The following is a 57,671-nucleotide window of genomic DNA, read 5'->3' on the forward strand; positions in this document are numbered from 1 at the left end:
TTACTTATTATAACAATATCCGCATTCAAACGAAATTAAACAGCCAATCGCCGGTACAATTCCGACAACTGGCTGCATAATAAGGTGTTTTTTGACTGTCTCAAAAAAGATAGTCAGTGCCTAAATGGGCAGGTTCTTTTACTTTGGATGCTTGATCGTTTTGTTTTTTACTTACCTTTTTTTATGATTCATCAATCCAGTTTTCAATCTGCTCGAGGAAACGTGACATTACTAGCTTGTCCGACATATCCGGCACTTTTGTTAGAAGCACGTCGGGCGCAGCCTTCATTTCAGCATATGGCTTCTGGAGGATGAAAATACTTTTCTCGTGTGCTGCGCTGCGGAATAAGGAAGCCGGTAGTTGCAGGACTGCTCGGATGACGGCATTCTTTTTCAAATAGCGGTGGAGCTCCGCGGATTGATCGGATTCGAAAAGAGATGCAGGCGTTAGGAAGATGGCATAGCCACCCTCTTTCAAATGGTTCATTGATTGTTCAATGAAAAGATGATGGGAAAAAGCATGTCCTTCTGCAGGCATTATTTCAAAATTCATGGCGTTGTCGTCATCTGGATAATAGCCGACAGGCAGATCACAGACGACTAAGTCGACTGGGTCAACGAGTAAAGGGCGTAATGCATCTTGGATGAAATAACGGACCGGCTGTTCGAGAAGCTCGGCAGTGATGGCGGACAGCCTGACCAACAGTTCGTCTATTTCAACAGAAGTCGCTGTAACCTGATCTCCAATTGAGTTCATGACGGTGAACAATAAATTGCCCGTTCCAGCTGCCGGATCCAGGACAGTCACCTCGTCCTTTTGCTGCATCAACTTGTTTGCAAAGTGGCCGATTAGCATACCGATTGCATCCGGAGTCATCTGATGATTCGGCTGAGCTTGCTGTTTCATTCCTTTCAGGACTGCAAGCTGAATTCCTCTTCGGATTTCCTCTTTCGTAACGGAAGGAGTCAAGCGTGGCATTTTGTCCCCTGACAGCCAAATATGACAGGCATCGATGATTGCTTCCAAGTAAAGATCTTCTTTATTCGCCTCTGCATGCTCATTTAAAAATGTAAAAATCTGTTCAGTATTTGTCACCATGTAGTATCCCTCTAATCCAAAATATGCCTTTCAATAAAAGACTAAAATTCGTTTATAACGGTAATGTGGCCCACCCGTTTCCGAGTGGGCCAACTAATTATTTCGTTAATTCTTTTACAGCTGCAATTGCTTTGTCGTAGTCCGGGTGGTCCGTCCCTTCACTCACGTATTCGATATATGTGACCGTATCATCCTTGTCGATGACGAATACGCTGCGAGCTAACAAGCGCAATTCTTTCATTACGACCCCATACGCTTCACCGAAAGAGAGGTCGCGATGGTCGGACAATGTTTGGACGTTGCTAATTCCTTCCGTTGCTCCCCATCTTGCTTGTGCAAAAGGTAGATCGACGGAAATTGTGAGCACTTCCACATCATCTCCTAGCGAAGTCGCTTCTTGGCTGAATTTACGCGTCTGTTCTGAACAAACACCAGTATCGATGGATGGTACAACACTGATCAGACGGATTTTCCCTTTGGAATCATTCAGCGTAACTGGTTGTAAACTGTTTGATAGTACTGTGAAATCTGGAGCTTTGTCGCCTACTGTTACTTCCTTGCCGAGCAATGTAACCGGGTTTTGTTTAAATGTGACATTTACCATGAAGACGCCTCCTTATTCATTCCAATTCATTCTACTAAACAATTGTTCCAGCTTGCAACTCTTCACCCTTGCGTTCCTGCCGAGTTTCAATTATTTCCCTCTCAAATGAATGTTCATGGATGACATATGTGTCCGCAAATAAGTCATGCAATGATTCTTTTTTCGGCATGAAGGCAACGAGCAAATAAGGGATCGTAAGTAGCTTCGAAATAAAACGGCCAATCACTTCCCTGAAGAGAATCGTCCCCCATGTTAGTTTGCCGCCATCAGTAGTGACAACTTTTATACCTAGTATCATTTTTCCAACAGTCTGACTTGTAAACTTTGTCATTAAAGCAAAGTAGGCGAGAAAAAGAATAAGAAGGGTCACTTTGTAAGGACTGAATAAAAGAAATGATGGGTTGGATATTTTAATATCCAAAATCCTGAAAACCGGTTTAATGAATATACCACTTATAGATGAAACAATGAGCAAGTCGATTATATATGCCCAAAAACGCGTCCAAAATCCAGCGAACTTTGGTCTGAATTGCTCAGTCCGGATGATTTCATAATCAGGAAGGCGATTCGGCTGGGGTACGTCTCTCATCGACTCATTTTCTTCAATATGATCCGTCATGCCAAACTCCCTCCTTATTTTTCACCGTACAAGTACATCATCCGCGGTGCATCATAATCGGATAGCAATTTCCCGATCAGTTCAGCCTCGATGTTACGACCGAAAAGATCACCGACTTTCACTCCGAAAAGTGAACCGAAGCTTTCCATTGGCGTGTATTCAAAGACAGTAGCATTTTCTAAATTATAATCGGCCTTTATTGCGTCGATCACGTCGCCCAACTTCCCATAATCATCCGCTAGCCCGGCCTCGATCGCCTGTCTGCCGTTCATGATACGCCCATCCGCGATCTTTTTCACTTGTTCTTTTGACATATTACGGCCTTTTGCAATAATTTCAACAAATCGTTCGTAAGAGTCATTAATCATTTCCTGAAGCATATTGCGTTCTTCCTCTGTCATTTCCCTGGAACTGCTCATGATGTCCTTGTAAGGCCCTGTTTTAATTGTATTGAAGTCAATACCGTATTTTTCTGCAAGCTTTGCATAATTGACGCTTTCCATGATGACACCGATCGATCCAGTAATTGTTTCAGGATGAACATAGATTTTTTCTGCAGGCGCTGATACATAATAGCCACCTGAAGCAGCCAACCCGCCCATTGCTACGTAAACAGGGATCTCCCTATCGAGTTGAATCGTCCTGATGGCATCGTAAATATCCGATGATTCAACGACCCCACCACCTGGCGTATTCACCGAAAGGACGACGCCTTTCACCGTTTGGTCGTTCAGGATGTCTTGAAGTTGCGACATGAATAATTTGTGGTTATATCCGCCTGAAGAGAACAAAGAGCTTCCAACGTCCTGAATGATGCCATCCAATGTAACAACGGCAATTCGATCCCTTCCTCTTCCTTGTTCGATGACGACTTCGCTATAGCCAGCATTACCTGCCGCAATTTCTTCCATAAATCCGCTGAAATCTCTTGTGAATACATACGATAGTGAATTGATGCCTATCGATATGAAGATCAGCACTGCTGCTACGATGATTGCAATCCATCGTTTCATTGCCATTATGTAATTCCCCCTTCATCTTCCACCATTGTATACGATTCCTGCGTAAAAAAGTTTCAATTACTTTGGTGATTGATGAGCACCCTTTTTTGTCATAATCGATTCATAAACCTTTGAGACCGTGAAAAGAATAAGCGCTGCCCAAATTAATGAAAATGATAGCATTTCAATTCCACCGAATGATTCCTTATATATAACGACACCGATAAACAGCATTAATGTTGGAGCGATATATTGAGTGAACCCCGCGACATATAGCGGAATTGTCTGCACCCCTTTCGCATACATGACGAGCGGAAGCGCTGTCGCGATACCTGTCAGGATGAGAAGAATATCTGTTTGCAAGTCGCTATACAAAAAGACAGCCTGATCTTTCACGAAAAGGAAGATGTAATAACCGATGGCGAATGGTGTCATGAATAATGTCTCGATCGCCAATCCGCGAAGGGCATCCAATTTAATGTTTTTCTTAATGAACCCATAAACCGCGAATGTAATCGCTAGCGATAAAGCGATCCAAGGAAATGTTCCGTATGAAACCGTCAAAATAATGACACCGATAAGGGCAAGTAGGAAAGCAATTTTTTGTGAAGACGACAGCTTCTCCTTCAGAAAAAAGATGCCGAGCAAGACTGAAACAAGAGGATTTATATAATAGCCAAGACTCGTTTGAACGATAAAATCATGATTGACCGCCCATATGTAAATAAACCAATTCGACGTGACAAGCACACTTGCGATGAAAAGGCTCCAAAATTGGGACTGGCTTTTCCAAAGCTCACGGATGTCGGTGATAAGCTGTTTGCCGTTTTTCATGATCAAGACGGCAAGGACAGTGGAAATGAATGCCCACATTATGCGCCCCGTTAAGATTTCATCACTTTGTACATGTTCTAGATGCTTCCAATAAATTGGCATGACTCCCCAAATGAGAAAGGATCCAAGGACCCACAAGATACCACTTTTTTCGGGTTGCATTCAGGCACACTCCTTTCGAATAGGACAATTATAGTCCTTTCCATACTATTCGTAAACCCACCAAAAAACCGTCCATGCCTGTGCATAGGACGGTTTTGTTCAATCATTTACTCTGCTCTAGCTTCCTTAATTCGACTCGCATGATTTTACCCGAAGCTGTTTTCGGCAATTCATTCACAAATTCGATTTTACGCGGGTATTTATAAGGTGCCGTTGATTTTTTCACATGTTCCTGTAACTCTTGAACAAGATTTTCTTGTTGTGCCATTTCCGGATTTCGTAACACGATGAACGCTTTGACGACGTTGCCTCTCACTGCATCTGGGCTTGCAACGACTGCACATTCACGGACAGCCGGATGCTTCGTCAATGCGTCTTCGACTTCGAATGGCCCAATTGTATATCCCGAGCTGATAATGATGTCATCTCCCCGTCCTTCGAACCAGAAGTAACCATCCGCATCGAGCTTCGCCCGATCCCCTGTTACATAATATTCGCCTCTGAATTGCATTTTTGTCCGTTCCGGATCGTTCAGATACTCTTTGAAGAGGGCTGGTGTGGAAATATGGACGGCGATATCGCCAACCTCGCCAGGAGAAACCGGATTCCCTTCATCGTCAATAATTTCAACCCGGTTCCCTGGGGTCGGTTTCCCCATCGAGCCTGGTCTTGCTTCCATCCCGAGCATCGTTCCGACGAGTAAAGTATTTTCCGTTTGGCCGTATCCATCCCTGACTGCAAGATTGAATGTCTTCTCAAATATATCGATTACTTCCCGATTCAACGGCTCACCGGCAGAAACTGCGCTACGAAGTGAGGAAAGATCATAATCCTGTAAATTTTCCGCTTTAGCCATGAAACGGTATTCAGTAGGCGTGCAGCATAACACATTTACTTCGTATTTTTTTATCAAGCCTAAATACGTTTCCACATCGAATTTCCCGTTATAAACAAGTCCGGTTGCGCCGCTGCCTAATACGGATAAGAAAGGAGACCAAATCCATTTTTGCCATCCCGGTGCAGCGGTAGCCCAAACAATATCCCCTTCCTCAATGCCAAGCCAGTTCGGTCCAGCTGTCCGCAAATGTGCGTAAGCCCAAGCATGTGTATGGACTACTCCTTTCGGCTTGCCTGTCGTCCCTGAAGTGTAAGAAAGAAAAGCCATATCCGAAGCTTTCGTAGAAGCTGTTTCGAAATGAGGGGAAGCTGTTTCCATTAAACGGGTCAGTGATTTCTTGCCTTCACCTGCTTCACCGACGACATATAATTGAACCCCTTGTAAGTTATTGACCGATTCGAACTGATCCATAAATGCATCATAAGCGACAATTGCTTTCGCCTGGCTATGCTCAAGTCGATATTCAATGTCAGAAGAACGTAGCATTTCAGAGCTTGGAATAACGACCATTCCAGCCTTCAATGCTCCGATATATGTAACGTACGCATCGATTGTCCGGGGAACCATGACGAGAATGATATCGCCTTTTTTCAACCCATTTTCGATAAACACATTTGCTGCTCGATTCGCTGAAACCATTAATTCATCGTATGTAATAGTTTGTTCTTGTTCATTCGTATCAACATAAATGAGCGCTCGATTTTCTTTTCCATCTGCATATTTTTCAAATTCTGAAACAAGATTATAGTCTTCTGGTGCGAGTAACTCCTCACGATTCATGCGATCTCCTCCTATTCGTATTACTCAATTATACAATGCAATGGTAAAAGTTCAAAACATATCTTATTACTTTCAGGCAATTGAATAAACTTTTCATTCGAAGTGAATACTGATTTGTAATGAAATATAAAGAAAAACTGCCCCGGAAATCCGGGACAGCTTTCATACATTTTTTATTGTTGTTGGAATCCGTTCATTTGTGATTGGGCTTGACGCACTAATCGCTTAGTGATTTCTCCGCCGACGGATCCGTTGGCACGCGATGAAGCATCTGCTCCAAGTTGTACACCAAATTCTTGTGCGATTTCGTATTTCATTTGGTCTAGAGCTTGTTGTGCCCCTGGAACTAGGAGTTGGTTTGAGTTGCCGCTGTTGTTGTTAGCCATGTCGTTGTCACCTCCTTGTGCATATAGAATGGACCGTTTCCGGAAATTCATGCAGGAGGTATTATGGTAATAAATCCCTCAATTAAAGCAGATCCTCGAATTCATCCTTCTCTTGCTCTTTCCAAACTTCAATGACTTCTCTATTGTTCACCGCATACTCGATTAACGGCTGGAAATCAAAAAAGCTTTCATAATGATGAACTTTTTCAAGTTTTGGTTTTGTTTTTGGATTGCTTGGGGTAAAGATCGTACAGCAGTCTTCATATGGCCGGATGGAAATATCATACGTCCCGATCTGCTCTGAAAGCTCAATAATCTCCAATTTATCCATTGCAATCAATGGACGGAGTATAGGAGTTGCCGTCACTTCATTGATGGCTGTAAGACTGTCAAGCGTTTGACTCGCAACTTGTCCTAAACTTTCTCCCGTGACAATGGCCAATGCCCCAATTTGTTCTCTCACTTGATCTGCAATTTGAAGCATCATTCTTCTCGTTGTCGTCATGGACAAATTGTTAGGCACTTGTTGTACGATTGCTTGCTGTAGTTCTGTGAATGGAATGATATGAAGTCGGACAGGTGCTCCGAAAGAACATAGCTTTTCTGTCAAATCCATCACTTTTCTTTTCGCCAATTCACTTGTATATGGCGGGCTCGCAAAATGAATCGCGTCGATCGAGACGCCACGCTTCATGAGTAGATATCCCGCGACTGGACTATCTATGCCTCCTGATAGCATAAGCAATGAATGTCCATTGGAACCTACAGGCATGCCACCTGCCCCTTTATATACTTTTGACGTTAGAAAAGCTCCTTCTTTCCGAATATCAACGTGCAACAGGATATCCGGTTTTTTCATTTGAACGGTAAGCTCGGGGAAATGGTGCAAGACATGTCCGCCAATCGCCTGTTGCAATTCGCCTGTCACGTATGGGAATGTTTTATCTGCTCGTTTTATTTCGACTTTGAACGTCTTGCCGGCAGTATCTTCGGTGCCGATCACTTCAAGCGCCTTCTGTTTAATCGCATCGAGATCAGCGTCACACATAGCAACCGGACTGAACGATTGAATTCCAAAAATATGCGACAACCGTTCAATCGCCTCATTCATATCTTTTTCACTGTCCGCAAGTAAAAACATTCGATCACGTTCAGCACGTAGCCGAACTGTTTGCAAATCTGTCATTGCATCCTGTATATTCTTTTTCAATTTACGGACGAACTGGTTACGGTTTCGTCCTTTTAATGATAATTCACCATAACGGATCAATATTTCTTTCCATTTCATTTGTTACATTCCCCTCTCGATTAGGTCCATGAAGCTTTTGAGCACAGTAATAAATTCGTCCAATTGATCTTTTGTATTAGTGTTGCCGAAACTAATACGGATGACACCGTTTTTAAACTTATTTTCTAAACCAATTGCTTCAATGACATGGCTGGCATTTTTATTTTTTGATGAGCAGGCACTCGATGTTGATAAAATGATGCCATGTTCTTGGAAGTAGTTCACAGCTACTTCTCCATTAATTGATTTAAATGCAATCGATAAAATATGCGGCGCACCGTATTCCGGTGATAAAACTTGAATATTTTCATATCTGCGGCATGCTTCAATCAGCAGATTTCGCCACTCCCGATAATCCGCTCTCTCTTCTTGAACGGAGCTGATTCTCATCGCCTTCGCCATTGCAACCGCATTCGGGACAGAGACAGTTCCACTGCGCAAACCGTTTTCTTGGCCGCCACCAAAATTGATTGCTTGCGGTGTAACGCCTTTTTTCAGCAGCAACGCACCTGAATTCTTCAGTCCGTTCACTTTATGAGCCGAAATCGTAATCGCGTCCACTTGCAACGATTCCATATTAACCGGCAGCTTTCCGTAACTTTGGACACAGTCGGAATGGAAAATGGCACGGCTATTTTTTTTAATCAATTCAGCGCATTGACGGATCGGCTGAATCGTGCCAATTTCGTTATTGACGTGCATGATGCTGACGAGAATCGTATCCTTTCGAAGCGTTTTTTCTAATTCGTCTAATGAAATGAGGCCTTGTTCATCAACTGACAAATAATCCACTTCAAATCTGTTGTCCTCCAATTTACGGCATGCTTGTAAAATGGAAGGATGTTCGATTTGCGTTGTAATGATATGATTGCCTCTTGCCCGATACGCTTCACTTAAACCGAATATCGCCAAATTATTTGCTTCTGTCCCGCCTGCCGTTAGGACGACGTTCCCGTTTTCATTTCCAACGAGCTTTAGCATCTGTTCTTTTGAACGATCCAATAAAGCTTCCGCTTCCCGTCCTAATACATGAAGTGAAGCAGGATTAGCATAATATTTATGATTTGCAGCCATGAAGGATTCAAGAACACTTTCGTCTGGCTGTGTTGTTGAGCTATTATCAAAATAAATCATTTGGATTTTCCTTTCTAACTGTAAACTTCACCAACGCTTAATTGACGTGACAAAGCCACCTGCACATGATGCCGGTGGCTTTTTATATCATACTTGCTCCTTCAACATTTCTTCAATTCGTTTCATCGCACCCGGCTCAAAAGCTTCCACAGCGGTCGCAGCTTCTTCGAGCGCTTTTGCATAGCGGAATTGCCTGAATGATTCCTCAGCATTGAGTAATCGTTCATGCATTTCCGGATTGGATGCGCGATAGCGATTTCCGTACTGGATGATCCGCTCGATGAGCATGACGTTTTCAAGAAGCTCATCGACTCTTTCATTCACGTCGAACACTACAGATTCCGCATTTGCCAAATAACTTTCCGCAACCGATATATTCAATGGAACTTCCTGCAAGCTTTGGCTTACGAGGAAAAGCTGTTCTTCTGCTTCTTCAAGCCGTGCATCCATCTCGTCCGGAATACCAGGAATATTCCCCCGGTGAAGCTTCCGATCTGCATTTTGCAGTTCTCGGGTGAGATCATTTAATTTATTTCTGACATTGTTTTCATCGATTCGAAGGTTTTTCATCCGATTGGCGAGACGCTCTTGTTCCTCTCCAATTTCCTCAAGCTCTTCTGCAATCCCTTTAAGTTCATTTTGCAAATAGGAATAGGCGGATTCTTCTTCCCCCATCATAATTTTTAGGGTGTCATGCCGACCTTGAAGAGTTTCCAATCTTTTTAAGCAGGATTGAGGCAATTTCGCTTCCTTTTCATCAAGACGATAGCTTTGTTGGACATATACCGCTTCATCAGAAGTTTCTCTCGTCAATTGAATGATCTCCGCTAGCGATTCTTCAACGTCCGTGAAATGGTAATCCACGTAATGCTTGGCATTCACTTCATTTTCCAACGAATCGTAAAACGTATCGATCCGGTCATTCATATCCATGACGTTTTGCCTCACTTCATCGATATCAAGTTCGGCCAACTTCGTTAACTGTTCCGCAATTGCTTCTTCGATTTCTTTCAACTGTTTCGGTAAATCAAGATGGCCTAAATAATAGGATTGATCTTCCATTTCCTTTATACCGTTTCGCAATTCTCGAATGGAAGCCGGCATCTTGTTTTGAAGCTCCGTAAGCAATGTAGGGATTTCATGAATAAGCGATGACAGCCTCTCCCCTTTTGAAGTCATAGTAATGACAATTTCACGAGCGAGCAGGTAATTTCCATTCGCAGTTAATTCATCATATTCTTCAAATTTTGGAGTGAAGGATTCCAACTCCTTCTCCAAAGGACCGACAGCCAATCCGAACGAGTGCTGATGAGCCAGAATCGTCTTTCGGGCTAACCGATATTGTTCACGAAGATTTTCGATTTCAATACGGTTCTTCTCTTCACTCCCGATCAATTCATTCAGCTCAGCCAATATGTCATTTTTCCTTTTTTCGCTTTGACGAATTTTTTCTTGGATTTCTTTTTCGATCGCTGTCGCCTTTTTGAAACGGAACCGATCAATCATGTCTTCTGCATCGAATAGCAATGAATCGATTTTCGGCATATGTACATCAACGACTTCGGTCCACTCATTTCGCCATCGTTCGAATTTCTCCTCTGTTTCACCTGTCATATTCAATTGTTTTACTTTCATCATCTCTTCAAAAATCGGTTTGTTTTGGATTTGCATTTTTTCATGTTCCAGTTTATTGATTTCGCTAATATGTTTACGCCTGAATAAAAAGGCGATCGTGATGAGCACAAGTAGAACAATAATTGGAATGATGAAATATTTCACCATTGTGATCCCCCTATTCCGAAGTCACTGAAATGAAGTATTTTTAACGTCTAGTTAAAATAATATTATCTTATATAGTAACATGTTTAAAGCATTTTCGTTTGAATTTGGACGAATTATAGGGAAAAAGGTGTTTTCGGGGCAAATTGGCGCGAAATTTGTAGAAAATCCGTTCAAAACGTATACTGAAGAAGAATACTTTCAGGGGGTGCTTTATTTGTTCACTGCAACTACTTATTCGGATATCCCGAAAGATAAATATGATCAACTGGCAAAACAGCTTGATGCACTACTTACGGGCGAGAGCAATCGTTATGCGAATTTAAGCAACGCATCAGCTTTGCTTAATCAATTTTTCGACCGTATTAACTGGGTCGGCTTTTATATGATGGATGGCGAAGACGAACTCGTACTTGGACCATTCCAAGGTTTACCGGCATGCATCCGTATTCCTCTCGGTAAAGGCGTTTGCGGAACTTCTGCACAACAAAATGAAACGATTCTCGTTCCGGATGTTAATCAGTTCCCAGGCCATATCGCTTGCGACGCCGCTTCCCGTTCTGAAATTGTCGTTCCATTACTGAAAGACGGCGAAGTGATCGGCGTTCTCGATATTGACAGTCCAGAGTATAATCGTTTCACTGAACATGATCAAGAAGGACTTGAGCAATTCGTGAAGGTGCTTGTCAAGCATATATAAAACTTGGGGCTGAGCAAAAAATACGAAAATCGCCAGAACGGCTCCCTTTCCGCGGGCGTCGCCTCAGCCTCCTCGTCGCTGCGCTCCTGCGGTGTCTTCGGTCAACGCTGTTCCCGCAGGAGTGTCGCCTTTTCTGGCGATTTTCTAGTTTTCCTTGTGAAATATGATGAAAAAAGGTGTTAAAAACATAAATTTAATTATTATTCAAACCACCTAACTTAGGAATTATCAAAATATATAAAAGCATGAAAACACTAAACATAGCAAATGTGAACCAAACCATTGAATGGAAATAATTATAAAATAACCACCCGCCAAGTAAACTCCCTACCGGCCTTCCTAGTCCATCTGATAATTTACTAATACCATAGTAAAGTCCCATTTTTCCTGAGTTATTAGAGTAGTTCGCGATGGCTGTTTCGATTATAGGTAATATGAAAACCCCACCGATTGTAAACAAGAGAATAGATACGAATAATACAATAAAATAATTCCATAAAGATAAAGTTAGAAACGATAGTAAGATCAGTGTAATACCAATGATCATAAAGATTTTTGGTTTGTTATACTTACTTATTAGCATTCCTACAGGGTATTGTAAAACCAAACCTGTTATCCCGTTAACTAGGAACAATGTTTGGATTTGATTTGTAAATTGTTTGGCGTATTCCGGCATTGTTACAAAAATTTGTGCAAATACAATATAGAACATTAGCATAAAAACTATAAGTTGCATGAATCCTTTATTTTGAACCACTTCGATAATGTCTTTAGAATTCGGCTTTTTATTCATTGATTTATTATTAGTAGGATCCACAAATATTAATAACAATATTGCTCCTAACAAATATAGAATTCCTGCAGCTATAAAAATAATATTGAAGTGCCCTGTCCATATTACTATGCTAGCAATAATAGGACCTAATAGTAAACCGGCATTTGTAGCGCTAGCTCTCAAAGAGGAAACCTTAGCTCTAGCTCCGAGTTTTGCACTTTTCATCATCAGAGATTGTAAAGAAGGACCTGCAAATCCTCCGCCCAGTCCGGCTAAGGAAGAGAAAAGTAGTAATGTTATGTACTCCGAAACGCTTCCTATCCCTATAAATCCTACTCCCCTAATCATTTCTCCTATAATTGATATTTTTTTATATCCATAATAATCTCCGAGAGGACCTAGAAAAACTGGTGTTGCTTGTTGAGCAAAAATATAAATAGCTGTTAAAGCGCTAGCTTGAGCAAGTGTAATACTATGAATATCAGTAATTAGCGGAAATAGAGGCATTGCTGTATATCCACCAGTAGAAAATATAAGTATTAAAATTGAAAGAATATAAGTTTGCTTCGTCATTTGATCCCTCCTATAATTTATAGTAAAAGAATCAAAATGATTATAAAAACGAATTATTTTAATGGTATTAATGAAAAAAACGAATTAATAGTAAGGAGGAAGTAAGTGGATATTGAACAATTGAAAACCTTTGTATCATTAGCTAAAAGTAGAAATTTCACTCGCACTTCGGAAGAAATGAATGTTGTTCAATCAACAATTACTGCAAGAATAAAATTACTTGAAGAAGAAGTTGGAGAAAAACTCTTTATAAGAAAAACTCGTCATGTAGAAATCACTGACGAGGGGAAGACATTTTTAGTTTATGTTCAACAAGCATTAGAAGTCTTGAGTGAGGGAATTAAAACAACGATGATTCAATCAAAATTTGATACTAGTCTAGTAGTAGGCGGCATGAATTCTCTTTGGGATATTCAAATTTTTGATCAAATACACCAATACCAATCTAATAATCCAAAAACAGCGTTACGATTAATAACTGGCCATTCTGAAGATGTTATTGAGAAGATTCGCTATGGGTTAATAGATGTGGGCTTTGTTTATAATGCGCCCCAATCTCCTCAGTTCAATGTCTACACTGTTAGAACAGAAGCGATACATTTGGTAGGCGCGTCGCATATTGTAAATGAAATAAAATCGCTTCAATTAAATCATTTAAAAGAATTGCCTTTTATTCATTATAATTGGGGAACTGAATTCTCAAATTGGTTCGAGCAAGAGATTGGAAAACATGAAACAATGCGGTATAGAGTTGATCATTCAGGTGTGGCATTACGGCTTCTACTTAAAGGTGAAGGAATTGGATTTATGTTAGAGAGTATTATTAAAAACGATGAAGAGAATGGTTTACTTGCTCGCATTCCATTTATTACAAAGACAAAAATTCCAACTCAAAATGTTTATATGGTATTTGATAAATATAAAAAAGAGAAAGTCACCCCGTTTATACAATACATGTTAGATAACAAGTAATTTTAATTTAAATACAATTCATTTGTTAGTTCAATTTCTCCAAGTTCTTCTACAACTACATCAAAAAAAATTTCGTTCACTTTATTTTTCACTTAAACCATATTGAAAAACACTCCCAAGTATAAAGTTCTATACTCTATAATGGGATTTAGTCACTTCATTTTTACTTAATTGGACTACTTGCAACTATAAGTTGCTTGGAGTGGAAGGCGCAGACTCCTGGGGGATTAGCGGGACAGGTGAGACCCCGCAGGAAGCGGAGCGGACGAGGAGGCTCACCGCCCGCCCCCCGGAAAGCGTGCGCCTGGAACGGAAAGCAACGGTTGGTAAGCCTGCATCATTCATTTCAAGTAAAAAGGCTATCACAGAAAGTCAGTTTTTGCTGATTTTCTAGATAGCCTCATTTTTTATTCATGTGTCGATTGGTTTTGCCCTAATGCAATGAAGGCAGAATCCAAGTCGGCGATGAGATCGTCCGGGTGTTCGAGTCCGACGGATAGACGAAGAAGTGAATCGGTTATGCCCATCTGCAAACGGTCTGCTTCCGGCACACCTGAATGCGTCATCGTTGCCGGATGCTGGATGAGCGTCTCTGCATCACCGAGACTGACGGCAATTTTAATTAGAGAAAGGCTATCGATAAAGGACTGTGCGTTTTTCTTTCCGCCTTTCACTGTAAATGAAATGAGCCCGCCACCTGCTCTCATTTGTCGCTGCGCTATTGTAAACTGAGGATTGCTTTGATCGAACGGATAGTAAATGTTTTCGACAAGTGGTTGGCTTTTTAAATAGGCAAGGATTTTTTCGGCATTTGCCGTATGCCTTTCCATGCGTACAGGCAACGTTTTCAACCCACGGATGAGCAACCATGCATCGAATGGGGACATGATTCCTCCGTAATCTTTTTGAACAGTCATTTTAAGCTTCTGCATTTCACCGGCATCTTTTCCAACGAGCAATCCCGCGATGACATCGCCATGTCCATTAATATATTTCGTCGCGCTATGCAAGACAAAATCAGCACCGTAATCAATCGGGTTTTGTAAATAAGGAGACGTGAATGTGTTATCAACGACGACTACCAATCCGTGTTTTTTGGCTACTTTGCAGACCATCTCCAAGTCAACTAATTCCATCGTCGGATTGATCGGTGTTTCCACGTAAATGCATACTGTTTCCGGAGTGATCGCTTTTTCAATGTCTTCCTCACGATTCATCGTAATCAAGCTATGTGTAATATTATATTTCTCTTGCATGATTCTGAGTAAGCCGAACGTACATCCATAAATACCTCTTGAGCAGATAATATGATCCCCTGCCTTTGTCAAATGGACAAGGATGGAGCTTACTGCGGCCATTCCTGAACCGAAAGCAAGAGCGCTCGCACCGTTTTCAAGCGAGGCCATTCTTTCTTCAAGTGCACGTACCGTCGGATTGCCTAACCTTGAATAAATGTTGCCGGCTTCTTCACCGGAAAAACGTCTTTCCCCTTGAACTGCATTTTCAAAAGAAAAGGTCGAAGTCTGATAGAGTGGGACCGCCAAACTGCCATGATGCTTTGCGTCGTCATAGCCTTCATGGATTACGAGGGTGTCTTTGTGGAGTGTTGGTTTATTCATTTCCATTCCGCCCTTCAGTTTTGTAAGCACTTACATTTCCTATTATTATATTACCCTCTTTCTAGCAAAAGAAAAAGAGCAACTTCAGCGTCATTTTATCGCCGAAGCCGCTCCATGCAGAACGAATCGATTCTTCCCATAATTTTTCGCATGATATAAAGCCCGATCCGTAGCTTGGAAAAGTTCTTTATACGATTTACCGTCATCCGGAGACCAGGCGCTCAAGCCGATGGATACGGTTACATGAGGATCAGTTGCTTCTGGTACACCCTCTACAAGTTGTCGGGCGAGATCGATACCATCTTCGATTGTTGCCGATGGAACAAAGATTGCAATTTCCTCGCCTCCCCATCGACTTGCTATTCCCCATCCCTCTACTATGGACATGATAAATGAAGAGATTTGCTGCAATACCGTATCACCGGTCGTATGTCCGTAAGAGTCATTCACCAATTTAAAATCATCTACATCCATTAAAAGGAAGACGCCTGATTCTTCATTTTCCATCGTAGAGTTGACGACATCGTCCAAATACGAACGGGTGAATAATTTAGTTAAATGATCTTTATCGACAAGCTCCTGCAATTGATCGCGCAGCATGATGTTCGAAATGGCTAACGAGGAATGACCAATGAGCGAACGCATCAATTTAAAACTATCGAACGAGAAAAAGTACTCTTCCCGATGTACAAGAATAACGAAGCCGATCATTTCACCGCCATTGTTAATCGGTATGGAGACAAGCGATTTGAATCTTTCGGTTTCATCCGTGCATGACTTAGAGTTCGCATCAAAAATCGCATCTTCTCCGTTACGCAGACGGGCAGAAGCTGTTTGTATATACTTCTCACCTTCACCAGTTGTGAAGAAACTAGTACTCGATGGCGAAACGGAATAGCCAGATTCATCATCTAAAAAAACAAATGCCATCTCATTCGGCCGGAATGCGTTTAGAAATTGTTTTTTGAGAAAACCAATCATTTCGTCAAGATCCAAATTACTATTTAATTTCCTTGACGCCTCATTCACTAAACGCAAATCGTCTACAAGCCGGTGCGATTGGTCGTAGAGGCTGGCATTTTCAAGAGCACTGCCGGCAGCATTCGCGATTGACCTTATAAAGCTTTTCTCGGTTATTGTGAATTCCGTATTTTTCGGTGCGGTCATTTGCAATACACCGTAAATCCCTTGCCTTCCACGGATAGGCGCATTCATCAAACAACTAGAAATATCGGAAGCATTCTCGATTGTCAAATCCCCCGATAGAAAGGCATCGATGGCGGAAGCCCTTTCATTTGCATAGTCAAACAAACGGTACTCTTTTGTTTTCCCTTTTTGCTCATTGGAAAGGAGGAGATCAACATGAAAATTCGGAAACGATCCGGATACTGCGTCAATTAGTCCTTCAAGGATGACATCGATTTCCATTGTAGAGTTGAAAAGCTCGGCAACTTCGAATAGGTGGCGGTAGGTTCTCTCTTTTTCAGATAGCTGGTACATTTGCACGACTTGGCCAATATATATGCCGAACACTTTTTTCAAATCTTTTAAATGTGAAGAGAGGGCAAATGCATGCCATTTCTCACTCGCCTTAAATAAAAGCGCAGCGAGGGGTGCAAGCTGGACATCCCTGATGATGAGCGAGTCATCCGCAAATTCATATTCCCGATCAGCAACATGTGATATGAATGACACATTGAAAATCGGATGATCTTTCGTATACGTTTCCCGTTCGGATCCACTATCTTTCTGAGCAGTGCCGTTTTTGAATAACGGTACGAAACGGTTATTGTCATACAGCAGTATTTCAGCTTCCCCAATTTCGAAATGCTCCATGAATACCTCTTTGAATGCCGTAAGCATATCTTCCAAAGAGGAATCCTCGTTCAGATTAGATAATAAATCGAAAACTGAACATTTCACTTCATATAATATCTTTTCATGGTCGGTCATTTGCCTTCACCCTCGTCATTTATACCTAGTAACAATATTCTAATACATTAAACCTATTATTAATAGTTTTTCATTCGATTCTTCTCACAAGTTTCTTGTTAATGAAAAGAGCTTGACTCACATTCGAATAATTGTTATGATATTCCTTGTGTAAAATAGTTGCAGCAGTTGTATGATCCCTGTTGTCCAGTCTATACCTTTCAGTAAGGTGCATCGTGTAACCTTGAGGCTGCTGAGGCGAGGATGCAAGATTATAGAATGGCACACGGATTGAATACATCTGGTTCTTATTTTACAACAAAATAAAACCAAAACAGAGGAGGAGTCTTTCATGGCTCGTTATACAGGTCCATCTTGGAAACTTTCCCGTCGTCTTGGCATTTCGCTAAGCGGAACTGGAAAAGAAATCGAAAAACGCCCTTACGCACCAGGACAACACGGTCCTACTCAACGTAAAAAACTTTCCGAATACGGATTGCAATTACAAGAAAAACAAAAACTTCGTTTCATGTACGGTGTAAACGAACGTCAATTTAAAACTGTGTTCAACAAAGCTGGTAAAATGCCTGGTAAACACGGTGAGAACTTCATGATCCTTCTTGAAACTCGCCTTGACAACGTTGTATACCGCATGGGTCTTGCACGTACTCGTCGTGCAGCTCGCCAACTCGTTAACCATGGTCATATCCTAGTTGACGGCAAACGCGTTGACATCCCATCTTACAGCGTAAAACCTGGTCAAGAGATCTCTCTTCGTGAAAAATCTCAAAACTTGGATGTTGTAAACGAAGCGCTTGAAGTGAACAACTATGTTCCTGAATACGTTTCATTCAACCCAGACACAAAAGTAGGTACTTTCGTACGTCTCCCAGAGCGTAGCGAACTAGCTGCTGAAATTAACGAAGCTCTTATCGTTGAGTTCTACTCTCGTTAATCGCTTCCTTACGAAAACCCCGAGATTGCATTTGCAATTTCGGGGTTTTTTTCTAGTAGCTGTATGACAGAGTTCATGCTATTCGGTATTTATGATACAGATGCAATTCCGGAGTAAATAAATATTTCAAAGAACGATTGTCTGTTAAATAAAACAATCGTTCTTTTATTTTGTCCTAAAAACCTCATTTGCTTATGATACGGTTCGCCGTAATTTATCTATATGAGGTTATTAATTATGTTTAATAGTTAAGTCATTCAATAAATAGATTTTGATTTGGATATTGCTTTATTTAAGATCAAATAGCTGATTAAAGACTCGAATATCCAAACATTTTCTCAATAACCTATTTCATTTATTTTAAAGTATTGATTGTTCATAGGATAAATGAAAAGACAGTTTTCCCAGCCCCAACATAAATTTATTCGTGCTTAAGATATTTATGAATTACCAAATCACCATCAGCATAATGATAAATACTAGGTTTTAGGGAAGCTTTGAAATATGACTACTATCTGGACACTTGGGTTATATGGAGCTAGTAGTGTAACCGGCCCTCTTAATTACCTTTGTAACATTATTTATGAGGAGGAGTACAAATGAACAAGCAAATGAGTAAAAAATTAGGTGCACTTGTTCTAGCAAGTTCTATAGTCTTTAGCTCCATTGCACAGCCAATTCACGCTGCGCCTAATCCAGGTAAAGCAGAGGTTTCCACTGGTAAAATGGAGGTTGCTACTGGCAGAACAGAGCTAAACAAAATCACAGGTGTTACTATTTTAAACCCCATTCCTGCCCGTGTAGACAATGCGAGCACAGTTCAGCTAAGTGGTACTGTTGAGATTGATGGTCCAAAGCTGGAGCTAAAAGTAAATGGTAAAGTAGTAAATGCAGAAACTACAAAACTTTCGGGTAAGACCTGGTCATTCAAATATGTCCACACATTAAACTCAGAAAATCTGTCTGAAAAGAAGGATGAGCAAATCACAGTTGAAGCCTATACAGTTTATCCAAATGGAAAAAATGCAGGCGCAGTCCATACAAGTGCTCAACCCGTTAGTCAGACTGTTGATTTAACTCCACCTGACATTATTTTTAATGACTACAATAAGAATTGGACGAATCAAAGCATCACTGTTTTTGCTAGCATCAATGAAAAGGGTACGCTTAATGCAGCCAGCCATACCTTTGACGAAAACGGTAGCTTTACCTTTATCGCTACGGATTTAGCTGGTAATACATCAGAGAGGACAGTGACAATTGACAATATTGATAAGGAAGCCCCTGAAGCTGAAGTTTCCTATTCCACAACTTCCCCAATCAATACGGATGTCATTGTAACTATTAAAGCAAAAGAACCAGTAACGTACACGAATCTAGATGAGTTACCGGATACAATAGAATTTGACAGTAATGCATCCACTCTTAAGTTTACTGAAAATGGAAGTTTTGAACTAAAATTTAAAGACAGAGCTGGAAATACAGGGTCGGTCCATGTGGCAGTTAAAAATATCGATAAAGTTGCTCCTGTCGGTTCACTTGAATACTCTTATACCAAACCTACAAACCAGGATGTAACGGCCACTCTTACTTTTACTAAACCAGTTACAATTACAAACCTTGTGGATTTACCAGACACAGTTACGTATACAAAAGTGGATAATCAAACATATACTCTAACTTTTTCAGAAAATCAAAAAGTTAGTTTAGAATTTGTCGATGCAGCCGGAAATACAGGCCAAGCTGAAATAAACGTAGCAAACATCGATAAAATTGCTCCGACTGCCAAGGTACTCTATTCAACTGATAAACCTACAAATCAGGATGTAGTAGTGACAATCGAACCTAGTGAAGAGGTCACGATCCTTAACAACAATGGTTCTCCTAGTATCACCTTTACAGAAAACGGTGAGTTTGAATTTCTCTTTGTTGACAGGGCCGGAAACACAGGGACAGCACAAATAAGTGTGCAGAATATAGATAAGATTGCCCCTGTCATCACAATTAGTGAGTATTCAACAGAATGGACGAATCAGGATATTACGGTCACTGCTCGCATGAATGAAGCCGGATCACTAAATGAAGAAAGCTACACTTTCACAGAAAACGGCAGTTTTGAATTCGTTGCGACAGACCTTGCTGGGAATGTTACACGACATACTGTCCATATTACTAATATTGATAAAGTTGCTCCGGAAATTACGGTGAAACCTTATAACACAGACTGGACAAACAAAGACATTACGGTTGAAGTAAGCATGAATGAAGAAGGCATACTGAATACGCCAAGCCACACCTTCACAGAAAATGGCACATTTACATTTATTGCGACAGATCGTGCAGGAAATGTAACTGAGCTTCCAGTTACCATTACAAATATTGATAAAGTTCCACCTGAAATAATCGTTGAGGATTATATTACTAGTCCCACAAATCAAGATATCACAGTAAACGTGAGCATGAACGAACCTGGTACATTAAACGCAGAAAGCTATACTTTCAAGGAAAATGGCGAGTTTGAATTCATTGCTACTGACCGGGCAGGGAATGAAACAAAGAAAAAAATCGTAATCTCAAATATCGATAAAGTTGCACCAGTTATCACAGTGTTCAGTTACAACACTTCACCGACAAACCAAGATGTGATTGTAACTGCTGAAACTAATGAAGGAACACTAAATGCAACAAGTCATAAATTCACGGAGAATGGTTCATTTGACTTCATTGCAAGGGATGACGCAGGAAATGAGACTGTTGTAACCATTACGATCACCAATATCGATAAAACACCTCCAGTTATTACGGTAAATCCTTACAATACAGATCCAACAAATCAGGATGTGGTTGTTACTGTAACGACAAATGAAGGGACATTAAACACAACTAGCCATACCTTCGAAGAGAATGGCGAATTTGAATTTGTCGCAAGAGATGAAGCAGGAAATGTAACTGTAGTAACCATTACGATCACCAATATCGATAAAACACCTCCAGTTGTAAGCAATGTTGTAAATGGATTCGCTTATAATACCAATGTGACTCCTACCTTCAATGAAGGGACGGCTTTATTGAATGGAGAAGCATTTACTTCTGGAACAACTGTTTCAGTTGAAGGCAGCTATACTTTAGTGGTGACTGATGCAGTAGGAAATGTGTCAACTGTTTCATTTACAATTGATAAAACAGCTCCAGTTGTGAGCGGTGTAGTAAACAATCAATATTATAATGTGGATGTTACTCCTACGTTTAACGAAGGAATGGCGACTTTGGACGGAAACACTTTCCTTTCTGGCACTGTTGTTTCTGCTGAAGGAACACATACACTTGTAGTAAGAGACGAAGCCGGGAACGAAACAATTGTTACCTTTTCGATTGATAAAACGAAACCTAGTTTAACAAATGTGACAGCCAAAACCACTCCAAGCCAGAATACAGCAACTGTTACAGGGGATGCCGAGCCAGGTGCGGCAATTGAAGTTTACTCGAAAAACAGTAATGGAACGAAGGGTGGATCGCTAGGAAGTACAACTGTAAATCCAGACGGCAGATTCAGTATCTCCCTTAAGGATGTAAAAAATAACACTGAGCTAATTGTAACTGCTACTGATAAAGCAAATAATACAGCCGAAGTTACTGTTACTGCGAAAAATAATTAAGTTTACATGTTTATGTAACAGGAATAGACTACCTCTTCCCAAACGAAGGTAGTCTTTTCCTGTTACTACATTTTTATTTAAGGATGAATTTGTACATCATTAATTAAATCCCCCATCATATAATACGTTTTGGCATCGTCGCCAAACCAGATCTTCCCTTCTTCGTAGCTGAATATGCCATCATAGGTATGATATATTTAAAAATATTACAAATTCGCTATTAGCCTGGAGAAAAATTTAAAAACTTCATTAACTTATGGTAGGGTTCGCCCCGATAAATCCTAACCCCCCGATTCACCTGCTCTAACAATAACATCCCCATCAGCTGATGAGGCACAGTCATCTTAGAAAATGAAAGTGTGAAATCGCAACATTTTTCGACTTCCTGGCTCAATCCAAGCGAATTTGAGTCTACTCTTGACTCTTGCTACACACTAGTGCTTACATTAAGATACAACATGCAGCTGCATACGAATATCGATAAAGGGTCTTAATAAGATCGACAACAATATGGTGTCCGTTAGGCTCTTGTACCAGCCTAAGCTGTCCCATTAGACATCAACAACCTCATTTGAATAGTCTCAAGAATTAAACGTTAGACGCACACAAAGAGGAGGAGTTGAGTTTATGAAATTTCTGCTTACATCCGCAGGCATCAATAACAAAAGTATACATGACGCATTGGTGGATATGCTGGGCAAGCCTATCGCCGAGTCCAGCGCTCATTGCATCCCCACTGCGATGTACGGTCACCCTTGGGTCGGCCCCGGTGTCAAAGCCTGGGAGTTCATCAGTGGGAAATCCGATTCCATGGTCGGCCTGGGTTGGAAGTCCGTTGGCGTGCTGGAGCTTACAGCACTCCCAAGCATCGACGAAGACCGCTGGGTGCCGCTGATCCAGGAGACGGATGTCCTGCTGGTTTCAGGTGGCGACGCTCTCTACCTGTGCCACTGGATGCGGCAATCCGGGCTGGCAGACCTCTTGCCGACGCTGCAAGCAGTTTATGTGGGAATGAGTGCAGGGAGTATGGTAATGGCGCCTAACATCGGGGAATTCTTCGTTGGCTGGACCCCGCCCAACGGTAGTGATGAAACGCTGGGTCTTGTTGATTTTGCAATGTTCCCGCATCTGGATCACGAGATGCTGCCGTATAACACAATGGCTAATGCGGAGAAATGGGCCGCCGAAATGCAGGGGCCGGCGTATGCAATAGATGATCAAACCGCCATCAAAGTGATCGATGGCGCGGTCGAAGTTGTATCCGAAGGGCATTGGAAACTGTTTACGCCATAATCTTATGATGCAATGCATTAAGCAATCTATTGCAATTAAAACCCTTGAAATGTTGTTAACTCAGCGTTTTAAGGTTTTTTCATTTTGCAAAGAAAAGCTGGGTATTGTTGATTTAGAGCATGAAACAATGAAATTATTTCTTCTTTAATATTTTTTCTTCAGCCTTTTTATTATTCTCGTCAACTCTAAATTTCACGATCTTACTAACTAATTCATAAGGAATGGGTTTTCCTATAGGAAATTGCACTGCGCCTTTCGATGTCTTATATTCCGATAATTCCTGCTTAAATCTATTAATTCCGTTTGGAGTTGGATAAAACCCTATATGGTTTTTGAATGCAGCAAAATGCACCAAATTTCCATTTAGAACAAAAGTAGGCATTCCGTAGCTTATTTTTTCATCAGCAGTTGGTGCTGTTTCCTTTATAACCTTTCTTAATGTATTTAGTATTACTTGAATCTCATGAGGATATTGTAAAATATATTCATCAATCGATTTCGGAGTATTGTTTTTTTGTTCCATAGTATTTCTCCTTTCAAAAATTACAGCATTCACATTGCTAATTGTAATATGTAAAAAAAGGCGACTTATTAGTCACCTTTATTTTAACTCAAGTATTTAATTTCAGAAATTGTTTTATTAACGGCAGATGGTCACGTTATCCGTTTAATTAACAAACTTCTCCGCTTTCCCAACCGACTCCCAGTAGTCATTGCGCAGCTGGACTTTCAAAATCTTACCGGAAGCTGTTTTAGGTAGTTCCTCTACAAAGGTGACTCCCGTAATCGCTTTAAAGTGAGCAAGCTTTTCTCTTGTGAATTGGATCAGTTCCTCTTCCGTGGCTTTTTGCCCTGGACGTAAAACTACATAGGAATGAGGTGTTTCCCCCCATTTTTCATGCGGAACTGCTATGACTGCCGCTTCCAGGATAGCAGGATGGTCATATAGAACACCTTCGACTTCAATGGAAGAAATGTTTTCTCCCCCCGAGATAATGACGTCTTTTTTCCGGTCGACGATTCCAATATGTCCATACTCGTCGACAACGGCCATGTCCCCAGTATAGAGCCAGCCATTACGAATTGTTTCCATCGTCGCTTCTTCATTTTTCCAATAGCCTTTCATGACGCCATTTCCACGGACAATGAGTTCCCCAATTTCTTGTCCGTTCCAGGCCACTTCTTCTTCTACTTCATTAACAACTCTCGCATCTGTGCCAATCATTTGGTATCCCGCTTTTGCTTTTATGTGAGACCGTTCTTCTAGTGAAAAATCATCGAAGTGAGAGCGTATTCTTGAGATGGTCGTTAACGGGCTCGATTCCGTCATGCCGTATACTTGAATGAACTCCCAACCTAGCTCCTCTTCCACTTTCGTGACAAATGCTGCAGGTGGTGCTGAACCGGCTATGAATAAGCGAATATCTTGTTCAGTTTTCAGCGGGTGTTTCTCGTAATATTGTATCAATGAATTTAACACTGTCGGAGCCATATGCATGACGGTGACACCATGTTTCTTAATGGCATCAAAAATATTTTCTGGAGAAGACTTTCGTAAACAGACTTGCGTTGATCCGTTTGCTGTATAGTAGAATGGTGAGCCCCAACCGTTCACATGGAACATTGGCAGCACATGTGCTAGAACATCTTCATCCGTAACTCGTAAATGATGCATGCACGTTAAGGCATGTATGTAATTATTGCGATGCGTCAACATCACGCCTTTCGGATTTCCGGTTGTTCCACTCGTATAAAGCAAGCTGCACACATCGGTTTCTTCTAACGGTTCCCGTTCAAAAGTTTCTTTTGAATGCGCTTGCAAAAAATCATCATAGTTTACTTCGTCACATGTACCATTATGATAGTGAACGATAATCGTCTCAACGGTTTCTAGTTTTTCTTTAATAGGAATGATTAAATTATATAAATCCTGATCTACAAACAAAACTTTAGATTCACTATGATTCAAAATAAAGAGATAATCCTGTGGTTTTAAGCGAATATTCAATGGCACCATAATGGCCCCTAGCTGAAACACACCATAAAAGCCTTCCAGCATCTCTATACTATTTGGTGCTAGATATGCAACGCGATCCCCTTTTTTCACACCTAACTTGCGAAGACCATTTGACAACTGATTGACACGTTCATTCATTTCCCGATAAGTAAATACTCGGTCATCACCAATAATGGCTTTCTTATCTCCATAAAGTTTAACCGCATGATCTAGGAACTGAGTTAAAATTAATGGAACCTCCATAATAAACCTCCCCTTCTCCATGATTGTCTAGTGAACTATCCTTTCTATATGAAACATAACATATATCGTAAACTTTATCATAAAATTCTGCTTTTTGTAAATAATGAACAAAGAGCATAGATTAGTAGTTGCCGCTTTTTAAAATCCCCCCCGATTTTGCTTTTACAATTTCGGAGGGATCTTTTTCTCTCACACTTCTTTCAACTGCTCGAGCACAACTGCAAACGGCTGGGTTTCCCCCACCTGCTTAAATTCGCGAAATGGATCACCCATTGTTTTCATCCGTTCGATTACGCTCGTTATCGTAAATTGCTCAGGTCTTAATGAGTCGCTTACCTCTTCCCAAATCAACGGGGTTGCGACTGTTGCCAGTTCGGTTCCTCTCGGTGAGTAGGGCGCGATAATTGTTTTTCCTTCGTGATGCTGTACATAGTCCACGTACAGTTTGTTTCCCCGATTGTTCTTCAGCCGTTCGGTCGTAAACCATTGTGGTTCTTGCTCGCATAAAAAGTCGGAAACGAATTTTGTGAAGATGCGTGTCTCTGCATATGTGAACGTATTGAATGGGAGCGGTATATAAAGTTGCAGTCCTTTGCCGCCGGACGTTTTGATGAAGGATGTCAGTTGGAATTGGTCGAAAATCGCCTTTAAGCGTACTGCTGCTTCGACAGAGAGAGAAAATTCATCTACGGAAGGCGGGTCCAAATCAAATACGATTTCTGTCGGCTTTTTTGTATGGATCGTCTGAAAAGGAATATGGAATTCGAGTGCGAGTTGATTGCCAAGCCATAGCAATGTCATGATGTCATTGCAAACGATATAGTCGATATCTTCATCTTTTGACGTTTTCACGAAATCAGGAGCATAATCCGGAACGCTTTTTTGATAGAACTTTTCACCCGGCACTCCGTGTGGAAAACGGATGAGTGTGAGATGACGTTCTTCAAGGAATGGGAGCATAAACGGTGCTGCCGTTTGTAAATAAAGCAGGTAATCATCCTTATTCAAGCTGCCGCCCTTTGGCCAAACAGGCTTGTCCGGATGTGTAATTTGGACGTTGTCTGGAATCGGGTTCAACTGCCGCAGCATAGCCTTCCAATTACAATCTTCCGGGTCTATTTCGAATTGAAAGGAATGAAACCGCGGCTCACGCAAATGCTTCCCGTCAAAGCTGATGCAATTTATATTTGCACAAATGGATGGCGCAATTTCATAAACGGAATTGCCTTTGCGTTCCCCATTTGCGAGAAACAATTCACTAAGCGTCTTCATCTCCTCTTCAGACATACCGTGTTTGAAAGTCACAACCTCATGAAGCTGACCTTCCTTATAGATAGCTCCTGTAAAGAATCCATTTACCTGTTCATATTGCGTTACAATAATTGTAACTAGCCGCCAGTTTTTCACTTTTAACCATTGATTCGTCCGTTTTTCATTGCTCCATATACTTTTCTTATGCTTGGTGACAATACCTTCCCCATTGTTCAGTCGAATAAGATCCCACAATTCCTTTTCGTCTGTGAACGTTTCGATTAATTGAATTGAGCTCTCGTGCCGATACTGAACTTTAGTCGGCAGCCCTATTTTTTCAAAACACTTATTCAGTTGAGCTTTCCTTTTCTCAAGTGTTGTCAAGGCCATATCTTTACCCTTTAAAGCGATAAGATCGAAAACGATATATTGGCACGGAAATATTTTCGCATGTTCACCGACGACCTCTTTCTTTCGCATCCGTCCCCTTGTTTGAACGAAGGAAAATTCACTTCTGTAATCGTTTTGTAAACAGACAATTTCACCGTCAAATGCAATTGGAAGGTACGGCTTCACGACATATTCAATTCGACGGCAAGCGTCTATAATTTCCGGAAACATAGCATTCAACAATTTTTCATTTCGACTGTACAGCTGAACTCCCTCTTTATCCCATTGAAGAATCGCCCTAAATCCGTCGTACTTCGTTTCGTATAGCCAATCTTTCCCTACAGGTACTTCATCTGCATCCATCATTAACATTGGTTTCATTCGTTTATCGCTCCAAGTTTTTATGTATAAATTTCACGTGACTTTTCTTATTGTTTAACTGAACACATTTCGTATACATAGGAATCCGTCAGCTTTCCATACTAATAATAAAAGCGGGTGAATTCATTGCATACAGTTTGGAAAGGCAGCATCAGTTTTGGTCTCGTCAATATTCCGATCAAGCTTCATTCCGCCACGGAGAACAACGATATTAAATTGAGACAACTTCACAAGGAGTGCCATTCTCCGATCAGTTATCAAAAAGTATGCCCAATTTGTGATAAAGAAGTGAAAAACGAAGACATTGTAAAAGCGTATGAGTATACAAAAAACAAGTTTGTCGTGCTCGATGAGGAAGATCTTGAAAAGCTGAAGAAGGAAAATGAAGACAAAGCTGTTGAGATTATTGATTTTGTGAAGTTAGAGGAGATCGATCCGATCTATTTTGAAAGAAGCTATTTCATGGCACCCGATGCGAACGGCGGGAAAGCATACGCGTTATTGCGGAAAGCTTTGCAGGAATCCGGAAAAATCGGTGTGGCAAAAATTATTATCCGTTCGAAGGAGCAACTGGCGGTCGTACGGGTTTATAAAGATGCTTTATTAATGGAAACGATCCATTTCCCGGACGAGGTGCGAAACGTGCAGGACGTCCCGAATATTCCTGATGAAGGAACTGTCGTAAAAAAAGAACTCGATACCGCCCTATTGTTAGTTGAACAATTGACGACGGTTTTCGAACCTGATAAATATACGGACGAGTACAGAACTGCACTTATGGAATTAATTGAAGAGAAAAAAGCAGGCAATGTTACGGTTGCTAAAACCGAGAAGCAGGCAATTTCACCTTCGAATACAACCGATTTGATGGCTGCTTTGCAGGCTTCTCTTGATAAGACGAAAAAGAAGAAGCCGGCGCCACGAAAACGTGCGGCAGCGAAGATGAAAGCGTAAATATCTCGCTAAAAATATGGTTACCAACGATTTTTGGATCTTTACCACCTACTTGGCGCATTTTATCACCGACTCTTCACGGTTTATCACTGACTCTCGGACGTTTACCACCAACTCCCCCTTTTCCGCATACAAAAAGGCCATCCCTTCTTAGGAATGGCCTTTTTGCTTTAGATGAATTTCACCATTTTATAATTTTTCTTCCCTCTGCGGACGATTGTGAATGCATCATCCAAACGATCTGCAGCCGTAACTTCGTATGCGAGGTCCGTCACTTTTTCTCCGTTTAATGAAATAGCACCGTTCGTCACATCTTCACGCGCTTGGCGTTTCGAAGAGGAGACACCTGCTTCGACGATGAAATCGACGATGTTTTTATCAGCCTTTTCCATTTCGGATGTCGGCACATCTTTGAACGCGTCTTTCATTTCCGCAACTGTCAACGCCTTCAAATCGCCGCTGAACAATGCTTTTGAAATGCGAATTGCCTGTTCAAGCGCTTCCTCACCATGGATAAGGCGCATCATTTCTTCAGCAAGTGCTTGTTGCGCTTTACGCAAATGCGGTTCTTCTTGCACGGAAACTTCCAATGCTTCGATTTCTTCACGTGACATGAATGTGAAGATTTTTAAGTACTTGATGACATCCGCGTCAGCTGTGTTAATCCAAAATTGGTAGAACTCATAAGGAGATGTTTTTTCTGCATCCAACCATACAGATCCGCCCGCCGTTTTACCGAACTTCGTACCATCCGCTTTTGTAACGAGTGGAATCGTAATACCGAATGCCTTCGCTTCTTCGTCATGTGTCTTGCGGATGATTTCAAGACCTGTTGTAATATTACCCCATTGATCGGATCCGCCGATTTGTACACGGCAACCATAATTATTGTACAAATGGTTGAAATCAAGACCTTGAATGAGCATATAAGAGAATTCAGTAAACGAAATTCCTGTTTCGAGCCTCGAGGAAACGTTCTCTTTAGCAAGCATATAATTGACGCTGAGCAATTTTCCATAATCCCGAAGGAAATCAATAGCACTCATTTTGCCCATCCAGTCATTATTGTTGACGAGGACTGCTCCGCTCTCACCATTGAAGTCAAATAACCTTTCGAATTGCTTCCGAAGTCCAGCCACGTTTTGCTCAACTTGCTCTTCAGTTAGAAGCTGACGTTCGTCGGCACGGAAAGACGGGTCACCGATCATCCCTGTCGCTCCGCCGACTAAAAGAATCGGGCGATGGCCATGCAGTGCAAAGCGGCGCAACGTTAATAAAGGAACGATATGTCCAATATGCATGCTGTCTGCCGTCGGGTCGACACCGCAATATAATGAAATTTTTTCTTCGTTTAATACTTTCTCAAGGCCTTCCTCATCCGTCTGCTGATATAAAAGCCCTCTCCATTTCAAGTCTTCGAGCAATTCGCTTTTCACTGTAATCCCTCCTATAAATTGAAAAAGTCCCTACATGATTCAATATTGAATCATGCAGGGACGTTAGACACATTGTCAACTAACGCGGTACCACCCGGCTTGAGAACTTATAAATTCTCCGCTCTTAGACGCATTATCGCCGCGTACGCGTCACACTCCAAAGCTGTAATTCGCAAACGTTCTACCGGACAGCTTCCACCAACCGCTGCCTCTCTAGACGGATCAAACGCCACTACTTCGGCTTTTTCAACGTGTGAAAAATGATATAAACCTTATTGTAGTCTAAATTTGCGCATTGTCAAACATTTTCTATTGATTTCCACGAAATGTGCTATAATAGGAAGGATTTTAGGGGGGATGAACTTGAGCGAAAAACGTAAAAATAGGATCGATCTTATAGAGGAAAAATTTGAATCATTGAAGAGCAAAGGATGGGCAAAGGGAATTCGCATTACATCCGGAGTCATTTGGAATCTGTTTCTACTCTTCCTTGTCTTTGGGCTGACACTCGGCGTATTTGCCGCGTCGGTCGGTGCCGGATATTTCGCTTCACTTGTCGCGAAAGAACCGCTACGATCCAAAGAAGAGATGCGGGGCCATATCTTCAATTACGAAGAGACATCGGAAATTTATTTTGCCAATAATATTTATTTAGGTAAAGTCAGTGCAGATATTGAGCGGAAGGAAACAAAGCTAGACGATGTTTCCCCATTTGTCATCGACGCTGTCTTGGCAACGGAAGACGAATATTTCGAGACGCATAATGGAATTGTTCCAAAAGCAATATTCCGGGGACTTTTTCAAGACGTGACGAATTCATCCAATCAAACGGGAGGTTCAACACTTACCCAACAGCTTATTAAAAACCAAATTTTGACGAATGAGGTTTCATATGAACGGAAAGCGAAAGAAATCCTCCTTGCTATGCGACTTGAACATTTCATGGATAAAGAGGAGATTCTCGAAGCATACTTAAACATCATTCCATATGGCAGAAATGCGATGGGACAAAATATCGCGGGCATCGAAACGGCTGCAGAGGGAATATTCGGCGTGAAAGCCAAAGACCTTAATCTCCCGCAAGCGGCTTATATCGCGGGAATACCGCAAGCACCATTTGCCTACACTCCTTTCTTAAGCAACTATTATGGCGGAGGTTTGAAGAAGGAGGAAAATATTAAGCCTGGAATCGACAGGATGAAGACGGTTCTTTTCCGTATGAAGGAAACCGGCTATATTACGGATAAGCAATACGAAGAAGCGATCGCTTATGATATTACGAAGGATTTCCGTGAAAAGATGCGACGCGCAAATGAAAGGTATCCCTATTTGACGCAGGAAATTCAGGAAAGAACCATCCAGATTCTCGCTAAAATATTGGCTGAAAAAGACGGTCTCGATCCGGAACGGGTTGAGGAAGATAAAAAAGTCAAAGAAAAATATAGAATACTTGCGGAACGTGAGATGCGGACTGGTGGATATCGGATCTATTCGACTATCGAAAAAGATCTATATGACGAAATGGTGAAAGTAGGAAATGAATTCGAACATTACGGATTTACGTATACAAGGGAAGAGAAGGATTACAGTACTGGGGAAACCATTTTAAAGGATAACCCCGTTCAAGTTGGTGCAATCATGATTGAAAATAATACCGGAAGGATCCTTTCCTTCATCGGAGGACGAGATCACCAACTTATTAATACGAATTACGCTACGCAAACTCATCGGTCCAACGGCTCAGCGATGAAACCGCTTCTAGTCTATGCACCCGCAATTGAGTATGGTGTTATCGGCGCAGGAAGCCCGGTCGTCGATGTTAAGTTTGAAATTCCAGATGGCTCTGGCACTTGGGCTCCTTCAAACTATAATGCCAATGTGGAAAACGGAATCATTCCGGCAAGACAAGCTTTGGCTGAATCACTGAATCTACCGACTGCCAGATTGTATAAGGAGATTCTCGATAAACGCCCTGCTCAATTTCTAGAGAAGATGAATTTTTCACAGTTGCACCCTGAAGACTATGTAAACCCGTCCACCTCATTCGGTGGAATGAAAATTGGCGTCAGCGTGGAAGAGAACACGAATGCATTCGCCACATTTGCAAACGGTGGGAAATTCATTCAATCGTATATGATCGAACGCATCGAGGACATGTCAGGCAACATCGTCTATCAACATGAAATCGAACCTGTCGATGTATTCAGCCCCGAAACAGCATATATCGTCACCGATATGCTACGGGACGTTTTGAAGCCCGGAGGAACAGGGCAACAGTTGCCTCGTTTCATGAATTTTAAAACTGATTTGGCCGCGAAGACAGGTACTACGAATGGATATGGAGATAGTTGGTTTGTCGGCTATAATCCTAATGTTTCAATGGGATTATGGTTCGGTTATTACGACCTATCACGGAAACTGTATACGCGTGGATCAGGTCAAATGCACCCTACTACACGTACATCGATGTTATTCGGCAGGCTGATGAACGCAGCAAACGAAGTGAGGCCAGACCTGGTCGGTGCAGAAAGCACCTTTAAGCAGCCTGAAGATGTAGTGTCTAAACCTTTCTGCGGCATTTCCGGATTGGCACCATCTGCCGAATGTACAGCGGCTGGACTCGTAAGATCAGACTTGTTCAATTCAAAAGTCATGCTTCCGACAGAACCGGACGACAGTATTATTTCTGCTTCGTATGTGTCAGTCAAAGGAAGTCGTTATTTGGCACTTCCGTCTACTCCGGCTGAATTCATCGTTTCGGGTGGAACAGGAGTAAGCCAAGATTTCATCGACCGAATGCTCGGACCTTGGGGCGGAGATGCATCGAAACTGTTTCCTTCCATGTCTGTCTATTCGTCAAATGTCGTGTCAGGGGCGGTCTTCCCTGCCGATGATGTAGCACCGGAAGGAGTTAGCGCCTCCCTTAACGGAACGTCATTGGTTTGGTCGGAATCGCCTTCCAACGACGTTATTGGCTATTACGTATACCGGAACAATGAACGGATTGCGACGATCATTGATGGATCCGCCCTTTCGCTTACTGTCGGCCCAGGAGAGTATTATGTAAGAGCAGTCGATATTACTGGACTCTTATCGGGAGGCTCCAATATCGTAAAAGTAGACACTCCAGATCCGCCGCCAACACAAACGCCGGATGACGAGAATACTTCACCAACAACACCGCCAGGAAATGAAGGAAATGGTGACGATAATGACAGCGGAAATAATGGGAATGGCAATGATGGTGGAACTAACGGTAACAGTGGAAATGGTAATAGTGGCAACAACGGTAATGGCAACAGAGGCAATAACGGAAATAACGGAAATGGCAACAATGGAGGAGACAATAAACCTCCTTCAGATGATGATGATGACGATTAAGACGTATAGATAAAAGGGACTCCCAAATGAGGAGTCCCTTTTCTTAATCTTCCATTGTCGATAAATCGCCTGTCGGCAAGTTCAATTCCCACGCTTTCAACACACGGCGCATGATTTTACCGCTTCTTGTCTTCGGAAGCTTGTCCTTGAACTCAATTTCCCTAGGCGCTGCATGGGCAGCAAGTTCCTTCTTCACGAATTGTTTAATGTCTTCCTCCAATTCTTTAGAAGGCTCATATCCTTCATGGAGCGCGACAAAAGCTTTAATGATTTCGCCCCGTACCGGGTCGGGTTTTCCAATGACTCCCGCCTCCACAATCGCAGGGTGTTCGAGCAACTTGCTTTCCACTTCAAATGGCCCAACTCGCTCGCCGCTTGTCATAATAACATCATCGACGCGTCCTTGGAAGAAGAAATAGCCGTCTTCATCCATATAAGCGGAATCTCCGGAAACATACCATTCATCATTTAAAAAATACGAATCATATTTCTCGGGGTTATTCCAAATTTTCCGCATCATTGCGGGCCAGCCTTTTCTAATCGCCAAGTTGCCCATCCGGTTCGGTGGCAATACTTGCCCGCGATCATCGACGATTGCCGCTTCAATGCCTGGAACAGCTTTACCCATAGAGCCCAGCTTAATTGGCAATGATGCGAAGTTGCAGATCGTTTGTGCACCTGTTTCTGTCATCCACCAAGTGTCGTGAATTCGCAGTTTAAAGACTTCCATCCCCCAACGGATGACTTCCGGATTCAACGGTTCTCCGACTGACAGAATATGGCGCAAGGATGATAGATCGTATTTCTCCAATGGCCCCGCACCAGCTCCCATCAACATCCGGAACGCTGTCGGTGCACTGTACCATACCGTTACACCATACTCTTGAATCGCTTCATACCAGCTATCTGTCGAAAACCTTCCTCCGACTATAAGCGATGTTGCACCTGCAAGCATTGGTCCGAAAATCCCATATGCCGTCCCTGTTACCCAACCAGGGTCCGCGGTGCACCAAAAAATGTCTTCATCCCTCAAATCCAATACCCAGCGTGCCGTTTGCAATTGCTGAACCATAGCTTCTTGTACATGTAAAACGCCCTTCGGTTTCCCGGTGGAGCCTGACGTATAATGAAGCAGTGTCGGAGACTCCCGATCGAGCCATTCTACTTGGAAATACGGCGATGCATTCTTTACGTGTTTCTTGAAATCTATATATGTTTTATCTTCTTTTATATTTTCACCAACTAAAAAGATTGTCTCTAAGTGTGGTAATTTGTCGACAGGAACTCGTTCCAATAATTCCGGAGTCGTTACGATCGCTTTCGCCTCACTGTCGGAAAGTCTGTCAAAAACGGCGCCTTCCATGAACGCTTCAAATAGCGGCCCGACGATTGTCCCCATTTTCAATGCGCCGAGTATCGCGAAGTACAATTCAGGAGAACGAGGCATGAAAATGAATATACGATCCCCTTTTTCCAATGTTGAGTTGTTTGTTAAAACGTTCGCGGCTTTATTCGACATTCTTTTCATTTCATTATACGTATACGCTTCTTTGCGATTCGCATCTTTGTAAAACAGAGCCACTTTATTTTTCCGATAGGAATTCGCATGACGATCTACAGCCTCGTGTGCGATGTTGATAAGCCCGGTCTCATGCCAGCTGAATTCCTTCTCTGCGTCAGACCATGTAAAATCCTTCGCTGTTTGGTCATAATCCTGTAAATGATAATCCCCCTGCATTACAGGCAAAATGTTATTCTCCATTCCTATCACCCTTTCGTGAAACATTTATCTTTCTTATTCTACATTATTTATTCTGTATTTGCTAATAAATTAATATCTTTAGTATTATTGATTAATTCGTCACGAAGAAGTTATTAGTCTCGTAGATAATTGTTGTATACTGATAATAAGGTCAATTTACTAGTAGGACGGTGATAAGATTGGAACATCGGAAGACGTATAATGCGATGGAAGTCAAACATAAAAACGGCGACCTCGTAATTGAAGGCCCTATTTCGGGCAGCGAATTGGCAAAACTTGAATTCCATGAAGATTTGGTCGCTTTCAGACCACCCGAACAACAGCGCAAGGCGCTAATCGAAATTGCAGATCTTCCGGAAGGAAGAATACTCATCGCCCGCCACATGAATGAAATCGTCGGGTATGTGACTTACTTGTATCCCGATCCACTGGAAAGATGGTCAAAAGGAAAGATGGAAAATCTTATCGAGCTTGGAGCTATCGAAGTAATCCCGAAGTTCAGAAGCGGCGGAGTCGGAAAGGCATTGCTTGAAGTGTCAATGATGGACGATGCAATGGAAGATTATATTATTCTCACGACAGAGTATTATTGGCATTGGGATTTGAAAGGGACTAAACTGAACGTGTGGGAGTACCGAAAAGTGATGGAAAAGATGATGAATGCAGGTGGGTTAGAATATTACGCTACAGACGATCCGGAAATCAGTTCACATCCCGCAAACTGTCTCATGGCGAGGATCGGGAAGAGAGTGGATCAGGAATCGATCGAACAGTTCGATCACCTTCGCTTCATGAACAGGTTCATGTATTGATAGGAGGTTTTAGAAATGCTGATTGAAGAGATTATGAAAAGGAAGGTAATCACCCTTTCACCGGAGCATACGGTGAACGACGCCTTGACGGTTATGCAGGAGAATAAAATCCGACATCTCCCAATTGTTTCGGAGCGTGAGGGGCTCGTTGGAATTGTAACTGATCGGGACTTAAAAGAAGCGGTTCCTTCCCTGTATTCGAAGTCATGTGATGTAACCGTTTACAATATACCACTATCTGAAATTATGACAAAAGACCCTATCACAGGTCATCCAATGGATTTTGTCGAAGAGGCAGCGGTCATTTTTTATGACAACCATATCGGTTGTCTACCGATCCTCTCCAATTGCAATCTTGTTGGCATTATTACAGAGACGGACTTACTGTATAAATATATTGAATTGACTGGGGTTCACCAACCGGGCTCACAAATCGAAGTCCGTGTGCCGAATATTCCAGGCATCCTCTTTGAAGTGTCCAAAGTGTTCCATGAACATAAAATAAACGTGCTAAGTGTTCTTGTGTATCCAGATAAGGAAAACGAAAACAATAAAATTCTAGTCATTCGCATTAAGACAATGAATCCGCTCCAAGTGATAGATGGGTTACGAAACAACGGATTTGAAGTCTTATGGCCGAATGTTCCGGGCATCGACCAATGAAAAAGGACGCCGTATTCGTTTTTTCAGAAGAACAGCTTGGCTATTCATTTTCGGACACCCACCCATTCAATCAAAAGCGGATCGTACTTACATTGGATCTGTTGAAAAAAAGCAACGCTATAACCGATAAAGATATTGTCAAACCTAGAACTGCGACTGACGAAGAATTGCTATTAGTTCATGAGCCAAAATTCATTGACATTGTCAAGAAGGCAGGCAAGGGACTAATCAGTGAAAATATAGGGTCTGTATACGGGATTGGAACAGATGATACCCCTATTTTTCCAAACATGCACGAAGCGAGTGCCATGCTTGTCGGAGGAACGTTGACTGCTGTCGACGAAGTGATGGAAGGAAGATCGAAATATGCTTTGAACTTAGGCGGAGGTCTCCATCATGGATTCCAAGGAAAAGCATCTGGGTTTTGTGTGTATAACGATAGCTCGGTCGCCATTAAGTATATCCAGAAAAAATATGGCGCACGTGTACTTTATGTCGACACGGACGCGCATCATGGCGACGGGGTACAATGGACATTTTATGATGATCCGAATGTCTGTACTCTTTCCATTCACGAAACTGGAAGATATCTTTTTCCCGGGACAGGGGCCATAACCGAACGCGGAAACGGCGAAGGATATGGAACTTCTTTCAACTTCCCCATTGATGCGTTTACGGAGGATGAGTCGTTTCTCCATATTTACAAGACTGCCATCGAAGAGGTTGCCGCGTTTTTCAAGCCTGACGTCATTTTAACGCAAAACGGGGCAGATGCTCATTATTTTGACCCCCTTACCCATTTGTACGGAACAATGAAGATATACGAACAAATTCCTCGCATCGCCCGTGAGATTGCTGAGCGCTATTGCGAAGGACGCTGGATTGCCGTCGGCGGTGGTGGGTATGATATATGGCGTGTCGTACCGAGGGCTTGGTCTCATATATGGCTCGCCATGAAGCAATTTCCGATACCTTCCGGCAGGTTGCCGGATGAATGGCTGACTGCTTGGCATAGCACTTCTCCCGTACCTTTCATCGAAACGTGGGAAGACCCGAACCCTTTATACGAACCGATTCCACGTAAAGCGGAAATAACCGAAAAAAATGCAAAAATGCTCGAACGCGCTTTACATATCGTTCGAAATCAGCATTAGAAAAAGCTGTCCCGGTAGTTCGTCCGGAACAGCTTTTTTATTTCGTCGACTGGCGTTCTTCCTTTCGGTAAGGAAGGACTACATTCGTTTCTTCTACTTCTTCGCCGTTCATTAACTTTGTCAACAACCGCATGGAAACCGCGCCCAATTCATATAGCGGGACGATGATTGCAGTCAATTGCGGCCTTACTGCACGCGACAGCAACGTATGCTGGAAGCAGATCAATTCGAAATCATCAGGAACTGAATAGCCGTCATCCCTTATCCCATTTAAGACAGCTACTGCAATTTCATCGTTGCCTGCAAAAATAGCAGTTGGTTTCTCTTTTAGATCACGTATGCTGCTGTTCCACTTTTCATAAGCGTCATCATACGTATTATCCGTTTCGATGAAATACTCCTCTACAATAGGAAGACCTGCTTCCTGTAGTGCCTTCTCATATCCGACCTTTTTGCATAGCCGATTGATGTCCCGAGACATCGGACCGCTAATGTGAGCGATACGTTCGTGTCCATTTTCAATCAATTTCTTCACTGCTACATAGGCAGCTTCCTCGTGGTCAATATTGACAGTAGGCAAGTCCGTTTCCGATCCTAATGTACCTGCCAAAACGATGGGTACATTCGCGGTCGCCATTGCTGATTTGATCTCCTCCGACAGAGAATCGCTCATGAAAATGAGTCCATCAACTTGCTTCCCAAGATGATCTTCAAGCAGTTCGACTTCTCTTGTCGGACGCTTATCAGAATTGGATAGGATAATATTGTATTCGTACATCGTCGCTACATCTGCAATTCCACGGGAAAGTTCCGCATAATAACTTTTTGAAATGTCCGGAACGATGACACCAACTGTTGTCGTTTTTTTACTTGCAAGCCCTCTCGCCACAGCATTCGGACGATAGCCGAGACGCTCGATGCATTCGAGAACCTTCTTACGTGTTGCTGGTTTTACATTCTGATTTCCGTTCACTACACGGGAAACCGTGGCCATGGAAACATTTGCTTCCCTTGCCACATCATAAATAGTTACTGCCATTGATGAATCTCCTTCCCATCTGTCTGCTTTCACTTACTTTCATTATAAACAAAACACCGGAACCTTGTAAGGTCCGGCGCTTGTAAAGAATAATTCAGATGTGACGACCAATCAATTACGCCTTGGCGTAATTGCGTCCGGATTTTTATCGAGCTTGCTCGATAAACTCCCCTAAAAATCCGTGACATCCGCCGGAGGCGTCTAACTTAATCCGGCCCGGCCGGGCTGGATTAAGTTAGACAGTTTGATGTGTATTCATGAATCTTTGGATTTCCGCATAGAACTCATCGAACTGTTTAATATCCATTTGTTGCGCCGAATCTGATAAAGCAACAGCCGGATCAGGATGTACTTCCGCCATGACACCATCTGCTCCTACAGCAATTGCCGCTTTTGCAGTCGGAAGCAACAAGTCTTTTCTGCCTGTCGAGTGCGTGACGTCTACGAATACCGGTAAGTGTGTTTCCTGTTTTAAAATTGGAACCGCCGAAATATCCAATGTGTTGCGAGTCGCACGTTCATATGTGCGGATTCCACGCTCACAAAGCATAATCTGGCTATTCCCTTTAGACATGATATATTCCGCAGCATTGATGAATTCATCAATCGTCGCTGCCAATCCACGTTTCAGAAGGACTGGTTTATTTACCATGCCTGCTTCCTTCAGCAATTCAAAGTTTTGCATATTGCGTGCCCCGATTTGGATAACATCGATATAATCAAGCGCTTCTTCCAAGTGGGACGGCGTAATGATTTCAGTCACGATGGATAATCCTGTTTCATCAGATACACGTTTTAAAATTTTCAGTCCTTCAAGACCAAGCCCTTGGAAGTCATAAGGAGAAGTACGCGGTTTGTAAGCTCCTCCTCTTATCATCGTCAAGCCTTTCGCTTTAATCGATTGGGCAACTGCAAGAACTTGTTCGTATGATTCAACGGCACATGGTCCGAAAATGAAAGTCTGATCTCCATTCCCGATTTTTTGGCCATTCACATCAACAATCGTATCTTCCGGCTTGCGTTCACGGGAAACAAGCAATGCATTGCGTTGCTCATCCTCTTGGATTTCCAATGCTGACATGAAGATGCCTTTGAAAATCTGTTCTAAAATACCGTTCGGAATGGGTCCTTTATTCGATTGAACTAACGCGTTGAGCATTTCCCTCTCGCGGATTGGATCATATCTGTTGACACCCTGCTTTTCCTTCACTTTTCCAATTTCTTGGACAACTGCTGTACGCTCGTTGATCAAGTCCAAGATTTTGGTATTTAACTCATCTACTTGCCCTCTAAGCTGATCTAAATTGTTTTGTCTCATCATTATGTCTCCTCCCCGCACACATCATTCCCTTTTCGAACTGGGAAATCTGTGTTACATTTTTATATAATAGTCCAAGTATAATGAAAAGTATTTGAAAAGTCACGTCTTTTTACAAATTGTTTAATTTTCTCAGTATTTGACGATAAGGAGTGTATTATTCTGTCAAACAAACTCTTTGCACTCGATATTGGAACGCGTTCCGTCGTCGGCATTATTTTAACCGAAAAGGACGGCATTTATCATGTTAACGATCTTGTCACAATTGAACATAAGGAACGTTCAATGATCGATGGACAAATACATAATATTGTAAGCGTGGCCTCTGTCATTTGTGAAATTAAATCCATATTGGAAGAGCGACACGGAACTTTGAAACGTGTCAGTGTTGCTGCAGCAGGCCGTGCACTAAAAACAATGGAAGGATCTATGACGATTGATATTGCAGGGAAATCGCTGTTCACTTCGGAGGATATTAATCGACTCGAATTGGCTGCGGTTCAGCAAGCCCAGCAGAAATTATTATCTTCAGTATCGACTACAGATGATTATTATTACTGCGTTGGCTATTCCGTCCTTCATTATCAACTGGATGGAGATGAGATTGGTAGTTTGATTGACCAGGCAGGCAGGTCTGCGACGGCAGAAGTAATTGCAACATTTCTACCTCGCGTCGTCGTCGAGTCGCTGTTAGCATCGTTGAAACGGGCAGATCTCGAAATGGAAGCTTTGACGCTAGAACCAATTGCAGCAATCAATGTCCTCATCCCTCCATCCATGCGAAGGTTGAATGTCGCTCTCGTCGATATCGGTGCAGGTACTTCGGACATTGCGATTACAAATAATAATACAGTCGTCTCTTACGGAATGGTTCCCATTGCAGGAGACGAAATTACAGAGGCATTAAGCAATCATTATTTACTCGATTTTCCTGTTGCCGAACTAGCAAAACGTTCTCTTGCGAACGAAGAAACAATTACAATCTCAGATATTCTTGGATTCGAACAGCAAGTGCCTTCTACGGAAGTCATTACAGCAATCAAACCATCCATCGAGAAACTGGCTTCAAGTATTGCTGAAGAAATAAAAAGATTGAACAACAACAAATCCCCTCAAGCCGTCATGGTTGTCGGCGGAGGTAGCTTGACACCTCATTTGACGAAAGAATTGAGCATTCGATTGGACTTGCCAGAAAATAGAATCGGGATTCGAGGACTTGATGCGTTATCAGACGTCACTTTATCGGATAACATCAGTTCCTCCCCTGCACTCGTCACGCCAATAGGCATAGCGATTGCGGCGAGACGAGCACCGATCCATTATATGTCGGTTACAGTCAATGAAAAAACAATCCGTCTGTTTGAGCTAAAAGAGATGACAGTCGGGGATGCATTACTTGCTGCAAATATTAAAGCGCGCCAATTGTACGGCAAACCGGGGCTAGGAATGTCGATTATGTTAAACGGCAAACTGATGACGATACCGGGGGAACATGGTCGTTCTTCCGAAATATTGTTGAACGGCAAGATTGCAAGTACGAAAGACTTCATTGTGAACGGAGATGACATCTCCTTAGTTCCGGGCTCGAACGGAAAGGATGCGTCCGCGACGATTCGCGATCTAATCGGTGAAATGTCTCCAATCAACATTACAATCGATGGAACAAAGCATACCATTACACCACGAATTGAACGAAACGGTAAACAAGCCGAGCTCGATACAATCGTACACGACCGGGATGAGATATATTATTTTCATTCAACGAAATTGAAGGATATTCTGGCGGAACTCGGAATCAAAACTACAATGCCTTTCGAAATAATCGTCAACAACAAAACAATCCTGTTGGAACAATGGACGCCCCAATTATTGAACGGCCGTACGCCCATATCTCCGGAACAACTACTGAAAGACGGAGATGAAATCCGATTTGAGATACAGCAGCCTCCTACTGTTGGGGAGATTATTGCGGCATTGGACGATGTAAAGCTAACGACAGCAACTGTAACGTTCAACGGACAGTCTGTAACGATGACGAGCAGTTTGTCTCCCGTCTTATTGAATGGCAAACAAGTCGATCATTCCACAATCGTCCACAGTGGAGACAAGCTTACGATTCCGGAATCCGTTCAACGGCCATTTTTATTCAGTGATGTTTTCCTTTTCATCGATTATTCTTTGCCGAAAACAGCCGCTAGTTCATATGAGCTCTTGCGAAACGGAGAACCGATCGGATTTAATGATCCCGTATTTAGCGGCGATGCACTGGAAATAAAATTCAAACCTTAATTGATGCAAATGAAAAGCCAGGAACCCTCAAGACAAGGGTGCCTGGCTTTCGTTATTATTTTTCTGTTTCAACCGAAATATGATTTTGATTTACATTTTTATCTTCTCCGATGTTCTCACTATTGTCATAGGAGACGTCGCTGTTGCCTGTCGATTGGTTGTCCACAGCTGATTGATTGTTATCAATTGTTGATTCGACATAATCGATTGCTTCTTCGCCTTCAGAAGAAACTGTTCCATCATCCATCGGGACTGATGTTTTATTTGCTAGTGATTTCACTTTATCGACAATTTGGCCGGATTGCTCTTGTATCGTTTTCGTAATGCCGTCTGTCTTTTCCTTTGCGGCTGACGTGATTCCTGTTGCTTTATCCTTTGCAACAGCGCTCAATTCGATTCCTTTATTTTTCAATTGAACAGCTTGCTCTGAAAAATCATCGCGCATTTCCCTTCCCGTCTTTGGTGCAAGGAACAATGCTGCCGCTGCGCCGATTACGCCTCCTACGAGAGCGCCCAAGAGGAAACTGCCTGCGCCTGAATTGTCATCCTCGTAGAAACTATCCGTATTGGAACGGTACGGGTAGTTGACTGGCAGTTGAGATGGTTCACCGAATGTATTTTTATATTCTTGATTTCCGTAATATTGGTGATTGTATTTCGAATCGTTATAATTCGGTTTTTGATATTCAGTCATGTGAATTCCTCCTGTTTGTTTAGTAAAGCATTGCCATTAACGTCCATCCGGACTCGGCAGTCGCTTTTGCGCTGGATCCGCTTTGTAGGCAGTCCATCCTGAAGATCTTTCTGTTTTCATATCTTTCACTTTACCGATAATGCCAAATGCTACGTTGCTCCATTGAACAACTTGGGCTATTTTATCACTGTTCTTCTCGGCTTCAACTGTGATTGAATTGGTGACCCGGCGAACTGAATTGTTCAGATCGGTGACTGAGTCGCCCACCCCTTTCACTGCATCGACGACAGTGTTCAATTTTTCGGATTTCTGTTGAATATCCTCGGCAAGAGCATTTGTCTTATGAAGAAGTTCAGTCGTTTCTGACGTAATCCCTTCCAACTGACCCGTCAAGCCATCCAATGTTTCGGAAACGCTTCGTAATGTCTTTTTCATTGAGCCTAATGTCATTGCAAGGCTAATACATAAAATCAAAAATGCAATTGCGGCGACGATAGCAGCAATATACAATAACACTTCCATAGCAATCCTCCTCCCACAATACTTCCATAGATAATTTCTACCCTTTAAATCAAGTAAATAAACACCACCTACTTTAACCTTTTTCGACATCTTTTTCAAATATCCTTCATTTTTTCCGAAATAAATTATTTCTGGATATTGTAGCATAAGAAAAAAAACAGCTGATCCAAAGTGGAATCAAGCTGTTTCTTCTTTTTTCGTATGTTCGGAGAAGACATTCAAATACTTTTGAATATCACCGGCACCCATGAATAAGTAAATCGCATTGCCGTGCTTATCGAGGGCATCGATATTGTTTAGTTCGAGATGTTGTGCTCCCGGGATTTTATCGATAAGATCTTGAATCGATAGATTGCCTGACTTCTCCCTCGCAGAGCCAAAAATGTCACATAAATAGACGTGGTCGGCGTCTGATAAACTATTTGCAAACTGCTCTAATAATGCAGCCGTCCGCGTAAAGGTATGTGGCTGGAAAATCGCGATAATCTCTTTGTTAGGATACTTTTGCCTCGCCGATTGCAAAGTCGCTTTGATTTCCGTCGGATGGTGCGCATAATCATCAACAATCGTCTTGCCATATAATTCAGTCACGGTGAAGCGTCTCTTGACGCCATTGAAGGTAGCCAATCTCTCTTCAATACCCGAAACTGGAATCCCTTCGTAATGGCATAATGCAATAACGCCTAGGGCATTTAAAATCCCGTGATCACCTGTCAACGCGATTGTAAACGTATGGAAAAACTCATTTCGGACATATACATCAAATGTTGCACCTTTTTCCGATTTTACAATATTCTTAGCGGCGAAATCATTCCCTTCGTCAAATCCGTAGTAAACGACAGGGACATTCGCTTTAATTTGCTGTAAATGAAGATCATCGCCGCAAGCAATAATTGCTTTCTTCACGCGTAATGCCATTTGCCCGAATGCATCCATCACATCATCCAAATCCTTAAAATAATCGGGATGATCAAAATCGATATTCGTCATGATGGCGTAATCAGGCTCATAGGCAAGGAAATGGCGTTTGTATTCGCATGCTTCGAAAACGAAATACTCGCTATCCTCCACACCTTTCCCCGTTCCGTCTCCGATCAGATAAGACGTTGGGGCATTTCCAGCAAGGACATGAGCTAGCAACCCCGTTGTCGATGTTTTACCGTGGGTTCCTGTAATTCCGACAGAAACAAAGTTTTTCATGTAGTTGCCAAGAAAAATATGATAGCGTATCACTTCAACGCCCAATTCATGAGCTCTTACAATTTCAGGATGACTGTCAGGAAAAGCATTTCCTGCGATGACAGTCATTCCAGGTTTAATATTATTTTCATCGAAAGGAAGGATCGTTATATTTCTTTCATGCAACGGGTCTTCCGGAAAAAAATATTTCTCCACATCCGAACCTTGCACTGCATAGGATGAATCGTGAAGGATCTGTGCAAGGGAACTCATCCCCGATCCTTTGATTCCTGTAAAATGGTACAATGTCATAATGAAACCTCCCGTGATCAAAACTGTTCCCATTTCTGGATCTTTAGCTAAGCAATCACCTGCTTACCAAATATCCATTCATTTTTTGTACTTACCTTCTATTTCCAATATATATACGAATCAATCATCATTTACATCATTACATATCAACATGCTTTTCATGGCCATTCAGGAAATGGTTAAGTTCACTTTCCGTGACGTACACTTCCCGTGCCTTGCTTCCTCTTTGCTCAGAAATGAAACCTAGTTTTTCCATGCGATCCATCAATTTCGCCGCACGATTATATCCGATGCTAAAGTTTCGTTGCAATAAGGATGTAGAGGCACTGCCTTGTTCAATAATGAACTGGCATGCATCGGCAAATAAAGGGTCGGACTCTTCCTCTTCCATCGTATTCGCCAACAAATCCTCTTGACCGAATAAATAATCCGGCTCAGCTTCGTTCTGAACGTGTTCTATTATACGTTCAATTTCGGCATCCGTGACAAATGTACCTTGCAACCGTGTTGCTGAAGATTGGCCGTTTCCGAGATACAGCATATCACCTTTTCCAAGCAACCTTTCAGCACCCGGTGTATCGATAATTGTCCGGGAGTCGATTTGTGAGGATACGGAAAATGCGATACGAGTTGGGACATTTGCCTTTATAGTCCCTGTAATGACATCGACGGATGGACGTTGTGTAGCAATGATCAAATGAATTCCACATGCTCTTGCTTTTTGTGTGATCCGGCTGATTGATACTTCAACATCTGCTGGCGCCATCATCATCAAGTCCGCCAGCTCGTCAATGACGATGAGCAAATAAGGAAGTTTCAAAGAAAATTTCCGATCTTTTTCTGCCATTTCATTATAACGCTCAATATTTCTCGCACCAACATGCGCAAATAATTCATAACGGCGTTCCATCTCGCCGACCGCCCACTTCAATGCAGCAGTCGCAGCCTTTACGTCAGTAATGACTGGGCTTAGCAAATGTGGGATGCCATTGAACGGCGCAAGCTCCACCATTTTTGGATCGATGAGCAACATCTTCAAATCTGCAGGTGTTGCTTTATACAATAAACTGATCAAGATTGAATTAATACATACGGATTTCCCTGAACCCGTAGCGCCGGCAATCATTCCATGTGGCATCTTTCTTAAATCCAACGTTACCGGCTCACCAGTTAAGCTTAGTCCTAGCACTGCTTCGAGTGGGGATTCAGATTCTTGGAAGCGTTTTGTTTCAATTACTTCCGAAATCCGAACGGCTCTTGGCTTCCTGTTCGGAATTTCAATACCGATGGAGCTCGTTCCAGGTATTGGTGCCTGAATTCGAATATCTTCAGCTGCAAGTGCCAATTTCAGATCATCCGTCAAATTACGGACCTTACTCACTTTTGTACCGTGCCCTACCGTCAATTCGAATCGAGTGACAGTGGGCCCTTGCACCGCTTCTATTACATTTGCCTGTACAGCAAAATAAGAAAGTGCTTCTTCCAGCTTTTGTGACTGGGACTGAAGCCAATCCGTATCTTCTATATGCTCTTCAGGCTGTATTAGGAAGCCTTTCGAAGGGAATCCATAGAACGCAGGTTGTTCCTGCTCTTCGGCAGTTTCGACAGTCTGAGCGATGTCTGCTTTCGGTTCCGTCTGTACGGTAGTCTCCTTTTCAGCAACTTGTTCTGTTCCTGGAAAAGAAGATGGACTGTTTACCGTTTTTTCTCGTCTCTCGTACTTCAGTTTGTCATTTTTCAACATTAACACATTGAAAGGTACGATGGACTCTTTCGGTTGCGGTACAGACTCGACCTCCTCTTTAGCTGTCGGTTCTAGTTTCCCGTGCTCAATAACTTCTTCCACTTCCGGTTCCAATGCACGTTCAAGCTCAACTTCTTCTTCCGCTGCCGTCGGTTCTACTTCTACATGCTCAAACTCTTCTTCTGAGTTCGGATTCACTTCTTCATGTCCAAACTCTTCTTCTGTGCTCGGATTCACTTCTATGTTCGGATTCACTTCTTCATGTCCGAACTCTTCTTCTGTGCTCGGATTCACTTCTTCGTGTCCAAACTCTTCTATGTTCGGATTCACTTCTTCATGTCCGAACTCTTCTTCTGTGTTTGGGTTAACTTCTTCATGTTCGAACTCTTCCTCAACTGCTTGCTCCGAAACTTGTTCAAGCTCCACTTCTTCTTCGGCCACTTGCTCTGTTTGTTCAGGATAATGTTCTAGTCCAGTTGCCTCTTCAACTTCTATTCCGACGTTCTCGACTAGGTGTTCGTCCATATACGAAGTGTCACCTTTACCTATTTCCTTTTCGGCAACAGATGCAGCAATGGTATCTGAGACCCTCTTTTCAAGAAATTCATGCATAGGTTCGGCCAAATGTTCTTTATTCGAAGTATGTGCATGATCTTCCAAATCAATGCGGTGAATTTCTTCTTCCATCGCACTTTCCACAGAAGTCGTTTTTGTTACAACGTCAGCCCGTTTCGGTCTCAAATAACCGTATACAGGCGATGGAACTTCAGTCGGAGTAAACGGTCGGTTACTCCGTTTCATGATAATTGATGATTTGATTTCCTCTTTATCATCTGTAGGCTTCTCATCCCTTTTCTGTGAAAGAGATGCGTTCCTTTTCTGTTCGGTTTGTGCAGTTTGATATTTCAACGGGGCGGTCGCCCGATGAATTGTTGTTTTTTCGTTTCCGCCTGGCCATCTTTCATTTTTAAATAATGGCACGGGTACAAAATCATCGTCTTTCAACTCTGTTATTAAATTATCCGCTTTCCGTCGTTCATTTTCCGGATCCGGCTCCCATCCATAGATTTCGGCATCGGTGATGATTGGAAAACGGAAGGCAGGTTTTTCGCTGCGGACTTCCTCTTCAAGTTCTTCAAATTCATCCTGCTCAATATCGTTAAAAGTTTCTTCGAATTCTTCATTTTTATCAGTATCAAATAAACGGTTCATCATTTTTTTAATCCAAGTCAAATCTATCACTCTTTTCAAAGTCGATCATTCTATTTTAGCAGGTTTTCATCGAGTAAATCAATGACATGGGCAAAATAAGAAAAACGTACTGCTTTGGACAGTACGTTAAAGAATTTATCCCCACTTATAGGAGTGGGAACTAAGCTCGTATCATATCGAAAAAGGATCACCAGTCGTCTCGTCTTCAGAAAGGACCAAAATCCCTTTTTCAACCGGAGCGTTAGGAAGACCTAGCTCTTTTGCTGAACAAATCATTCCAGAGGAAGCCACTCCCCGCAGCTCTGCATCTCGAATGACCATTCCGGATGGCATAACTGCTCCAACTTTTGCAACGACGACTTTTTGGCCTTCTTCAACATTCGGCGCTCCGCAAACAATTTGAAGGGTTTCATTTCCGACATCGACTTTACATACGCTAAGTTTATCCGCGTTCGGATGCTTTTCTTTTCCTATAACTAGTCCTACGACGAACTTGGGAGAGAAATCCACATTGAGCTCAATCTCTACACCATTCGTTTGTAACGCTTTTTGCAACTGACTAACGATTTCTTCAGTCGTTTCGACTTGACCGTCATTTTCCGCCTTTACGTACTTGGAAGCATTAAACACGTTGAATGCGACGACATCACCTGTTGCTTCATCCTTGATAAGCGCAATATCGTTCTTTTTTTCAATTTCCCGATTTACTGGTCGTTCAGTCGTCAACTGCACCATTAGCACATCGCCGACTCCATTTTGATTGTAGAAAATATTCATTTCTTTTTCCCTTCCTTTCGAGCAACCCGATTTTTCGCCATAATGAAAATCGGTTCCAATTTACCATCTTCATAAATGAATGACAAGGAGGTGACGGGCACCGCCCCGACAGTGAAAAATTGCATCGTCATTTGTGCAAGCACATCATAGCCCGTATCATTGCGGATATCACCGATGATGAGGACGTCTTGATGAGGGACTGATACAGTCATATGTCCTTCAATTTTCCCTTCCATTTCTTTTAGGAAGGATTGATTTAAAATACGGCTCGCATCATAACCGTCATTATTATTGACGAAGTAAAACAGATTGCCTGCTACTTCGTCTTTTTTCATATTCGTCGGCAAAGACCGCACCTTGAACAGAGCTGATTCCATTATTTCCGCTTCTGTCATGCCGATTGCTTCCAGCATCGATTCATCGATGAGACGATACGTCGTCCCTAAATCCAACGCGTAGAAAATTCTCGTTTCCGCTGTATGATCTTTGACGATGAACCGGTCCCCCGCTTTGGACGTTTGTGGGAAGGAAGTGGAGCGTATCACTGGGTAGATTGCATTTTCTCTCATGAATCCTTCCGTCTGCTCTTTTTCCATTGCCTTGAACGTCTCACGAATCGTGTAAACGACTTCATTGATGGCGGCATCTTTTTTTGTTTCATACTTTGCGAGGATTTCCGGCAAGGAAATATCCATTCCCTTTTTCAAAATGGAGTGCTCCAAACGGATTTTATCGGTTTTCCGATCAAATCGCCATTGCAAATGTTCGGATGGCAGCTGCTTTTTCAGTAATTCCACCAATTGTTGTGAATTCATAGCCTTCACCCTTTCTTCAAAAATAAACGGCCGCTCGCCGCAATTGCGCCGGGTGACCGCATAGCCGTCGGATTATGTGCCTTGTTGAATGGAACTGACGATTTCCATCATTTTGCCCATATTCGCTACAATATTTTTTTGCTTCGACATTGTCGTGATTTTGACACCACCAACACTCGCAATGAGCTCGACTTGATCCTCACCTTTTTGCGTAACCGATGCGAAACCGAAGTAGCTATTATCGGTAAATACTTCCTCAAACCGCTCTTTGTCCTTCGAATTTTTCAAAAGATCGTAAAATAGCGTGCTGTCCTTCGCCTCATTTGGGTTAATGAATAGGAGGTACGTTTCATCACCTTTTTTCATTACGATGTTTTGGGCATCGGATGTATCTTCGATTGTGAATCCAGCCGGTTTATATAATGAAACACCATCAACTTCCTCATTTACATGTTGATCATGCTGTTGAAAAGCTTCTTTCGCCGCTGCGATTGCTTCCGTCGCCTGCTCTTCTAAAGTTTTGCCACATGCAGCTAATACAATGACGGATAGCATTGCCAGGAATAAGAATTTCCAGTAGCGGAACATTCAGCTTCCTCCAATCGTACAATTTTAATCAAATACCGCTACCTATTTTAAAGATTATCGGACGCTTATGCAAATAACGCGATTTAGTTAGCATTGTAATAGTTCAGTTGACCGATCAATAACTGCATGATGTGTTCGAATAACTTGTCCCGCGTGACGGCAAGTGCAGTGAACATTCCGATAGCACCTTCGCTATTGCGGATACCGTTTGCTTGGAAGTAGTCATCCACGACAACTCCCAATTCACGTCCTTTTAACAATTCCACAGCAATCTCTTTCGGCAAAGGAATTTGCGCGCCCGCCGCTGAGAATGAGTTCCCGGATGGCAATACGAGTGCCCCCCAGTTACAAACGAACATTTCGTCCCCAAGCAGTCGAACCCCTCCCTCAAGACCGATGCCGATTGCACCTACTGCTTGATTTGCTGCATTCGTTGCACGGTTCAATGCACCCGTTCTTGTTTCCTCATCGCCAATTGGCTGATCCTTTACTCCGGAAGGAACTTTCACTTCGGATAATTCGAAAGATGGAAAATGACTTTCGAGAACGGTCCGGGCCGCTTTCACTTTCGCTTGATTCGTAGAACCTATGATGAAATTCATGACGGTCTCCTTTCTGTCAAAAAAAGCCACCCTTATTAATGTAAAGGATGGCCAAATATGCTATTTTCTTTCTTCAATCAGGCGTTGTTTTTTATTGTTTCAACTGTCGTTTTATCGCAGGCTTTCACTAATTTAACGAGAAGTTCTTTCGCTGCTGCGTAATCATCGGTATGGATGATAGAAGCAGATGTATGGATGTAGCGTGAACAAATTCCAATTACCGCACTTGGCACACCTTCATTTGAAACGTGGACTTGACCAGCATCTGTTCCGCCCATGGAGATGAAGTATTGGTAAGGAATGTTGTTTGACTCGGCAGTATCAAGGATGAATTCACGCATGCCTCGGTGTGTTACCATCGAACGGTCGAAAATGCGTAACAGTGTTCCTTTACCTAGCTGGCCAAATTCATTTTTATTGCCGGAAGCATCGTTCGCCGGGCTTGCATCCAAAGCGAAGAATAGATCAGGATTGATCATTCTGGCAGCAGCCTGCGCCCCACGTAAACCGACTTCCTCCATGACGTTCGCGCCGGAATAGAGGTTATTTGGAAGCTTTTCACCGTGAACTTCTTTCAATAGCTCAATCGCCAATCCGCAACCGTATCGGTTATCCCAAGCTTTTGCTAATATTTTCTTTTCATTTGCCATCGGAGTGAATGGGCAAATCGGCACAATTTGCTGGCCTGGACGGATACCGATTTTTTGTGCATCCTCTTTATCATCCGCGCCGATATCAATAAGCATGTTCTTAATGTCCATCGGTTTATTCCGGACTTCGTCACTGAGTAGATGTGGTGGAATAGATCCGATGACTCCGATGACAGGACCTTCATCTGTAATGATTTGGACCCGCTGTGCCAACAACACTTGACTCCACCAGCCTCCTAGCGGCTGGAAACGTAGCATACCGTTATCAGTGATGGCAGTTACCATGAAGCCGACTTCATCCATATGGCCAGCAACCATGATGCGCGGACCATCTTCAGGGCCTTTGCGTACGCCAAATATACCACCTAGGTTATCTTGGATGATTTCATCAGAATACTTGCCCAATTCTTCACGCATATAATTGCGGACCAAATGCTCATTTCCTGGAGCACCCGGTAGTTCGGTCAATGTTTTGAACATCGTCAACGTTTCGTTATTCATGAAAAGTTTCCCCCAATTCAATTATGTACTGCTTCTAGTATAGTGTACGTATTTGAAACTTTCCATCATAATATTTAGCTTTCCGAATTATTTTCGATTACAGTTTACATATGGAAATATGGTACACTTGGGGAAGATTAATCGAGGGGGTTTCATAGACATGAAAGTGAAAGATTTCGTAGCAGGAGTTTTGACAGGCGTAGCTGCTGGACTCGTTGTCAATCAGGCAATCGGAAAGATGAATCCGAACACTCCAGCGGAACATGTCTTGAATGAAGTGAAGGATGCCTTCAAGAAAGAAGGTCCGATTGACGGATCATGGATCGTCATGAAGCCTGAACCTTTTACAAACAATGTACTGACGATGGAAGTTTACAGGGGCGGCATCACAAGAATCCGGAATGGCGAACTGGAGCAATTTGAATTTGCGGCTAACTCGCAAACAGGCACTGTTGTCGAGTTGATCCAAAAATAAAGCAGCAGGTGAGGAGCATGAATAATGGCTCCTTCACCTGCTGTTTTTCTAATTTATCTTGTACGTTCGACCGATTCAGTAATTTCTTTGCCCGTCTCATCCCACTGGACGAGACGATAAACGGCATCATGATAAAAGATGAAGCGGTATCGGTTTGGCAAAGCTTCTTTCATTAGCCTCTCCTTCGCATAAATCGAAGTCATCGGATAATCATCATAGGCAAGCACCCATAACGGATTGCTATGGGCATGTGTCGGCATAATATCTCCCATGTGAAGCATCGTTTCGCCGTTTTGGGTAAGTTTGATAATACTATGACCGTCGCTATGGCCGCCCGTATGGATCATCTCAATGCCTGGCAAGACTTCAAGTCGGTCCTCGAATGTTTTCACTTGATGCTGGACAGGCTCCCAATTTTCTTTCCAATACGTATTTCTCGACCGAATATTCGGGTTCCTCATTTCATCCCATTCGATTTGTGAAACGTAAATTTCTGCATTCGGGAAAATCGGCACGAGCTCATCACCAGCGAAGCCTGTCAATCCAGCAGCATGATCGTTATGCAAATGCGTCATAAGTACGATGTCGATATCAGCAGGCGTTAATCCAAGCTCTTTCAAGCTCTCCTCCACTTTCGTCTCAGAACGGACACCGAGGTTGCGCTTTTGTTTATCCGTAAGTTTGCCTTTTCCGATCCCTGAATCAATAAGGATATGTTTCCCCTCATACGAAATGTAAATCGGATCTGTACGAAGTTCTATCAAATTGTTTTCATCGACGGCATATTTACGTGACCATAACGCTTTCGGAACGACTCCGAACATCGAGCCTCCGTCTAAAAAATTGACTCCCCCATCGAGCCAAACAAGCTTCATATCGTGAAAATTGTATGTATCCAAACACAACAACCCCTTCCCGTTTTACTCGTTATTGAACTTTGCTTCAAGTCTGTAGATCGGCTGCCCCTTTGCAGAAAATTTTTCTTCATACTCCGTCATAATATTGTCTTCTGGCATTTCCGCATGCAAATCGAGTGACACTTCCTGAAGAATCATCCCGTACGCTGACATAGAGACGAGGGAATACTCGAATAGCTTCCGATTGTCGGTTTTGAAGTGGATTTCCCCGCCTTTCTTTAGCACTGTCTCATAACGCGCCAAAAACGACTCATGGGTCAATCGGCGTTTTGCATGGCGAGATTTTGGCCACGGATCGGAAAAGTTCAAATAGACCCTGTCCAATTCGCCCGGTTTGAATAAGCCCTCTAAGTTTGCGCCATTTCCTCTCAATAGTCTTAAATTGGCAGGCTTTTCGGCCTCGATGACTTTTTCTAAAGCAGAGACGATGACATTATCGAAATGCTCGATTCCGATATAGTTAATAGTAGGATTGGCGAGCGCCATTCCGATGATAAATTGCCCTTTGCCTGTCCCGACTTCCACGTGTACAGGATTTTCATTGCCGAAAACGGCTTTCCAATCAATTGTTGTACCTTCTTCTTCGTGGATTAACACGTCAGGATGTTCTGCCATGAAATCTTTTGCCCACGGTTTGTTGCGAAGCCGCATAATCAATTACACTCTTTTCTATTCATTATTATCAGGTTGTCCCTGATCCACTTGTTCTTCAAAAAGTCTGCTTACTGCAGTAGTTTGTCCCATATCCAAAATCGATTGTGCGGCTTTGAATTGATTGAACTTCATCGGCGCTGTCGAATTCCGCAAGGACGTGAACCACTCAGTATATGTTTTTCGATCGATAATTTCCGTATCGAACGGCATCCCGGGATAATCGATATAGCCGTTCCTTGAGATAACCAATTTCTTTACAGGGAAGTCAATTCCCTTAGCCGCAAGAATTCCAGAAACTATTTTTTCCATCCTGTTCAGCCCGATAAGCGGATTCAATATTTTAGATTCCTGGTCTCCAAATTTCTTTGTCCAAAACCGATCACCGTCGCCGATGAAAGCCGCTGCGTTCTCACCTTCCAACACAGTTATGCATAAGCACTCGATCGGTGTGATGAGAAGGATATCAAGTTCGACAGGCGCTTTTTTCACCTTCAGAATTGGATAATAGAACAAAAGATAGCTATCAGGGAGCTGTTGTGTAAAGCTCCTTAGCAACGAATCCCTCATAAATCCTGCATCCAGATTGGACTTTTCCATCATTGTCGAACTGGCCCATTTCAATTGGAAATGGAACAACTGGTCCAAATAGAGCTTACGGAGCTGTTCTTCGTTTTCAGGATGATAAATGATATTCGGATTAAAATCAAACACATCTATTTCTTCCTGGTCCTTTTCATCTGTCTCAATTGACTCTATTTCATCCGTTTGCTCTTTCCGGTTGCCAAAAATACGGAAAAGAGGAGAGTACCATTTTCCCTCCTCGGTCCGCTCTTCAGGCTCTTCGGGAATTTGTCGCCAATCGGAAAGGTCGGCTCCATGTTCCCACTGTGTTTTCATCCGCCTCCACTGGGAATTTTTCAAACGGATATATTGTGTTGGATAACGTGTTAAATCATTTTCGTAGCGTGATACGTAATCAAGCAGTTTGACGAGTTGCGCCAATTTCATCCACTCCGATCAGTAAGCGATGTTCCTCATTCCCCCGCTACGGACAGCGGAATCTGCCGTGCGAATGCTTCTTGCAATTTTCTTGTTATTTGTCCTGGTGCACCCGAGCCTACCGGTTTCTCATCGATCAATACGACAGGAGTGATTTCAGCAGTCGTCGATGTAATGAAAAATTCATCCATCGCATTCATTTCATCAGGGGTAAATGCCCTCTCTTCGACTGGAATGCCTAATTCATTACATAGCTTCAATACAACTTGGCGTGTAATTCCGTTCAAAATGAGATTTGTTGCCGGATGTGTAATGACAACTCCGTCTTTGACTCCGAATGCATTGGACGATGATCCTTCCGTGACGAGTCCATCACGGACAAAAATCGCTTCTACACAACCTGCATCGTATGCCTCTTGTTTTGCAAGGACATTGGCAAGCAAGTTCAAGCTTTTAATATCGCACCGCAACCAACGGACGTCTTCGACCGATTTCACTGAGACGCCACCTTCAATATTGGTTAACGGCCTTGGATTATGAATCGCATAAGCGGTCACGACGGGAGCTACCGAAAGCTCCGGGAACTGATGGACCCGCGGAGATGCTCCACGTGTCACTTGCATATAAATATGGCCAGTTTCTACTTCGTTCACCTTGACTAATTCTTTCGCGATGTCGATCAGCTGCTGTTCAGAATAAGGGATCGTCATTTTGATTTTCGAAGCGCTTTGGAAAAGGCGCGAGAAGTGCTCCTCGGCAGTAAACAGTTCACCATCATATACTTTTACGACTTCATAAACCCCATCGCCGAAGTAGTATCCTCTGTCATCTATGGATATATTCAAGCTATCCTTGCTTGTAAATTGGCCATCAATAAAATAAATCGTCATTCATGTTCCCCTTCCTCTTTATTGGTTGCAAGCCGACTGATCGCTTCCGTGTAAATAGCTGTCGCTTTCAATAAGTCCTCTATATATACATATTCATCCGCTTGGTGAGCGACATCGTCCCTTCCTGGGAAGAGCATTCCGAAAGCGACTCCTTTCTGAAGTACCCGTGCGTACGTGCCACCACCAATTGCCAATAACTCCGCCTCTTCACCCGTATAGGACGTGTAAATCTCCTGCAACGTTTTAATGAACGGGTCATTTGCATCGACATGATGGGGCTTCGAATTCGATTTCACTTCCATAGTGAAAGCTGTATCTTTAAGGCGATCGTTGCAAGTTGCAATCTTCTCCTCAAATGGATAGGTGACGGAATACCGCATGCTTACATGCACTTGGCCGCCTTGTTCCGGAGTGAAGGAGACGATGCCGGCATTCAATGTTGTATCGCCTGATATGTGGTCATTGAAGGCTAAGCCTAAGTAGCTTCCCCGCGTCTCGTTTCCGAAAGCATCTATGATGAATTGTGTGAAGTCTTTGGACTGCCCATCTTCGAAGATGCGATTCAAGAAAGTTGCCAACACATAAGCCGCATTGACGCCATTGTTAGGCTCCATTGCGTGTGCTGACTTGCCATTGATGAGCACTGTTGTCCCGTTTTCGTCTCCAACAATCGAACCGCCATAGTCATGTGTATCCAAGAAACTTGCAAATTGGTCCTTGATTTTTGAAATCCCTATACCGATCACAGCACGAGCCTGATCAGGCACCATATTCGTCCTGCTTCCGGATTCGAAAGCCAATAGTTGTCCGTCCTGGATTCGCATATTTTGGGTAAAGACCAATGATGCAATCCCTTTTTCCGCGTTAATAATCGGGAAATCAGCATCAGGTGCAAACCCGATCGTCGGCATTTCTTCCTTTTCAAAATAGCGTCGAACGCAACGGAAACCGCTTTCTTCATCGGTCCCGATAATGAGGCGGACCCGTTTATTCAAAGGAATACCTGCTTCCTTCACCAATTTCATCGCATGCCAAGCAGCGATCGTCGGCCCTTTATCGTCAATCGCACCACGTCCAAACAACTTCCCATCCTTGACAGTTCCGTCAAACGGGCCGTATGTCCAATTGCCGCCTGCAGGGACAACATCGACATGGCAAAGAATACCGAGCAATTCGTCCCCTTCCCCCATCTCGATATGGCCAGCCATATTATCGATGTTTTTCACCGAAAATCCGGCTTTCCTTCCTTCTTCCAAAAGCCAATCAAGCGCGCGCTTCGGCTCCGGACCAAATGGCGCTTCCCCTGTCGCCAAACTTTCATCCAGAACGGAAGGAATTGAAATCAATTGCTTAAGATCATCAAGTAATTGTTCTTCCCGTTCCAACACTTTTTCTTTCCAATTCACCAATCCAAGCACCCTCTTTCTTAATATCCTATTTTCACATGTTCCGCTTAGAAAATAAAGAGCTAAACGATTCAAATAAAGATTTACAAAAAATACATGTATTATTAACAAAAATGAGTTATACTTATATTGTCAGAACATTGCATCTGACGCAACGTTCTGATGAAAGGAGTGCATTGTCGGGGGCTATTTCAACTAACGTACGGTACATTCAATAGTCTCATGCCCATCGTTTTTGGAAAATGAAGATGAAGGAGTGGTTCCAAAGTTGAATCCAGCTACTGATCGTATGCTTACCCGCATCAAGGACGTATACTTATATATCCTTGACAGGGGTATTGTCACAACGGAAAATGTTGTTGAAGAATTCGGCATCACAAACCGCACAGCGCAACGGGACTTAAATGTCCTCGAATACAACGAGCTCATCACAAGCCCAGCCCGTGGAAAATGGACGACAACTAAGAAAAAAGTTAAATTGCCCTCGTAAATACACTTCAATCTAGCATACGAAAAGGCTGAACCGCATTATACGGTTCAGCCTTTTTCATTGCGGAGCATAGCGACTTCTTCTTCCGTCAACTC

49 protein-coding genes, 1 pseudogene, 1 riboswitch and 1 other annotated feature (1 of these 52 running past the window's edge) are annotated in these 57,671 nt (G+C 42.5%); of the genes and pseudogenes, 14 read left to right on the forward strand and 36 right to left on the reverse strand.

Features of this window, described 5'->3' with window-relative positions:
* Positions 1–80 (forward strand): IS3 family transposase (locus MHZ92_RS21595; protein ID WP_370644691.1); only part of this gene is annotated, 80 nt, incomplete at its 5' end.
* A 101-nt stretch (positions 81–181) separates the two neighbouring features.
* Here MHZ92_RS21595 and MHZ92_RS09715 read toward each other — a convergent pair.
* The 10 genes from MHZ92_RS09715 to ezrA form a co-directional block, all read right to left on the reverse strand.
* Positions 182–1,099 (reverse strand): class I SAM-dependent methyltransferase, encoded by a 918-nt coding sequence (locus MHZ92_RS09715; RefSeq protein ID WP_239431496.1) that lies wholly within the window; start codon positions 1,097–1,099, stop codon positions 182–184.
* Positions 1,100–1,196: 97 nt separating this feature from the next.
* Positions 1,197–1,703 (reverse strand): thiol peroxidase, encoded by a 507-nt coding sequence (tpx, locus tag MHZ92_RS09720; protein WP_239431497.1) that lies wholly within the window; start codon positions 1,701–1,703, stop codon positions 1,197–1,199.
* A 34-nt stretch (positions 1,704–1,737) separates the two neighbouring features.
* Positions 1,738–2,322: an RDD family protein gene (locus tag MHZ92_RS09725; protein ID WP_239431498.1), complete on the reverse strand. Its 585-nt coding sequence runs from the start codon at positions 2,320–2,322 to the stop codon at positions 1,738–1,740.
* A gap of 14 nt (positions 2,323–2,336) precedes the next feature.
* Entirely contained in the window at positions 2,337–3,341 is a 1,005-nt protein-coding gene (gene sppA, locus MHZ92_RS09730) for a signal peptide peptidase SppA (RefSeq protein WP_239431499.1), read from the reverse strand.
* A gap of 60 nt (positions 3,342–3,401) precedes the next feature.
* Complete coding sequence (gene rarD / locus MHZ92_RS09735) at positions 3,402–4,319, reverse strand: EamA family transporter RarD (protein ID WP_239431500.1); 918 nt, start codon at positions 4,317–4,319, stop codon at positions 3,402–3,404.
* Positions 4,320–4,422: 103 nt separating this feature from the next.
* Positions 4,423–5,997, reverse strand: a complete 1,575-nt coding sequence (mbcS, locus tag MHZ92_RS09740; protein ID WP_239431501.1) for an acyl-CoA synthetase MbcS — start codon at positions 5,995–5,997, stop codon at positions 4,423–4,425.
* Between the two features lie 173 nt (positions 5,998–6,170).
* Complete coding sequence (locus MHZ92_RS09745; RefSeq protein WP_239431502.1) at positions 6,171–6,383, reverse strand: alpha/beta-type small acid-soluble spore protein; 213 nt, start codon at positions 6,381–6,383, stop codon at positions 6,171–6,173.
* A gap of 82 nt (positions 6,384–6,465) precedes the next feature.
* Complete coding sequence (gene thiI / locus MHZ92_RS09750; RefSeq protein WP_239431503.1) at positions 6,466–7,671, reverse strand: tRNA uracil 4-sulfurtransferase ThiI; 1,206 nt, start codon at positions 7,669–7,671, stop codon at positions 6,466–6,468.
* A gap of 3 nt (positions 7,672–7,674) precedes the next feature.
* The gene (locus MHZ92_RS09755) at positions 7,675–8,805 is read right to left on the reverse strand and encodes a cysteine desulfurase family protein (protein WP_239431504.1); all 1,131 of its coding nucleotides are present in this window, start codon (positions 8,803–8,805) and stop codon (positions 7,675–7,677) included.
* Between the two features lie 87 nt (positions 8,806–8,892).
* Entirely contained in the window at positions 8,893–10,587 is a 1,695-nt protein-coding gene (gene ezrA, locus MHZ92_RS09760; protein ID WP_239431505.1) for a septation ring formation regulator EzrA, read from the reverse strand.
* Positions 10,588–10,801: 214 nt separating this feature from the next.
* Here ezrA and MHZ92_RS09765 point away from each other — a divergent pair, with 214 nt between their 5' ends.
* On the forward strand, positions 10,802–11,284 hold the full coding sequence (locus MHZ92_RS09765; RefSeq protein ID WP_239431752.1) for a GAF domain-containing protein: 483 nt from the start codon (positions 10,802–10,804) through the stop codon (positions 11,282–11,284).
* A gap of 193 nt (positions 11,285–11,477) precedes the next feature.
* On the opposite strand, the gene MHZ92_RS09770 is transcribed toward MHZ92_RS09765, so the two are convergent.
* The gene (locus tag MHZ92_RS09770) at positions 11,478–12,632 is read right to left on the reverse strand and encodes an MFS transporter (protein ID WP_239431506.1); all 1,155 of its coding nucleotides are present in this window, start codon (positions 12,630–12,632) and stop codon (positions 11,478–11,480) included.
* Between the two features lie 105 nt (positions 12,633–12,737).
* Here MHZ92_RS09770 and MHZ92_RS09775 point away from each other — a divergent pair, with 105 nt between their 5' ends.
* On the forward strand, positions 12,738–13,604 hold the full coding sequence (locus tag MHZ92_RS09775; RefSeq protein ID WP_239431507.1) for a LysR family transcriptional regulator: 867 nt from the start codon (positions 12,738–12,740) through the stop codon (positions 13,602–13,604).
* Positions 13,605–14,011: 407 nt separating this feature from the next.
* Here MHZ92_RS09775 and megL read toward each other — a convergent pair whose 3' ends face one another.
* Both megL and MHZ92_RS09785 read right to left on the reverse strand, forming a co-directional pair.
* A complete protein-coding gene (gene megL, locus MHZ92_RS09780; RefSeq protein WP_239431508.1) occupies positions 14,012–15,223 on the reverse strand; it encodes a methionine gamma-lyase in 1,212 nt (403 codons plus the stop codon).
* 90 nt (positions 15,224–15,313) lie between these two features.
* Positions 15,314–17,176 carry a sensor domain-containing diguanylate cyclase gene (locus tag MHZ92_RS09785; RefSeq protein ID WP_239431509.1) on the reverse strand — a complete coding sequence of 621 codons (1,863 nt, stop codon included), beginning with the start codon at positions 17,174–17,176 and terminating at the stop codon, positions 15,314–15,316.
* A gap of 331 nt (positions 17,177–17,507) precedes the next feature.
* On the opposite strand from MHZ92_RS09785, the gene rpsD reads away from it, so the two are divergent.
* Positions 17,508–18,110, forward strand: a complete 603-nt coding sequence (gene rpsD / locus MHZ92_RS09790) for a 30S ribosomal protein S4 (protein WP_239431510.1) — start codon at positions 17,508–17,510, stop codon at positions 18,108–18,110.
* A gap of 481 nt (positions 18,111–18,591) precedes the next feature.
* Positions 18,592–18,675: riboswitch (cyclic di-GMP riboswitch) on the forward strand.
* Positions 18,676–18,709: 34 nt separating this feature from the next.
* A complete protein-coding gene (locus MHZ92_RS09795) occupies positions 18,710–21,766 on the forward strand; it encodes an Ig-like domain-containing protein (protein WP_239431511.1) in 3,057 nt (1,018 codons plus the stop codon).
* Positions 21,767–21,986: 220 nt separating this feature from the next.
* Here the strand turns inward: MHZ92_RS09795 and MHZ92_RS09800 are convergent.
* A pseudogene (locus MHZ92_RS09800) lies at positions 21,987–22,181 on the reverse strand (23S rRNA (pseudouridine(1915)-N(3))-methyltransferase RlmH); the annotation flags it as partial.
* 212 nt (positions 22,182–22,393) lie between these two features.
* Between MHZ92_RS09800 and MHZ92_RS09805 the strand changes: the two are divergent.
* Complete coding sequence (locus tag MHZ92_RS09805; RefSeq protein ID WP_239431512.1) at positions 22,394–23,059, forward strand: Type 1 glutamine amidotransferase-like domain-containing protein; 666 nt, start codon at positions 22,394–22,396, stop codon at positions 23,057–23,059.
* A gap of 133 nt (positions 23,060–23,192) precedes the next feature.
* Here MHZ92_RS09805 and MHZ92_RS09810 read toward each other — a convergent pair whose 3' ends face one another.
* The 3 genes from MHZ92_RS09810 to MHZ92_RS09820 all read right to left on the reverse strand — a co-directional run bounded on the left by MHZ92_RS09810 (position 23,193) and on the right by MHZ92_RS09820 (position 27,341).
* The gene (locus tag MHZ92_RS09810; protein ID WP_239431513.1) at positions 23,193–23,582 is read right to left on the reverse strand and encodes an iron chaperone; all 390 of its coding nucleotides are present in this window, start codon (positions 23,580–23,582) and stop codon (positions 23,193–23,195) included.
* Positions 23,583–23,726: 144 nt separating this feature from the next.
* Entirely contained in the window at positions 23,727–25,319 is a 1,593-nt protein-coding gene (locus tag MHZ92_RS09815; RefSeq protein ID WP_239431514.1) for a long-chain-fatty-acid--CoA ligase, read from the reverse strand.
* Between the two features lie 189 nt (positions 25,320–25,508).
* Entirely contained in the window at positions 25,509–27,341 is a 1,833-nt protein-coding gene (locus MHZ92_RS09820) for a DNA ligase D (RefSeq protein ID WP_239431515.1), read from the reverse strand.
* A gap of 126 nt (positions 27,342–27,467) precedes the next feature.
* On the opposite strand from MHZ92_RS09820, the gene ku reads away from it, so the two are divergent.
* Positions 27,468–28,295: a non-homologous end joining protein Ku gene (gene ku, locus MHZ92_RS09825; RefSeq protein WP_239431516.1), complete on the forward strand. Its 828-nt coding sequence runs from the start codon at positions 27,468–27,470 to the stop codon at positions 28,293–28,295.
* 170 nt (positions 28,296–28,465) lie between these two features.
* Here the strand turns inward: ku and tyrS are convergent, their stop codons facing one another.
* Positions 28,466–29,731 (reverse strand): tyrosine--tRNA ligase, encoded by a 1,266-nt coding sequence (tyrS, locus tag MHZ92_RS09830; protein WP_239431517.1) that lies wholly within the window; start codon positions 29,729–29,731, stop codon positions 28,466–28,468.
* A 53-nt stretch (positions 29,732–29,784) separates the two neighbouring features.
* Positions 29,785–29,990 (reverse strand) — a binding site (T-box leader).
* Positions 29,991–30,094: 104 nt separating this feature from the next.
* Here tyrS and MHZ92_RS09835 point away from each other — a divergent pair.
* Positions 30,095–33,112 carry a transglycosylase domain-containing protein gene (locus tag MHZ92_RS09835; RefSeq protein WP_239431518.1) on the forward strand — a complete coding sequence of 1,006 codons (3,018 nt, stop codon included), beginning with the start codon at positions 30,095–30,097 and terminating at the stop codon, positions 33,110–33,112.
* A 43-nt stretch (positions 33,113–33,155) separates the two neighbouring features.
* Here the strand turns inward: MHZ92_RS09835 and acsA are convergent, their stop codons facing one another.
* Positions 33,156–34,874, reverse strand: a complete 1,719-nt coding sequence (gene acsA / locus MHZ92_RS09840) for an acetate--CoA ligase (RefSeq protein ID WP_239431519.1) — start codon at positions 34,872–34,874, stop codon at positions 33,156–33,158.
* A gap of 179 nt (positions 34,875–35,053) precedes the next feature.
* Here acsA and MHZ92_RS09845 point away from each other — a divergent pair, with 179 nt between their 5' ends.
* From MHZ92_RS09845 to MHZ92_RS09855, 3 genes are read left to right on the forward strand one after another with little or no spacing between them, the layout of a single operon-like run.
* The gene (locus tag MHZ92_RS09845) at positions 35,054–35,686 is read left to right on the forward strand and encodes a GNAT family N-acetyltransferase (protein ID WP_239431520.1); all 633 of its coding nucleotides are present in this window, start codon (positions 35,054–35,056) and stop codon (positions 35,684–35,686) included.
* Positions 35,687–35,701: 15 nt separating this feature from the next.
* Positions 35,702–36,349 carry an acetoin utilization AcuB family protein gene (locus MHZ92_RS09850; RefSeq protein WP_239431521.1) on the forward strand — a complete coding sequence of 216 codons (648 nt, stop codon included), beginning with the start codon at positions 35,702–35,704 and terminating at the stop codon, positions 36,347–36,349.
* Positions 36,346–37,503, forward strand: a complete 1,158-nt coding sequence (locus MHZ92_RS09855) for an acetoin utilization protein AcuC (RefSeq protein ID WP_239431522.1) — start codon at positions 36,346–36,348, stop codon at positions 37,501–37,503. The genes MHZ92_RS09850 and MHZ92_RS09855 overlap by 4 nt, the downstream gene beginning before the upstream one ends.
* A gap of 37 nt (positions 37,504–37,540) precedes the next feature.
* Here MHZ92_RS09855 and ccpA read toward each other — a convergent pair whose 3' ends face one another.
* Positions 37,541–38,542: a catabolite control protein A gene (ccpA, locus tag MHZ92_RS09860; protein ID WP_239431523.1), complete on the reverse strand. Its 1,002-nt coding sequence runs from the start codon at positions 38,540–38,542 to the stop codon at positions 37,541–37,543.
* A 235-nt stretch (positions 38,543–38,777) separates the two neighbouring features.
* On the reverse strand, positions 38,778–39,860 hold the full coding sequence (locus MHZ92_RS09865) for a bifunctional 3-deoxy-7-phosphoheptulonate synthase/chorismate mutase (protein ID WP_239431524.1): 1,083 nt from the start codon (positions 39,858–39,860) through the stop codon (positions 38,778–38,780).
* A gap of 162 nt (positions 39,861–40,022) precedes the next feature.
* On the opposite strand from MHZ92_RS09865, the gene MHZ92_RS09870 reads away from it, so the two are divergent.
* Positions 40,023–42,149, forward strand: coding sequence for a cell division protein FtsA (locus tag MHZ92_RS09870; RefSeq protein WP_239431753.1), 2,127 nt, complete (start codon positions 40,023–40,025; stop codon positions 42,147–42,149).
* Between the two features lie 55 nt (positions 42,150–42,204).
* On the opposite strand, the gene MHZ92_RS09875 is transcribed toward MHZ92_RS09870, so the two are convergent.
* The 9 genes from MHZ92_RS09875 to MHZ92_RS09915 all read right to left on the reverse strand — a co-directional run bounded on the left by MHZ92_RS09875 (position 42,205) and on the right by MHZ92_RS09915 (position 51,745).
* Positions 42,205–42,843: a YtxH domain-containing protein gene (locus MHZ92_RS09875; RefSeq protein ID WP_239431525.1), complete on the reverse strand. Its 639-nt coding sequence runs from the start codon at positions 42,841–42,843 to the stop codon at positions 42,205–42,207.
* A gap of 36 nt (positions 42,844–42,879) precedes the next feature.
* On the reverse strand, positions 42,880–43,365 hold the full coding sequence (locus MHZ92_RS09880; RefSeq protein ID WP_239431526.1) for a DUF948 domain-containing protein: 486 nt from the start codon (positions 43,363–43,365) through the stop codon (positions 42,880–42,882).
* Between the two features lie 177 nt (positions 43,366–43,542).
* Positions 43,543–44,856 carry a UDP-N-acetylmuramate--L-alanine ligase gene (gene murC, locus MHZ92_RS09885; protein ID WP_239431527.1) on the reverse strand — a complete coding sequence of 438 codons (1,314 nt, stop codon included), beginning with the start codon at positions 44,854–44,856 and terminating at the stop codon, positions 43,543–43,545.
* 139 nt (positions 44,857–44,995) lie between these two features.
* Positions 44,996–47,833: a DNA translocase FtsK gene (locus MHZ92_RS09890; protein ID WP_239431528.1), complete on the reverse strand. Its 2,838-nt coding sequence runs from the start codon at positions 47,831–47,833 to the stop codon at positions 44,996–44,998.
* A 150-nt stretch (positions 47,834–47,983) separates the two neighbouring features.
* Positions 47,984–48,589: a YtpR family tRNA-binding protein gene (gene ytpR, locus MHZ92_RS09895; RefSeq protein WP_239431529.1), complete on the reverse strand. Its 606-nt coding sequence runs from the start codon at positions 48,587–48,589 to the stop codon at positions 47,984–47,986.
* Positions 48,586–49,404, reverse strand: coding sequence for a DUF1444 domain-containing protein (locus tag MHZ92_RS09900; RefSeq protein WP_239431530.1), 819 nt, complete (start codon positions 49,402–49,404; stop codon positions 48,586–48,588). The genes ytpR and MHZ92_RS09900 overlap by 4 nt, the downstream gene beginning before the upstream one ends.
* 72 nt (positions 49,405–49,476) lie before the next feature.
* Positions 49,477–49,992 (reverse strand): hypothetical protein, encoded by a 516-nt coding sequence (locus MHZ92_RS09905; RefSeq protein ID WP_239431531.1) that lies wholly within the window; start codon positions 49,990–49,992, stop codon positions 49,477–49,479.
* A gap of 83 nt (positions 49,993–50,075) precedes the next feature.
* Complete coding sequence (locus MHZ92_RS09910; protein WP_239431532.1) at positions 50,076–50,594, reverse strand: DUF84 family protein; 519 nt, start codon at positions 50,592–50,594, stop codon at positions 50,076–50,078.
* 77 nt (positions 50,595–50,671) lie between these two features.
* Positions 50,672–51,745, reverse strand: coding sequence for a M42 family metallopeptidase (locus tag MHZ92_RS09915; RefSeq protein ID WP_239431533.1), 1,074 nt, complete (start codon positions 51,743–51,745; stop codon positions 50,672–50,674).
* 160 nt (positions 51,746–51,905) lie between these two features.
* Here MHZ92_RS09915 and MHZ92_RS09920 point away from each other — a divergent pair, with 160 nt between their 5' ends.
* A complete protein-coding gene (locus MHZ92_RS09920; protein ID WP_239431534.1) occupies positions 51,906–52,220 on the forward strand; it encodes a hypothetical protein in 315 nt (104 codons plus the stop codon).
* A 53-nt stretch (positions 52,221–52,273) separates the two neighbouring features.
* Here MHZ92_RS09920 and MHZ92_RS09925 read toward each other — a convergent pair whose 3' ends face one another.
* The 5 genes from MHZ92_RS09925 to pepV are packed head-to-tail and all read right to left on the reverse strand — an operon-like array spanning position 52,274 to position 57,086.
* Positions 52,274–53,119 (reverse strand): YtnP family quorum-quenching lactonase, encoded by an 846-nt coding sequence (locus MHZ92_RS09925; protein WP_239431535.1) that lies wholly within the window; start codon positions 53,117–53,119, stop codon positions 52,274–52,276.
* Between the two features lie 21 nt (positions 53,120–53,140).
* Positions 53,141–53,788, reverse strand: coding sequence for a tRNA (guanosine(46)-N7)-methyltransferase TrmB (gene trmB / locus MHZ92_RS09930; protein ID WP_239431536.1), 648 nt, complete (start codon positions 53,786–53,788; stop codon positions 53,141–53,143).
* Positions 53,789–53,806: 18 nt separating this feature from the next.
* Complete coding sequence (locus tag MHZ92_RS09935; RefSeq protein WP_239431537.1) at positions 53,807–54,793, reverse strand: nuclease-related domain-containing protein; 987 nt, start codon at positions 54,791–54,793, stop codon at positions 53,807–53,809.
* Between the two features lie 32 nt (positions 54,794–54,825).
* Positions 54,826–55,680, reverse strand: a complete 855-nt coding sequence (gene dat, locus MHZ92_RS09940) for a D-amino-acid transaminase (RefSeq protein WP_239431538.1) — start codon at positions 55,678–55,680, stop codon at positions 54,826–54,828.
* Complete coding sequence (gene pepV, locus MHZ92_RS09945) at positions 55,677–57,086, reverse strand: dipeptidase PepV (protein WP_239431754.1); 1,410 nt, start codon at positions 57,084–57,086, stop codon at positions 55,677–55,679. The genes dat and pepV overlap by 4 nt, the downstream gene beginning before the upstream one ends.
* 268 nt (positions 57,087–57,354) lie before the next feature.
* On the opposite strand from pepV, the gene MHZ92_RS09950 reads away from it, so the two are divergent.
* Complete coding sequence (locus tag MHZ92_RS09950) at positions 57,355–57,576, forward strand: DeoR family transcriptional regulator (RefSeq protein ID WP_239431539.1); 222 nt, start codon at positions 57,355–57,357, stop codon at positions 57,574–57,576.
* A gap of 47 nt (positions 57,577–57,623) precedes the next feature.
* On the opposite strand, the gene MHZ92_RS09955 is transcribed toward MHZ92_RS09950, so the two are convergent.
* Positions 57,624–57,671: the end of a pseudouridine synthase gene (locus MHZ92_RS09955; RefSeq protein ID WP_239431540.1), read on the reverse strand. 669 nt of this gene lie beyond the right edge of the window; only the last 48 of its 717 coding nucleotides appear in the window; its start codon lies off the right edge, out of view; its stop codon occupies positions 57,624–57,626.

Source organism: Sporosarcina sp. ACRSL (genome assembly GCF_022346605.1).
GTDB lineage: Bacteria > Bacillota > Bacilli > Bacillales_A > Planococcaceae > Sporosarcina.

Bases quoted from the DNA above. Each gene is read 5' to 3' on its own strand.
- MHZ92_RS09715 (WP_239431496.1), bottom strand. From the start codon at position 1,099: ATGGTGACAAATACTGAACAGATTTTTACATTTTTAAATGAGCATGCA.
- tpx (WP_239431497.1), bottom strand. From the start codon at position 1,703: ATGGTAAATGTCACATTTAAACAAAACCCGGTTACATTGCTCGGCAAG.
- MHZ92_RS09725 (WP_239431498.1), bottom strand. From the start codon at position 2,322: ATGACGGATCATATTGAAGAAAATGAGTCGATGAGAGACGTACCCCAG.
- sppA (WP_239431499.1), bottom strand. From the start codon at position 3,341: ATGGCAATGAAACGATGGATTGCAATCATCGTAGCAGCAGTGCTGATC.
- rarD (WP_239431500.1), bottom strand. From the start codon at position 4,319: ATGCAACCCGAAAAAAGTGGTATCTTGTGGGTCCTTGGATCCTTTCTC.
- mbcS (WP_239431501.1), bottom strand. From the start codon at position 5,997: ATGAATCGTGAGGAGTTACTCGCACCAGAAGACTATAATCTTGTTTCA.
- MHZ92_RS09745 (WP_239431502.1), bottom strand. From the start codon at position 6,383: ATGGCTAACAACAACAGCGGCAACTCAAACCAACTCCTAGTTCCAGGG.
- thiI (WP_239431503.1), bottom strand. From the start codon at position 7,671: ATGAAATGGAAAGAAATATTGATCCGTTATGGTGAATTATCATTAAAA.
- MHZ92_RS09755 (WP_239431504.1), bottom strand. From the start codon at position 8,805: ATGATTTATTTTGATAATAGCTCAACAACACAGCCAGACGAAAGTGTT.
- ezrA (WP_239431505.1), bottom strand. From the start codon at position 10,587: ATGGTGAAATATTTCATCATTCCAATTATTGTTCTACTTGTGCTCATC.
- MHZ92_RS09770 (WP_239431506.1), bottom strand. From the start codon at position 12,632: ATGACGAAGCAAACTTATATTCTTTCAATTTTAATACTTATATTTTCT.
- megL (WP_239431508.1), bottom strand. From the start codon at position 15,223: ATGAATAAACCAACACTCCACAAAGACACCCTCGTAATCCATGAAGGC.
- MHZ92_RS09785 (WP_239431509.1), bottom strand. From the start codon at position 17,176: ATGACCGACCATGAAAAGATATTATATGAAGTGAAATGTTCAGTTTTC.
- rpsD (WP_239431510.1), top strand. From the start codon at position 17,508: ATGGCTCGTTATACAGGTCCATCTTGGAAACTTTCCCGTCGTCTTGGC.
- MHZ92_RS09795 (WP_239431511.1), top strand. From the start codon at position 18,710: ATGAACAAGCAAATGAGTAAAAAATTAGGTGCACTTGTTCTAGCAAGT.
- MHZ92_RS09805 (WP_239431512.1), top strand. From the start codon at position 22,394: ATGAAATTTCTGCTTACATCCGCAGGCATCAATAACAAAAGTATACAT.
- MHZ92_RS09810 (WP_239431513.1), bottom strand. From the start codon at position 23,582: ATGGAACAAAAAAACAATACTCCGAAATCGATTGATGAATATATTTTA.
- MHZ92_RS09815 (WP_239431514.1), bottom strand. From the start codon at position 25,319: ATGGAGGTTCCATTAATTTTAACTCAGTTCCTAGATCATGCGGTTAAA.
- MHZ92_RS09820 (WP_239431515.1), bottom strand. From the start codon at position 27,341: ATGAAACCAATGTTAATGATGGATGCAGATGAAGTACCTGTAGGGAAA.
- acsA (WP_239431519.1), bottom strand. From the start codon at position 34,874: ATGGAGAATAACATTTTGCCTGTAATGCAGGGGGATTATCATTTACAG.
- MHZ92_RS09850 (WP_239431521.1), top strand. From the start codon at position 35,702: ATGCTGATTGAAGAGATTATGAAAAGGAAGGTAATCACCCTTTCACCG.
- MHZ92_RS09855 (WP_239431522.1), top strand. From the start codon at position 36,346: ATGAAAAAGGACGCCGTATTCGTTTTTTCAGAAGAACAGCTTGGCTAT.
- ccpA (WP_239431523.1), bottom strand. From the start codon at position 38,542: ATGGCAGTAACTATTTATGATGTGGCAAGGGAAGCAAATGTTTCCATG.
- MHZ92_RS09865 (WP_239431524.1), bottom strand. From the start codon at position 39,860: ATGAGACAAAACAATTTAGATCAGCTTAGAGGGCAAGTAGATGAGTTA.
- MHZ92_RS09875 (WP_239431525.1), bottom strand. From the start codon at position 42,843: ATGACTGAATATCAAAAACCGAATTATAACGATTCGAAATACAATCAC.
- MHZ92_RS09880 (WP_239431526.1), bottom strand. From the start codon at position 43,365: ATGGAAGTGTTATTGTATATTGCTGCTATCGTCGCCGCAATTGCATTT.
- murC (WP_239431527.1), bottom strand. From the start codon at position 44,856: ATGACATTGTACCATTTTACAGGAATCAAAGGATCGGGGATGAGTTCC.
- ytpR (WP_239431529.1), bottom strand. From the start codon at position 48,589: ATGAATATTTTCTACAATCAAAATGGAGTCGGCGATGTGCTAATGGTG.
- MHZ92_RS09900 (WP_239431530.1), bottom strand. From the start codon at position 49,404: ATGAATTCACAACAATTGGTGGAATTACTGAAAAAGCAGCTGCCATCC.
- MHZ92_RS09905 (WP_239431531.1), bottom strand. From the start codon at position 49,992: ATGTTCCGCTACTGGAAATTCTTATTCCTGGCAATGCTATCCGTCATT.
- MHZ92_RS09910 (WP_239431532.1), bottom strand. From the start codon at position 50,594: ATGAATTTCATCATAGGTTCTACGAATCAAGCGAAAGTGAAAGCGGCC.
- MHZ92_RS09915 (WP_239431533.1), bottom strand. From the start codon at position 51,745: ATGAATAACGAAACGTTGACGATGTTCAAAACATTGACCGAACTACCG.
- MHZ92_RS09920 (WP_239431534.1), top strand. From the start codon at position 51,906: ATGAAAGTGAAAGATTTCGTAGCAGGAGTTTTGACAGGCGTAGCTGCT.
- trmB (WP_239431536.1), bottom strand. From the start codon at position 53,788: ATGCGGCTTCGCAACAAACCGTGGGCAAAAGATTTCATGGCAGAACAT.
- dat (WP_239431538.1), bottom strand. From the start codon at position 55,680: ATGACGATTTATTTTATTGATGGCCAATTTACAAGCAAGGATAGCTTG.